Origin of the sequence: Mycolicibacter senuensis (assembly GCF_003284925.1) — a bacterium.
GTDB classification, from domain to species: domain Bacteria; phylum Actinomycetota; class Actinomycetes; order Mycobacteriales; family Mycobacteriaceae; genus Mycobacterium; species Mycobacterium algericum_A.
This window is the reverse complement of sequence record NZ_QMEX01000002.1, coordinates 112,140-168,605: the sequence shown is the minus strand read 5'-3', so window position 1 is coordinate 168,605 and position 56,466 is coordinate 112,140. Positions and strand designations below refer to the sequence as shown.

The 56,466-nt window shown below is 65.1% G+C and carries 56 protein-coding genes (2 of these 56 running past the window's edge); 25 read left to right on the top strand and 31 right to left on the bottom strand.

From position 1 onward, the window contains the following. A protein-coding gene (locus DQP56_RS02020) for a class I adenylate-forming enzyme family protein (protein WP_112683310.1) crosses the window boundary here: on the top strand, positions 1-1,509 show its 3' portion. The gene continues 96 nt to the left of window position 1, outside the view; only the last 1,509 of its 1,605 coding nucleotides appear in the window; its start codon lies off the left edge, out of view; it ends in the stop codon at positions 1,507-1,509. A 3-nt stretch (positions 1,510-1,512) separates the two neighbouring features. On the opposite strand, the gene DQP56_RS02015 is transcribed toward DQP56_RS02020, so the two are convergent. The 4 genes from DQP56_RS02015 to DQP56_RS02000 all read right to left on the bottom strand — a co-directional run bounded on the left by DQP56_RS02015 (position 1,513) and on the right by DQP56_RS02000 (position 5,526). After that, positions 1,513-2,937, bottom strand: a complete 1,425-nt coding sequence (locus DQP56_RS02015; RefSeq protein WP_112683309.1) for a class I adenylate-forming enzyme family protein — start codon at positions 2,935-2,937, stop codon at positions 1,513-1,515. A gap of 7 nt (positions 2,938-2,944) precedes the next feature. After that, positions 2,945-3,682 carry an alpha/beta fold hydrolase gene (locus tag DQP56_RS02010; RefSeq protein ID WP_112683308.1) on the bottom strand — a complete coding sequence of 246 codons (738 nt, stop codon included), beginning with the start codon at positions 3,680-3,682 and terminating at the stop codon, positions 2,945-2,947. A 20-nt stretch (positions 3,683-3,702) separates the two neighbouring features. Further along, positions 3,703-4,599: an LLM class F420-dependent oxidoreductase gene (locus DQP56_RS02005; RefSeq protein ID WP_234825466.1), complete on the bottom strand. Its 897-nt coding sequence runs from the start codon at positions 4,597-4,599 to the stop codon at positions 3,703-3,705. Between the two features lie 141 nt (positions 4,600-4,740). After that, positions 4,741-5,526, bottom strand: coding sequence for an enoyl-CoA hydratase/isomerase family protein (locus DQP56_RS02000; protein WP_112683306.1), 786 nt, complete (start codon positions 5,524-5,526; stop codon positions 4,741-4,743). Positions 5,527-5,768: 242 nt separating this feature from the next. On the opposite strand from DQP56_RS02000, the gene DQP56_RS01995 reads away from it, so the two are divergent. Further along, a complete protein-coding gene (locus DQP56_RS01995; RefSeq protein ID WP_165824861.1) occupies positions 5,769-8,237 on the top strand; it encodes a CaiB/BaiF CoA-transferase family protein in 2,469 nt (822 codons plus the stop codon). Between the two features lie 6 nt (positions 8,238-8,243). Here DQP56_RS01995 and DQP56_RS01990 read toward each other — a convergent pair whose 3' ends face one another. After that, the gene (locus tag DQP56_RS01990; protein WP_112683305.1) at positions 8,244-8,930 is read right to left on the bottom strand and encodes a TetR/AcrR family transcriptional regulator; all 687 of its coding nucleotides are present in this window, start codon (positions 8,928-8,930) and stop codon (positions 8,244-8,246) included. A 289-nt stretch (positions 8,931-9,219) separates the two neighbouring features. Between DQP56_RS01990 and DQP56_RS01985 the strand changes: the two genes are divergently transcribed. Beyond that, positions 9,220-10,563: a phosphotransferase gene (locus DQP56_RS01985; protein WP_112683304.1), complete on the top strand. Its 1,344-nt coding sequence runs from the start codon at positions 9,220-9,222 to the stop codon at positions 10,561-10,563. Positions 10,564-10,726: 163 nt separating this feature from the next. Next, positions 10,727-11,353: a TetR/AcrR family transcriptional regulator gene (locus DQP56_RS01980; RefSeq protein ID WP_234825461.1), complete on the top strand. Its 627-nt coding sequence runs from the start codon at positions 10,727-10,729 to the stop codon at positions 11,351-11,353. Here DQP56_RS01980 and DQP56_RS01975 read toward each other — a convergent pair whose 3' ends face one another. The 7 genes from DQP56_RS01975 to DQP56_RS01945 all read right to left on the bottom strand — a co-directional run bounded on the left by DQP56_RS01975 (position 11,354) and on the right by DQP56_RS01945 (position 16,606). After that, positions 11,354-11,812, bottom strand: a complete 459-nt coding sequence (locus DQP56_RS01975) for a nuclear transport factor 2 family protein (protein WP_234825460.1) — start codon at positions 11,810-11,812, stop codon at positions 11,354-11,356. After that, positions 11,809-12,819, bottom strand: a complete 1,011-nt coding sequence (locus DQP56_RS01970; RefSeq protein ID WP_234825459.1) for an LLM class flavin-dependent oxidoreductase — start codon at positions 12,817-12,819, stop codon at positions 11,809-11,811. The genes DQP56_RS01975 and DQP56_RS01970 overlap by 4 nt, the downstream gene beginning before the upstream one ends. Beyond that, positions 12,816-13,559 carry an SDR family NAD(P)-dependent oxidoreductase gene (locus DQP56_RS01965; protein WP_165824860.1) on the bottom strand — a complete coding sequence of 248 codons (744 nt, stop codon included), beginning with the start codon at positions 13,557-13,559 and terminating at the stop codon, positions 12,816-12,818. Before DQP56_RS01965 ends, DQP56_RS01970 begins: the two co-directional genes overlap by 4 nt. A gap of 290 nt (positions 13,560-13,849) precedes the next feature. Then, on the bottom strand, positions 13,850-14,272 hold the full coding sequence (locus DQP56_RS01960; RefSeq protein WP_133258878.1) for a nuclear transport factor 2 family protein: 423 nt from the start codon (positions 14,270-14,272) through the stop codon (positions 13,850-13,852). Further along, positions 14,269-14,946, bottom strand: a complete 678-nt coding sequence (locus DQP56_RS01955) for an isochorismatase family protein (protein ID WP_234825458.1) — start codon at positions 14,944-14,946, stop codon at positions 14,269-14,271. Before DQP56_RS01955 ends, DQP56_RS01960 begins: the two co-directional genes overlap by 4 nt. A gap of 301 nt (positions 14,947-15,247) precedes the next feature. Further along, positions 15,248-15,895, bottom strand: coding sequence for a TetR/AcrR family transcriptional regulator (locus tag DQP56_RS01950; protein WP_112683300.1), 648 nt, complete (start codon positions 15,893-15,895; stop codon positions 15,248-15,250). A gap of 174 nt (positions 15,896-16,069) precedes the next feature. After that, positions 16,070-16,606, bottom strand: coding sequence for a hotdog domain-containing protein (locus DQP56_RS01945; protein WP_112683340.1), 537 nt, complete (start codon positions 16,604-16,606; stop codon positions 16,070-16,072). Positions 16,607-17,039: 433 nt separating this feature from the next. On the opposite strand from DQP56_RS01945, the gene DQP56_RS01940 reads away from it, so the two are divergent. The 12 genes from DQP56_RS01940 (at position 17,040) to DQP56_RS01885 (ending at position 27,754) form a co-directional block, all read left to right on the top strand. Then, positions 17,040-18,176 carry an amidohydrolase family protein gene (locus tag DQP56_RS01940; protein WP_112683299.1) on the top strand — a complete coding sequence of 379 codons (1,137 nt, stop codon included), beginning with the start codon at positions 17,040-17,042 and terminating at the stop codon, positions 18,174-18,176. A gap of 7 nt (positions 18,177-18,183) precedes the next feature. After that, the gene (locus DQP56_RS01935; protein WP_112683298.1) at positions 18,184-19,392 is read left to right on the top strand and encodes a thiolase C-terminal domain-containing protein; all 1,209 of its coding nucleotides are present in this window, start codon (positions 18,184-18,186) and stop codon (positions 19,390-19,392) included. Then, complete coding sequence (locus DQP56_RS01930) at positions 19,389-19,835, top strand: Zn-ribbon domain-containing OB-fold protein (protein WP_112683297.1); 447 nt, start codon at positions 19,389-19,391, stop codon at positions 19,833-19,835. The genes DQP56_RS01935 and DQP56_RS01930 overlap by 4 nt, the downstream gene beginning before the upstream one ends. A 12-nt stretch (positions 19,836-19,847) precedes the next feature. Continuing rightward, positions 19,848-20,072: a hypothetical protein gene (locus tag DQP56_RS01925; RefSeq protein ID WP_112683339.1), complete on the top strand. Its 225-nt coding sequence runs from the start codon at positions 19,848-19,850 to the stop codon at positions 20,070-20,072. Between the two features lie 5 nt (positions 20,073-20,077). Further along, positions 20,078-20,893, top strand: a complete 816-nt coding sequence (locus DQP56_RS01920; protein WP_112683296.1) for a mycofactocin-coupled SDR family oxidoreductase — start codon at positions 20,078-20,080, stop codon at positions 20,891-20,893. 64 nt (positions 20,894-20,957) lie between these two features. Next, complete coding sequence (locus DQP56_RS01915; RefSeq protein ID WP_234825456.1) at positions 20,958-22,379, top strand: aldehyde dehydrogenase family protein; 1,422 nt, start codon at positions 20,958-20,960, stop codon at positions 22,377-22,379. A 2-nt stretch (positions 22,380-22,381) separates the two neighbouring features. Continuing rightward, entirely contained in the window at positions 22,382-22,825 is a 444-nt protein-coding gene (locus DQP56_RS01910) for a VOC family protein (RefSeq protein ID WP_353617086.1), read from the top strand. A 278-nt stretch (positions 22,826-23,103) separates the two neighbouring features. Then, positions 23,104-23,949, top strand: a complete 846-nt coding sequence (locus tag DQP56_RS01905; protein ID WP_112683294.1) for an NAD(P)-dependent oxidoreductase — start codon at positions 23,104-23,106, stop codon at positions 23,947-23,949. Continuing rightward, positions 23,946-24,767, top strand: a complete 822-nt coding sequence (locus DQP56_RS01900; RefSeq protein WP_112683293.1) for a mycofactocin-coupled SDR family oxidoreductase — start codon at positions 23,946-23,948, stop codon at positions 24,765-24,767. The genes DQP56_RS01905 and DQP56_RS01900 overlap by 4 nt, the downstream gene beginning before the upstream one ends. A 131-nt stretch (positions 24,768-24,898) precedes the next feature. Then, a complete protein-coding gene (locus DQP56_RS01895) occupies positions 24,899-25,987 on the top strand; it encodes a Gfo/Idh/MocA family protein (RefSeq protein ID WP_112683292.1) in 1,089 nt (362 codons plus the stop codon). A gap of 141 nt (positions 25,988-26,128) precedes the next feature. Beyond that, a complete protein-coding gene (locus tag DQP56_RS01890; RefSeq protein ID WP_234825455.1) occupies positions 26,129-26,704 on the top strand; it encodes a TetR/AcrR family transcriptional regulator in 576 nt (191 codons plus the stop codon). A 222-nt stretch (positions 26,705-26,926) separates the two neighbouring features. Next, positions 26,927-27,754: an alpha/beta fold hydrolase gene (locus tag DQP56_RS01885; RefSeq protein WP_165824859.1), complete on the top strand. Its 828-nt coding sequence runs from the start codon at positions 26,927-26,929 to the stop codon at positions 27,752-27,754. A gap of 1 nt (position 27,755) precedes the next feature. Here DQP56_RS01885 and DQP56_RS01880 read toward each other — a convergent pair whose 3' ends face one another. Next, positions 27,756-28,886: a Zn-dependent alcohol dehydrogenase gene (locus DQP56_RS01880; protein WP_112683290.1), complete on the bottom strand. Its 1,131-nt coding sequence runs from the start codon at positions 28,884-28,886 to the stop codon at positions 27,756-27,758. An 18-nt stretch (positions 28,887-28,904) separates the two neighbouring features. Continuing rightward, positions 28,905-30,368: an aldehyde dehydrogenase gene (locus DQP56_RS01875; RefSeq protein WP_112683289.1), complete on the bottom strand. Its 1,464-nt coding sequence runs from the start codon at positions 30,366-30,368 to the stop codon at positions 28,905-28,907. Between the two features lie 78 nt (positions 30,369-30,446). Between DQP56_RS01875 and DQP56_RS01870 the strand changes: the two genes are divergently transcribed. Genes DQP56_RS01870 through DQP56_RS01860 form a run of 3 tightly spaced genes read left to right on the top strand, consistent with a single transcriptional unit; the run spans position 30,447 to position 32,686 of the window. Continuing rightward, positions 30,447-30,881, top strand: coding sequence for an FAS1-like dehydratase domain-containing protein (locus DQP56_RS01870; RefSeq protein ID WP_234825454.1), 435 nt, complete (start codon positions 30,447-30,449; stop codon positions 30,879-30,881). Further along, the gene (locus DQP56_RS01865; RefSeq protein ID WP_112683288.1) at positions 30,878-31,315 is read left to right on the top strand and encodes a MaoC/PaaZ C-terminal domain-containing protein; all 438 of its coding nucleotides are present in this window, start codon (positions 30,878-30,880) and stop codon (positions 31,313-31,315) included. The genes DQP56_RS01870 and DQP56_RS01865 overlap by 4 nt, the downstream gene beginning before the upstream one ends. Positions 31,316-31,342: 27 nt before the next feature. Next, the gene (locus DQP56_RS01860; RefSeq protein ID WP_112683287.1) at positions 31,343-32,686 is read left to right on the top strand and encodes a TetR/AcrR family transcriptional regulator; all 1,344 of its coding nucleotides are present in this window, start codon (positions 31,343-31,345) and stop codon (positions 32,684-32,686) included. 23 nt (positions 32,687-32,709) lie between these two features. Here the strand turns inward: DQP56_RS01860 and DQP56_RS01855 are convergent, their stop codons facing one another. Beyond that, complete coding sequence (locus DQP56_RS01855) at positions 32,710-33,864, bottom strand: acyl-CoA dehydrogenase family protein (protein ID WP_112683286.1); 1,155 nt, start codon at positions 33,862-33,864, stop codon at positions 32,710-32,712. A 39-nt stretch (positions 33,865-33,903) separates the two neighbouring features. After that, entirely contained in the window at positions 33,904-35,115 is a 1,212-nt protein-coding gene (locus tag DQP56_RS01850; protein ID WP_112683285.1) for a CaiB/BaiF CoA transferase family protein, read from the bottom strand. Between the two features lie 249 nt (positions 35,116-35,364). On the opposite strand from DQP56_RS01850, the gene DQP56_RS01845 reads away from it, so the two are divergent. Further along, complete coding sequence (locus tag DQP56_RS01845) at positions 35,365-36,141, top strand: SDR family NAD(P)-dependent oxidoreductase (protein ID WP_112683335.1); 777 nt, start codon at positions 35,365-35,367, stop codon at positions 36,139-36,141. 5 nt (positions 36,142-36,146) lie between these two features. On the opposite strand, the gene DQP56_RS01840 is transcribed toward DQP56_RS01845, so the two are convergent. From DQP56_RS01840 to DQP56_RS01830, 3 genes are read right to left on the bottom strand one after another with little or no spacing between them, the layout of a single operon-like run. Beyond that, positions 36,147-37,028, bottom strand: a complete 882-nt coding sequence (locus DQP56_RS01840) for a 3-carboxyethylcatechol 2,3-dioxygenase (RefSeq protein ID WP_234825453.1) — start codon at positions 37,026-37,028, stop codon at positions 36,147-36,149. Positions 37,029-37,046: 18 nt separating this feature from the next. Beyond that, positions 37,047-37,241: a ferredoxin gene (locus DQP56_RS01835; protein WP_112683284.1), complete on the bottom strand. Its 195-nt coding sequence runs from the start codon at positions 37,239-37,241 to the stop codon at positions 37,047-37,049. Continuing rightward, a complete protein-coding gene (locus tag DQP56_RS01830; protein WP_234825452.1) occupies positions 37,238-38,404 on the bottom strand; it encodes a cytochrome P450 in 1,167 nt (388 codons plus the stop codon). The genes DQP56_RS01835 and DQP56_RS01830 overlap by 4 nt, the downstream gene beginning before the upstream one ends. Positions 38,405-39,330: 926 nt before the next feature. Between DQP56_RS01830 and DQP56_RS01825 the strand changes: the two genes are divergently transcribed. Beyond that, positions 39,331-40,434, top strand: a complete 1,104-nt coding sequence (locus DQP56_RS01825; protein ID WP_234825451.1) for a CaiB/BaiF CoA transferase family protein — start codon at positions 39,331-39,333, stop codon at positions 40,432-40,434. A gap of 308 nt (positions 40,435-40,742) precedes the next feature. Next, a complete protein-coding gene (locus tag DQP56_RS01820; RefSeq protein ID WP_112683281.1) occupies positions 40,743-41,324 on the top strand; it encodes a nuclear transport factor 2 family protein in 582 nt (193 codons plus the stop codon). 387 nt (positions 41,325-41,711) lie between these two features. Here DQP56_RS01820 and DQP56_RS01815 read toward each other — a convergent pair whose 3' ends face one another. Next, the gene (locus tag DQP56_RS01815; RefSeq protein WP_112683280.1) at positions 41,712-42,341 is read right to left on the bottom strand and encodes a TetR/AcrR family transcriptional regulator; all 630 of its coding nucleotides are present in this window, start codon (positions 42,339-42,341) and stop codon (positions 41,712-41,714) included. Positions 42,342-42,634: 293 nt separating this feature from the next. Here DQP56_RS01815 and DQP56_RS01810 point away from each other — a divergent pair, with 293 nt between their 5' ends. After that, entirely contained in the window at positions 42,635-43,855 is a 1,221-nt protein-coding gene (locus tag DQP56_RS01810) for a cytochrome P450 (RefSeq protein ID WP_112683279.1), read from the top strand. A gap of 99 nt (positions 43,856-43,954) precedes the next feature. Continuing rightward, a complete protein-coding gene (locus DQP56_RS01805; RefSeq protein ID WP_112683333.1) occupies positions 43,955-44,971 on the top strand; it encodes an NAD-dependent epimerase/dehydratase family protein in 1,017 nt (338 codons plus the stop codon). 120 nt (positions 44,972-45,091) lie between these two features. Here DQP56_RS01805 and DQP56_RS01800 read toward each other — a convergent pair whose 3' ends face one another. The 4 genes from DQP56_RS01800 to DQP56_RS01785 all read right to left on the bottom strand — a co-directional run bounded on the left by DQP56_RS01800 (position 45,092) and on the right by DQP56_RS01785 (position 48,275). Continuing rightward, positions 45,092-45,928 (bottom strand): enoyl-CoA hydratase/isomerase family protein, encoded by an 837-nt coding sequence (locus tag DQP56_RS01800; protein ID WP_112683278.1) that lies wholly within the window; start codon positions 45,926-45,928, stop codon positions 45,092-45,094. Then, the gene (locus tag DQP56_RS01795) at positions 45,921-46,748 is read right to left on the bottom strand and encodes an SDR family NAD(P)-dependent oxidoreductase (protein ID WP_112683277.1); all 828 of its coding nucleotides are present in this window, start codon (positions 46,746-46,748) and stop codon (positions 45,921-45,923) included. Before DQP56_RS01795 ends, DQP56_RS01800 begins: the two co-directional genes overlap by 8 nt. A 5-nt stretch (positions 46,749-46,753) precedes the next feature. Continuing rightward, positions 46,754-47,623, bottom strand: coding sequence for a mycofactocin-coupled SDR family oxidoreductase (locus DQP56_RS01790; protein ID WP_112683276.1), 870 nt, complete (start codon positions 47,621-47,623; stop codon positions 46,754-46,756). Positions 47,624-47,714: 91 nt separating this feature from the next. Next, positions 47,715-48,275 (bottom strand): TetR family transcriptional regulator, encoded by a 561-nt coding sequence (locus tag DQP56_RS01785; RefSeq protein ID WP_234825450.1) that lies wholly within the window; start codon positions 48,273-48,275, stop codon positions 47,715-47,717. Positions 48,276-48,520: 245 nt separating this feature from the next. Between DQP56_RS01785 and DQP56_RS01780 the strand changes: the two genes are divergently transcribed. Continuing rightward, on the top strand, positions 48,521-49,333 hold the full coding sequence (locus DQP56_RS01780) for an SDR family NAD(P)-dependent oxidoreductase (RefSeq protein ID WP_112683274.1): 813 nt from the start codon (positions 48,521-48,523) through the stop codon (positions 49,331-49,333). Between the two features lie 17 nt (positions 49,334-49,350). Here DQP56_RS01780 and DQP56_RS01775 read toward each other — a convergent pair whose 3' ends face one another. The 7 genes in view from DQP56_RS01775 to DQP56_RS01745 are tightly spaced (at most 26 nt apart) and all read right to left on the bottom strand, a layout consistent with a single transcriptional unit that may run on beyond the window. Continuing rightward, on the bottom strand, positions 49,351-50,526 hold the full coding sequence (locus DQP56_RS01775) for an acyl-CoA dehydrogenase family protein (protein WP_112683273.1): 1,176 nt from the start codon (positions 50,524-50,526) through the stop codon (positions 49,351-49,353). Next, entirely contained in the window at positions 50,527-51,117 is a 591-nt protein-coding gene (locus tag DQP56_RS01770; protein WP_112683272.1) for a flavin reductase family protein, read from the bottom strand. A gap of 26 nt (positions 51,118-51,143) precedes the next feature. Further along, positions 51,144-52,634 carry an aldehyde dehydrogenase gene (locus DQP56_RS01765; RefSeq protein ID WP_112683271.1) on the bottom strand — a complete coding sequence of 497 codons (1,491 nt, stop codon included), beginning with the start codon at positions 52,632-52,634 and terminating at the stop codon, positions 51,144-51,146. 8 nt (positions 52,635-52,642) lie between these two features. Further along, a complete protein-coding gene (locus DQP56_RS01760; RefSeq protein ID WP_112683270.1) occupies positions 52,643-53,428 on the bottom strand; it encodes an enoyl-CoA hydratase/isomerase family protein in 786 nt (261 codons plus the stop codon). Further along, positions 53,425-55,044 (bottom strand): class I adenylate-forming enzyme family protein, encoded by a 1,620-nt coding sequence (locus DQP56_RS01755; RefSeq protein WP_112683269.1) that lies wholly within the window; start codon positions 55,042-55,044, stop codon positions 53,425-53,427. Before DQP56_RS01755 ends, DQP56_RS01760 begins: the two co-directional genes overlap by 4 nt. Positions 55,045-55,049: 5 nt before the next feature. Next, the gene (locus tag DQP56_RS01750) at positions 55,050-55,565 is read right to left on the bottom strand and encodes an aromatic-ring-hydroxylating dioxygenase subunit beta (RefSeq protein ID WP_112683268.1); all 516 of its coding nucleotides are present in this window, start codon (positions 55,563-55,565) and stop codon (positions 55,050-55,052) included. A 3-nt stretch (positions 55,566-55,568) separates the two neighbouring features. Beyond that, positions 55,569-56,466: the 3' portion of an aromatic ring-hydroxylating oxygenase subunit alpha gene (locus DQP56_RS01745; protein ID WP_205868771.1), read on the bottom strand. Its footprint extends 401 nt past the window's final position; the window shows 898 of its 1,299 coding nt (coding positions 402-1,299); its start codon lies beyond the right edge, outside the window; it ends in the stop codon at positions 55,569-55,571.

Below are 56,466 nucleotides of genomic sequence, written 5' to 3'. Positions count from 1 at the left end.
GCACACGGCGACGTGCCAGTGGTGTTCGTCGCCGACGGTGTCGAGACCAGGACCACCGTCGGCGCGATACATCAACGGGCCGAGGACGTGGCGGCGGGTCTGCAGCGGCTCGGTGTGCGCGCCGGCGACGCTGTCGCGGTTCAGCTGACCAACCGGATCGAGTGCGCTGTCGCCTACCAGGCGGTCCTGCGGTGCGGGGCGGTATTGGTGCCGATCGTGCACATCTACGGGCCCAACGAAGTGTCCTTCATTCTCGCCGAGTCGAGGGCGAAGGTATTCATCATGGCGGCGCAGTTTCGCACCACGGTGTATCTGGACCGGGTCGGCGACTTCGCTGCGATTCCGACGCTGCAGCAGCTCGTTGTCATCGACGCTGATGCCGGACGGGGCTACGTCGGTTGGGAGGATCTCATCGCCCAGCACGAGTATGAACGTCCGGTCGTGTCTGCCGACGATGTCGCGGTGTTGATCTACACCTCTGGGACGACTTCGGTGCCCAAAGGCGTGCAGCACAGCCATAATTCGTTGTTGGCTGAGCAGAAGACGCTGCCGTACCTGATTGGCCGTACCGCGGGAGCCGTCCAATTGGTGAGCTTTCCGCCCGGCCACATCGCCGGGGTGGGCTCACTATTGCGGCCGCTGATATCGGGTAGTCGAACGGTGTTTCTCGATGCCTGGGAACCGGCCACCGCTGCCGAGCTGGTACGCCGGTTCCGGGTAACCGCGACCGCGGGCACACCGTTTCACCTGGAAGGGCTGCTCGATCTGGGCGACGCCCGCGACAGATTGGCCACCTTGCGTGAATTCCTCACCGGTGCGGCGCCCGTCACCGAGGAACTGGGTAGACGTGCCCACGCTGCCGGCATCAATTCGTTTCGCTGCTACGGATCCACCGAGCAGCCCACCATTACCGCTGCCCGGCCCGATGACCCACCGGCGGCCCGGATGGGCACCGACGGTCATCCGATGCCCGGCGTAGCGGTGCGGATACTCGGACCCGAGGGGGCCGATCGGCCGGTGGGTGCCGACGGTGAGGTGGTCGTGCGGGGCCCCGACCAGTTCGTCGGATACCAGGATCCGGTATTGAACGCCGACGCGTTCACCGCCGATGGATGGTTTCGGACCGGGGACCTCGGCCACGTCGACGCTGAAGGCCGGCTGACCATCACCGATCGGATCAAAGACGTCATCATCCGCGGCGGTGAGACGATCTCGTCGGGACAGGTCGAAGACGTCCTAACCACTCATCCCGCGGTGGCCGATGGCGCCGTGGTCGCCGCGCCGGACCCCCGCTACGGCGATATCGTTGCGGCGGTGGTGACTCTGAAACCCGGTGCCACTTTGGATCTCGACCAGCTGCGGGCGTATTTTGCGGCGTCCGGGCTGGCCAAACAGAAGACCCCGGAGCGGTTGGTGATCGTCGACACGCTGCCTCGAACCGCGCTGGGCAAGGTGCGCAAGGCTGATCTGCGAAGGAAACATTTCGGTGGACTGCCGTTGGGACGGTGACCGTTAGGCCTCGTGCCGGGTGCGCAGAGCAGCGCGGTTGACCTTGCCGGCGTGATTGAGCGGCAAGCCGGCGACGTCATACCAGAAGGTCGGCACCTTGAATCCGGCCAGCCGGGACCGAACGAACGACCGCAGCTCCTCGTGATCGGGCGGACGCTCGGGGTCGGTCGTGACGATGAAAGCGGCCAAGTTCTCTCCGAGGCGGCTGTCGGGGACACCCACGACGGCTGCCGCCGCGACCCCCGGGTGGGTGGCGAGCACGTTCTCGACCTCGAGCGGGTAGACGTTTTCACCGCCGCGGATGATCATGTCGTGACGGCGACCTCGCAGGTGCACATACCCTTCGGCGTCGACCGCCCCCAGGTCGCCGGTGTGCAGCCAGCCGTCGGCGCCGTGCACCGACAGATGCGCCGCCGCAGCGAGCAATTCGCCGGTGCCGGACTCGTCGGGGCTTTCGATGCGCAACCGCAGACCGGGCACGGGCCGACCGATCGTACGCAGCAATTGGGTCTGCCCGTCCGCTGCCCGGCGATGGTCCTGGGGCGAGAGACACGTGATTGGGCTGCCCTCGGTTTGTCCGAAGAGGTTGACCAGGCCCACTTCGGGCAGGGCGTGGAGCACCCGGTGCAACGTGGCGGGGGAGATCGGGGACGCACCGTAGATCAGCGTCCGCAGCGGCACCGCATCGAGCAGATTTTCGGCCAGTAGCATCTCGATCATCGAGGGGACCAGCAGGCAGTGTGTTGCTTCCAGTCGGTGCAGGCTCCGCCACCAGTCAACCGAAAATCGTTGAGTGGCAATGATGGTAGCGCCTGCGTGTAATGCGACAAGGGTATTGCCCAGGCCGCCGATGTGATGAATCGGCGAGCCCGTGGCGTAGCGGTGATTCGGACCGATGGCGATGAGTTCGCGCAATACCTCGGCGCGGGACTCAAGGACCGGCTGAGTAAAAGCGACACGTTTGGGCAACCCCGTGGTTCCCGACGTATGCAGATAGAACGCGGGGCCCGCAGGTGCCGATGCCAACGGTGTGTCCGATACCGACAGGCCGGTGAGGGCGACGACCCGCACACCGGCGACCTCGGCGACCGCCTGTGCCGTCGCGAGGAAGGCTGGTTCAGTGAGCAGGACCGGCGAACCGCTGTCGCTTACCGCCGGCGCCAACTCATCCGCTGTCAGTCGAGGTCCCAGTGGCGCCAACGGTGTGCCGGCTGCCATGCCACCCAACAGCAGGGCCAGCGCGTCGGCATTGTTGGTCAGCAGGGCCGGCACGGGGCAGTCGGCCGGGAGGGCCAGTCCGGTAAGCAAGTCGCTGGCGTGCACGGCCCTGCGGATCAAATCGCGCCCGCTGACGGCCGAAGCGTCATCGACCACCGCGGGCCGATCGCTGTCCGCGTGAACCGCTATTATCTGGTGCAGCCATGTCATGGTGAGCTCAGCAGTACACTCGGCAACGTTCGATCAGTGTGCGCGCCAGCGGTTCTGGATGGCTGACCATAACGTCGTGGCAGGCGTCGAGGGGGATCAGCGTTTGCACGCCGCCGAGCGCCTCGATGCTGGCCTGCTGCGACCGGACGGAAAGCGCCCGGTCGCGGGTGGTCAGGATCCACGTCCGCGGCACGTCCTGGGGCAGTCCGGTGCGGTCGACGGGTTCGGCGACTATGCGCGCCGACTCCGGATACAGCCGGGATAACGTGAATGTGCGCTGCTCCCGGGTCATGCCGTTGCAGAACGCATACCTCGCCGCCAGCTTCGGGGCCATCATCGGCTTGCCGATTTTCGCTGCGCGCCGGGCGAACCAGGCCAGCGGTCCGTCGAGGGTGTCCACGATGGCCGAACCCTGCGGTGGGACGAACGCGGTCGCCAGGATCATCTCCCGGACCCGGGGTGAACCCAGTTTGGTGACGACGCCCGGCACCGTCACCCCGGCCATCGAATGACCGACGATCACGATGTCCCCGAATCCGGCCTCCTCGATGTCGGCGACCACCGATTCCACCCAGTCATCGATGGTGGCGGTCGCCAGGCTTCCCGGCTTGCCGCCGTGGCCGGGCAGGTTCACAGCGAGCGTCCGCAACTCAGGTGCCTGCCGACGCAGCTCGGCGACCGTCAGATCCCAACAGTCGCCGGCGTGTTCGCCGCCGTGGACGAGCACCAAATCTGGCAGTGGCATGGCTGGGGTTCCTTCGATGGTCAGCGGTGGATCAGTTGTGAGGCCAGGGTGTCGACGTCGGCGCGAAAATCGTTGAGGGTTCGGCTCGCCGGTTCGACGGTGATCCAGGTGACGCCGGCGTCGGCGTACGCGGCGCCTTGCCGTCGCACCGCCGAACAGAATGCCGCGCAGTCGCCGCTGGCCAGCAGGCCCGCTTCGAACGGAACGAAGGACACGTCGGCTTGGCCGCGGCCCAGTTCGGCGCGGCGCTTGTTGACCCCGGCGATCCACTCGCTCAGGGTGGCAATGTCTTCCAGCGGCCGAGCGCGGGTGATCGCCGCCATCTCTCCGGAGGCCGCCATCGGCATCCAGCCATCGGCCACCTCGGCGACCCGGCGCCGGGCAGCCGGGCTGTTGCCGCCGATCCAGACCGGCGGACCACCCGGCGTCACCGGCAGCGGAAGGGCGATATGGCCGTCCACCCCGAACTCCGGCCCGCGGTGCTCTTCACCGGCCCAGGCGGCCTTCCAGGCCGCCATCGCCTCGTCCAGCAACGCACCCCGACGGCCGAAGTCAGCGCCTAATGCCTCGAACTCCGACTTCAGGTACCCGGCGCCGGTGCCCAGCGTGAACCGGCCGCCGGACAACAGGTCCAGGCTGGCGGCCGATTTGGCGGTCAAGTAGGGGCTGCGGTAGCCCGACACCAGGATGTAGGTCATCACCCGGATGCGGGTGGTGGCGGCCGCAGCGAAACTCAGCGACACAAAAGGGTCAAACGCGTGATGGCCGCCGCGAGCCAGCCACTCCCGGTCGGGATAAGGGTGCTCCGACATCGAAAAGCCGTCGAATCCAGCCTGTTCCACCAGCTCGGCCACGTCACCGAGGCTCGCGCCCTGGCTCCATCGGGCCCAGTGCTTGACCGCCCGCATCGGAAACATCAAGTTGTACCGCACAGCACTCCTATCGCAACAGTCGGAAAGCTTGACGATGGACGCGTCGGAGCGTACATCCGGGTCGCTCATCGTCGATCAGTAGTTCGAACACAGCCGGTTGAGTCTCGGTGTCAGTCATCGTCCTCCTCAACGCGTGCGTGGCGCTTTCTTATTGGTACGCGAATCGGTCCGTCCGTCACCGGCATTTCCGATATGGGTGTAGGCCATGCCATGGCGTTGACGCAGGCTCGGCGAGAGATCCCGAGCCTCCCACATCGCGCGCACCGTGCCCTGCACGCCTTGCGGCCGGCGGGCGGCGATCTCGGCGGCCAGTTCAGCGGCCCGGTCGCGCAGCCTCTCGTCGGGCACGATCTCGGTGACCAGTCCGATGCGCAGCGCGGTCTGGGCTGTCAACCGTTCCTCGCTGCCGAGCAGTGCCCACCGCATCACTTCGCCGTAGGGAACCCCGAGCCCCAGCATGCCCATCGGTTCCAGTGCCGAGACGATGCCCACGTTGGCGTGCGGGTCGAAAAAGGTCGCGGTCTCGGCGCAGATCGAGAAATCACATTCGTTGACGAAGTACATCGCGCCGCCGGCGACGATGCCGTGCAGGGCGGCGATCACCGGCTTCCACACCTTGTGCGCCTTCGGGCCCAGGAAGGCTCCGGGATCCTCCTGGTTGAAGATCGGCTGGTGCGTCCACCAGGTGCCCTCGGACACGTCGATCCCGGTGCAGAACGCGCGGTCACCGTTGGCGCGCAGCACCGCGACGCGGATGTCGTCGTCGTCACGAACGCGGGCCCATGCCGCACGGAGTTCACCGGCCATCGCCTCGTTGAAGCTGTTCAGTTTGTCGGGCCGATTCAGTGTCACCGTCGCGACGTGGTCGGTGAGATCGAACTCGATGGTGCTGGGGTTGTCCAGGTCGGTCATGGCCGCTCCTTGTCTGGTCCGGATAGCACCGACATTCTCGCAGCCGTGTCTTTGACGTCGGTGACCTGGTTAACTAACTAGGGGCCTCCCCGTCGCACTCGAACCGGCGGGCCTACTTGTAGTTCCGAGGCCTCATGCAACAAGAATAAGGTTTTGACATTAATCTTGGCCGGTGCCATGCTAGGTGGCGCGCATCACAACCCTGCGCGGGGACGCCTTGGGTTACAAGAGCAGGAGTGAATATGGCGACAGACGACCCGGCGTCTGATGGCCCACTGACCGACCTGTTGGTCGTCGATCTGTCGACCACCCTGGCCGGCGCGCAGGCCACCCAGTTCCTCGCCGACTGCGGCGCGCAGGTCATCATGGTCGAACCGCCCGATGGCAGCCCGGTGCGCGATCTGCCGGGGTGGCCGGCGCTGCTGCGCGGCAAGCGCAGCGTGACGCTCGATCTGCACGACGACGCCGATCTGGACCGGTTGCGGGGTCTGTTGCGCCGCGCCGACGTCATGGTCAACACCCTGCGTCCCGCCGCTGCCGAGCGCCTCGGTCTGAGTCCCGAGCTGCTGTCCGAGCGTTATCCCCGGCTGGTGGTCGCCAACATCACCGGGTGGGGATCGAGTGGCCCGTGGCGCAACTACAAGGGCTGGGAAGCCCTGATCATGGCCAAGACCGGCGTCATGCACGAAAAGCGTGGGCTGACCCCGCGACCCGGGCCGGCCTTCATTTCGATGCCGTACGCCTCCTGGGGTGCGGCCCATGCGGCGGTGCACGGAGTTCTCGCCGCGCTGATCGAGCGCGAGTCCAGCGGCCTGGGCCAGATCGTGGAATCGAACCTGGTCACCGGGATGGGGGCGATGGACCCCTACAACTGGTTCTACGAGATGGTGCTGGAGCGGTATCCGGGGGCGTTCGAACCGATGGCCGATGTCTACGACGACAAGGGGCGCCCGCAGGCGTACCTGATCTACGCACTTCTCGCCGCCCCGACGAAGGACGGCCGGTGGTTGCAGTTCGCGCAGGTGTCTCCCCGGCTGATGCACGCGTGGCTCACGGAACTCGATTTGCTGGGTGAGCTGGCCGATCCGAAGTGGCAGGGGTTCCCGATGCTTCCCACGGCGGAGCTGCGGATGGAGTGGTGGGACCTGATGCTCGATCGGGTCCGGGCCCGCACCCTCGCCGAGTGGGAGCAGGCGATGAGCACCAATCACGACCTCAGTGGCGAGATGTTTCGAACTCCGGACGAGGCCCTGGAGCATCCCCAGGTCGTCCACGATGGGCGCGCCGTCACGGTGGTCGATCCTGAACTCGGGCCGGTGCGCCAGCCCACGACGCTCATCCATGCCGACGGCAAGCCGCTGACCGCCCTCCGGCCGGCGCCGCGGCTGGGACAAGACAACAGCTCGGTGATTTCCGATGCGCCCACCACGCAACCGGTGTGCTCTGCCGGCGGTGGACCCGAGCAAGCCTCGAGCGAAGTTCCGCTGAAGGGCGTGACGGTGCTCGAGTTCGGCAGCATGTACGCCGGCCCGTACGGTGCGACCCTGCTGACCGACCTGGGTGCCCGGGTGATCAAGGTTGAGCCGCTGGACGGCGACAACATTCGCAACCTGGTCGCCTTCCCCGAAGCGGGCGGGGCGAAGGTGCTGCAGGGCAAGGAGAGTGTCGCGATCGACTTCACCAAGCCCGAAGGACTCGAACTGGTCTACGAGCTGGCCAAGCGCTCCGACTTGGTGCTGCAGTGTTTTCGTGGCAACGCCGCCGAACGAGCCGGAATCGACGAGCAGAAACTCAAAGCGGTCAATCCCGACCTGGTAGTGCTGAGTATGTCCGGCTACGGCGTCGACGGGCCGTACGCACATCGGTCGGCGTATGCGCCGTCGATCGGGGCGGCGGCGGGACTGTCGCTGATCGACAGCCGCGGTGCCGCGCGGCCGCCGGTAGATCTCGACGACGCGCACCGCCGGGCGGTGACGCTGCATGCCGGTAGTGCGGTGCCGGCGGTGCAGGCCGACGGAATCGCCGCGCTCGGTGTCGCCTCGGCGCTGCTGGTCGGCTTGTACGCCCAACGGCGCGGGATCGCGATGCCCCATCTGACCACCACGATGCTTGGCGCCGCGTTGCAGGCGGCGATCAATCACAACACCGGATATGCCGGCCGGCCGGCGATCGAGGCCGCCGATGAGCAGTTCTACGGCCTCAACGCGCTGTACCGGATGTACCGGGCCGCCGACGGGTGGGTGTTCCTGGCGGCGCCGCTGGCCCGCGAATGGGCCACATTCGCCAAAGCCCTGGCACCCTATGTCGATCTGCACGCCGACGAGCGGTTCGCCAGCCCGGCGTCACGGGCAGCGCACGACGACGCCCTCATCGATGCGTTGACACCGGTGTTCGCCACCAAACCGGCGGCCGAATGGGAGCGTGAACTTTCGTCCCGGGATGTTGGCTGTGTCGAAGTGGTGCAACGCAATTCGGAGGGGGTGCTGCAATCCGATCCGTTCTTCGAAGCGGGCTACGCGGTGCTGGCGCACAGCCCGATCTTCGAGGAGCACCGGCGTCTGGCCCCGCTGTGCCGGTTCTCTCGTTCAAGGACCAAGGCCGACGCGGGCTGCACGATCGGTCAGCACACCGATGCGGTATTGCGCGAGATCGGGCTCGACGATGACCGGATCGGCGCCCTGCACGCAGCCGAGGTGATCGGCGGCAGGTGAGTTGGCTCAGCCGTCGTTGTGGCTGGCAAGCAGCGCGCGGGTTTCGTAAGACACCGGGGCGGAGAGCATGCCGACCCAGGTGTCGACGTAGTTGTGCAGCTGCGCCTCGCCCAGCCCATGTCCGGAGCGTGCCGCCGACGCCAGCACATTAATCAGGCTGATGTAGAGCTGGAACGTCCGGCCGCGCCGAATCCGCTCGGGCAAATCCTGCAGGGCGGCGTCGACGAGTTCCTCCAGCCTGTCCTGGGTCCATTCATCCTCGAGATGCTCTGGCCAGTAGTCGCTGCGCGCTTTGGGGTCCTCACTGAGACGGGCCAGGAACGGGACGAACATCTCGCCTGCCTTGATGCTGTTCGCCAGTGGCCGCACCAGCAGCCACACCACGGAGCGCGGATCGGCTTCCCGTCCCTGCTCGCGCATTGTTTGCAGCATCTGCTGGCGGTCCGTTCCCAGGGAGCGTTGACGGTGGGCGATCAGCGCGCGGATCAGGCCGACGCGGGAGCCGAAGTGGTAGCGGATCACCGAGGTGTTGGACTGGCCGGCCGCCTCCTGGATCTCCCGCAACGTCACCGCCTCGATCCCGCGAGTGGCGAACAGCCGCTCGGCGACCTCCATCAACATCACCCGGGTGGACTCACCGGAGGAGTTGCGGCGCCGGACACCGGTGGGCGCATCGGCCCCCTGATCGGTCATCTGGCCTCCTCTCCTCGTTCACAGTTTGCCTCCGGGGGACGTCCGGAAGAAATAATAATGACTGTCAATTAAAACTACCGGAGTTCGGCGCAGGGGTTGCTCAAAAGCCATACGACACAGATTCCCTCGGGGGAGGCGCAGCCGGTTTCGGTCGGCTGCGCTCCCTTGCGCTTGACGCCGTGCGACAAAATAAATATTATGTTGGATAATCGACAAATATATATATCTTGTGGGGTTGGGGTCTGGGAGCGCCACGTTCCGGACTGCAGCCACGGCGAAGGGTTGGTGTATGAGCGACGAGGAAACCATCACGGGCTGGATCAGCCGCAAGATGGGCGCGCGCGTCACCAGCATCACCAGGCAGGCAAGGTGGCGGTCGGCATGGCTGGTCGACGCCGAGCGCGATGGCCTCGTGTTGCCTTTGATCGTGCGGGGGGAGCGGGGCGCGGGAATACCCATGCAGTTTCCGCTCCATCACGAGATGTCGTTGCAGCGGACCATGGAAGAGCAAGGCATTCGGGTCCCCAGGGTGCACGGCTGGATCGACGAACTCCCTGCCTATGTCATGGACCGCGTGGACGGTCGGCCGGGATTCGAGGACCTCACGATCGAACAGCGCGATGCGTTGATGCGTGATTACATGGCCGAACTCGCGAAACTGCATCGTCTTCCGTTGCAACCGTTCCTCGAAGCCGGCATTCAACGCGCGCCCACCCCAGCTGAGGCGGGCAGCTACGGAATCGGCCGCTTCGAAGCGGTGTGGCGCGCGGGCAAGAATGCGCCCAACCCGCTGCTCGAGTTCGTTCTCGGGTGGCTCAAGCGCAACCCCGTCCAAACCAATGGGCGTGAATCGGCGATCGTGTGGGACTCCGGCCAGCTTCATCAGAGAGACGGGCATCTGGTGGCGTTGCTCGACGTGGAAGCCGGTCACATCGGTGATCCGATGATGGACCTGGCCGCGCCGCGGATGCGGGACACCGTCCTGCACTTCGGCGATTTCGAGGCGCTCTACCAGGAATACGAACGGGCAGGCGGATTCCCGGTGGACATGGACGCGATCCAGCTGCACCACATCGCCTTCACGCTCACCAATGAACTCGCGTTCCGCAACTCGCTCAACGCCCCCGAGCCGGACTCGGACTACATGACCAACCTGCACTGGTGCAGTGAGACCAACCTGCATGCCATCGAGGCGCTGGGAGAGCGTCTGGGAATTGCGCTGGAACCCCCGGAGATCCCCGCAGCGACGGTGACCCGCGCGGCCACTGCGCACGACCAGCTCATCCACATGCTCCGTGGAGTGTCGACCGACGACGAGTACATCCGGTATCGGCTCCGCGTCGCCTTCCGGCTTGCGCGCTACGTGGGGCGTGAGGACGAGATCGGCGCCGAGCTCACCAATGCGGATCTGGACGACCTCGCCCAGCTTCTGGATCATCGGCCTGACACCTGGCAGGAAGGTGACGCCGCCCTGGAACAGTTCGTGCTCGCCGACCACGGTCAACACGACGAGCAGCTGTGCCGGTTGTTCTACCGTCGACAGATTCGTCACAAGAATGCGCTGGGGCCGCCGGGTTCGGCGATGGTTGCTCACCACACGTGCCAACCGTTTCCCGCGCGTGTGGGGTTTTAGGAGCTGGATCTGGCACGCCGGCGCCGACGGGCACGGTGCCGGCGATCAGGCGCCCGCCTCTTGGCGGAATTTTGGTTTCGGGGAACGGCCGTGCCGATCTTGCGACACATTGTGCTTTTGTGTTGGCCACGGTCAGTGTGTCGCGTGGGTAAAGTGAGGCCTCGTGACGTCGAAGCCAGACGCGAACCGGGCCGGTGCGTGGGGTGCGGACCTTCCGTTGAATGAGGAAGAAGCAAAGGAAAGACTGCTCGCAGCGGCTGAAGCGTGCTACGCCGAGCGTGGGCCGATGCGGACCCGCATGAGCGACATCGCCAGCAAGGCCGGAGTGAACCGCTCCACGGTCTATTACTACTTCCCGAACAAAGAAGCCGTGCTCGTGGCCTCCTTGGTCAGGGCCTTGGCCGGCATCTTCGTCTCGATCGAATCATGTTGGCAGACCGACGAGCCGTTTCTCGAGCAACTCGTCGCGGCATGCCTTGCGGGCAACGAGGCGGCGCGAACGTCGCCGACCACGAGGCTCCTGATCGGCAACGATGAAGCCGGGCACACCTTCCATGCGGCCGAGACCTCAGACTTGTGGCGTAGCGAATTGGCGAAGGTCCTCGGGCGCCGCATTGCGCGCGCCGCGGCCGCCGGCGAAGTGCGCGATGATGTTGCACCAGAAACGTTGGCGCGTTGGGTGACCCGCATCAACTTCAGCCTCATGACCGAGCCCGCCAGCCCGGAAGACGGCGGCGAAGAGGGCATCCTGCGTGACTTGCTCGCGGCATCGCTGGCGCCACGGCGCTAGCTAGGGCGAGATTTTCGAGGTGATCCCCAGCAGGCTCTCCACCGGAGAACCCGGGACGCAGCCCTCGACGATCGCACGCCGGCGCGCGAAGCGCCGCTCACCGTCGACCGTGACGACCTCGTCGGTGTAGGTGCCCCAGTGATCCAGGCCCCGGGTGCCGACGAACTGAAAGCAGGCGTACGTCGTCGCAGTCCCCTCCGAGCCCGGTTCGACGTAAACGGTGCTGAGGTAGTGGCGCGCCGGGGTGAAGCCGGCAGCGATGAAGGCGCCCTTGACACTGGCGAAGAAGCCGAGCACTCCTTCGGGTCCGATGTAGGAGTCGTTGTTGGTCTCGAAGACACCGTCCACGGCGAAGAGTTCGGAGAGCAACTTGACTTGTCCCGAGTCGGCGAGGTACTGGTAGCGAGCCAACAAGTGGGCGACCGCGATTCGGGCTTCGAGCTCGTCTGGCGACATCATGGGTCTATCCCTTCTGAACGGCCATCCGCGGCCAGGAGTGGAGCGAGCGTGGTGCAGATGGTCTGCAAGTGCCGCAGCGACCAGTCCTCGGGCATTCCGCCGAGCGAAACCCAGAAGAAGACGGTCTCGGTCGGAGAATCGCCGATCATCCCACGGACGCGACCCGCCATCGCTTCGGGAGTCTCGCACCAGAAGTAATTCTGCGCCTTGGCTTCTCGGCCGCGAAGCCGATCGGGGTCGATCGGTCTTGGTGTGTCTCGACCGGTGCCTTCGACGGCGTGCTTGTTGTACGAATCGAGCTGATACGCAAGGTGGGTGGCCACCGTCGGCCAGTCCCGATCCGGGTCGTCGGTGACCCAGCCTTGGATACCGCCGGCCATGCGACCGCGGGCCGGATCGTGACCGCCCTCGATGAGCCCGGCCCGATAGGGCTCCCAAAGGCGACCTTCAGCCGAGAGGAGTCCCTCGCCGAGTAAGCCCGCGCGGCGGGCTCCTTGGGGCCCTTGATAACCCATCCAGATCGGCGGCGGCTCCTGGACGGGGCGCGGTGTCACGCCACCCGGCGCCCACAGGCGGCGAATCTCCCTGGCGCTGTCGTCGGTTTGGCCGTACTTGCGGTCCAGGCTCCGTCCGTACAACTCGTACTCGGGGATGCGATACCCGGCGCCCAGTCCGAGATCCAGACGACCACCCGATACCAGGTCCACGACCGCGGCCTGCTCGGCGATCTCGGCGGGGTGATGGAGGGGGGCGATCACGATCGCCGTACCGATGCGAACACGTTTGGTGCGGGCTGCCACCGCGGCGGCGAAGGTCAGGGGTGCAGCCATGTAGTCGTCGTCGAACAGGTGATGCTCCGTCATCCAAACCGAGTGAGCACCAAGATGTTCAGCTTCTTCGCACATCTCCAGGGCGAAGGAATGGACACGGGCGGGATCGCGCCGCCACTGCCGAGGATTGCGAAGATCGAAGTAGAGGCCGACATTGACCTTGGATAAAGTCGTCACGTCAGTGGCTCCTCGTCATGGGTGGCGGGTCCTTCAGGTTCGTAGTCACTTCCCGGCCCTGCCCAGCCGGGAAGTAAGCCATTCTTGCGTGCCAGTCCGGGCAGGTAGATCCGTTTCGTGCGCAGTTGCCGCGCCTCGGGTGTCGTCGCCAGCCAGGCGATGGCGGCGCCGATGGCTTCGGGCGGAGAGACTGGGGCGTCGGGGTAGTTGCGGCGCTGCTCGGCCAACGCGTCCCCGTAGCTGACGAAGCCGGGATCCAGGGTGTAGACGGTGATGCCGCGCTCGCCCAGCTCGACGTTGAGCACGCTGCCGAAGCGGTCGATCCCGGCCTTGGCCGCGGCATAGGCGACGCTCCACCCGTGCACCGGACCGGCCGCGGGCGGATCGTTGACGACCACATAAGACGTCATGTTCATCACCGTGCCGGAGCCGCGTTCGATCATTCCCGGCAGCAATTGCTGCAGCAGGATGGCGGGTGCGACGACGTCTGCCTGCAAGCTCCGCTCGAACAGCTCGATCGGAGTGTCCAGGAAGTAGTCCATGGCCCCGGGGCCCTGATAGACGCCGATATTGACGACGAGATCCACCCGCCCGTAAGCGTCGAGTGCCGCATCGGCCGCCCGAACGACGGCATCGTGATCCAGCAGATCCATGGCTACCGGCAGTGCCCTGGCTCCAGTCCGTTCGACGCTCAGCGCGACCTGCTCCAGACTGCCGGGTAGTGTTCGGCGGTCAGTCAAACCAGCCCACGGTGCGTCCCGTCGCCCATCGCCCTCGCGCATGGTGCGAGCCGTGATCGCCAGGTCGAAACCGGCTTCGGCAAGCGCGATCGCAGTCGCCGCACCCATACCGCGGCTGGCGCCCGTGACGAAGGCTACCGGCCTTCCAGCGGATGGCAGAGAGGCCGTCATCGGTCGGTCTCCGCGGTCCCGTGGCCAGGTATGGCCGCCACGCAAGGCCGGCCTCGACCGAGGTCGCCATGATGGTGCCGGCATTTATCCCAGGCCTGGCGGGCGATGAGCGCCACGAGTCAGTTCGCAGGGACGTTGCCGGTGCTGGCTGTCCACTTGCCGTAGGGGATGTGGTCGGGAATCTCCCAGAAGCTGCGAACAGCGCTGCTGCCGTCGGGATTCAGCCGCCAGACGTCGACGCTGGGGATGATCAGTGGTTCCCCGCGGTAGGTGCCTTCGTTGTGACAGACCACTACTGCTTCGGGACCGCCGAGGATCAGTTGTTCGATGCGCACCGCTGGATGGTTTGGTCCGGTGCGATCCCAGAGTTCCTCGGCCAGTGCCCAGCCTCGTTTAACCGGAGTTCCGACGGGATCCTCTAGGGTCGGCTCCCCGGGCGCGGCGGCCTTCCAATGCTGGAGCCAACCCTGTTTGTCCTGGTCGTTCCACAGCTCATACCAGCGGCGGATGAATCGTTCGTAGACCTCACCGGACATCGTCATCGCTGATCGACCTTTCTCGGTGGTTGAACCGAATCTGTTGTCGTGGTTGATTGTTGATGCTCGCTCGTGTGCCATGCGGCGGCCAGTTCGGCGACATCGGTGATTCGGGCCAGCATGGCGATGGTGTTTTTCAGGACGAGTTGGCCGTACTCGACCGGGGTGCCGACGACGGCGTCGCGCGGGACCACCGCGTGAAACCCTTCGTGAACTGCCTGTCCCACCGCCAGCGGTATGGCGACGTTGAGGGACACTCCGGCGAAGATCAGCGTGTGAATGTCCTTGGCGCGCAGGAGGGGCAGCAGTTCGGTGCCCCACGTGGGTGATACTCCCTGGTGGCGGGGGACGACCAGGTCGGCGGGATCGAGCAGTGTGGCCAGGATCTCGGTTGCCGGGTGGCCGGGCGCCCAGTCGGCGGTCGCACGCGCGGTGGCCCGCATCAGGGGGGCGGTCCCCGGGCTGCCGCCGAGGCTGCCGGCGAAGGGGGTGTGGACCACCAGCGCGCCGGCGGATCGGGCGATCGCCAGTAGCTGCCCGATCGCAGCGAGCGCGGGTTGAGCGTCGGCAGCCAGCGCGGGCAGGATCGAATCTTTTCCCAGAACGCCGTTTTGGCATTCGATGCAGACCACGGCGGCATGCCTGGGCTCGGGCGCTGCCCACTGAGGTGTAGACGTCACCGCTTCACCGAGTAGCCGGAGGCGAGATGCGCGCCCGGGGATGTCTCGAGGCCGTCCATCTAGATCCTCTCGTCGAGTGTCCGTCGCCCGCTGAAGGGAGCCGACGGACCAAGGGTGGGTAGCCGTCCGAGGACGGTATTGGCTGAAACTCCCATACGTGGTCGGGAACGCCATTCCCGATCACGTCCGACAATAGCTCCCAGAGCGCTCGAATTCCAGCCATTGGAGTGTCGGCGACACTTCGGGTGGCTGGCGTCGGCGCATCCCGGCGACGTCGCCGTCGTTCTGGAATGCCAAACACCTAGGCGACGGGCGCGGACCTCGACGTCGACGGAGACTCGGATTTTCGGTAGTGCGCGGGTGCAGCCAGGCCGGCCAGTACGAGCCGCACCACCGCGTCGCGGACTTCACCGAAGTCCTTGTCGAGGTGACCGCGGATGCGCGCCTCGACATGACGCACAGCGACGGCGTGGATTGCGAAGGCGTCGAGTTCGGGTCGGGCGCCGGGCAGAGAGCCGTCGGCCAGGCCGGCGGCAAGTGCCTCGGCCAGCGGTTCGCGGTGGCGGGCGTAGGTGGCCTCCAGTGCCGCGGCGATACCGGGCGCGCCGGTGACCTCGGAAGACAGAAACGCCAGCGCGTCGCGGAATCTCGCTTCGTCCCATCCGATGCTCAGGTATTCGTCGATCCAAGCGGCCACGGCTGCCGGCGGGCTCACCGCCGTGTCCACCGCCTGGCGCACGCCGGACAGGATCAGTTCGCCGGCCCAGTCCTGCATTGCGATGATCAGGTCGTCCTTCGACGCGAAGTGCCGATAGAAGGTGCGTCTGTTCACCCGCGCGCTCCGAAGGATGTTCTCGATCGACGTGGTCGAACTCGCGTCGCGGCCGATCAGTCGGTACGCCGCCCGCACGATCGCATCCCGTTCAGATTGGCGTCCGTCACCCGTCATGCCGTGCTCCGATGGTAGGAATATTGCCTCCCAAAATTAGCACGCAGGCTATTAGGGAACGATATTCCCACTTTCCGTGTGATGGACGTTATCCGTAAAACACCGCGGCCGACCCGGACCGGTCGCTCGGTGCTGCCGGGTGAGGCTGCCGACATGCCCCGCCGCTGACGTGTCTCAAGGCTGATCGGGTCGCAGCTCGATGAACAACCCTTCGGCTTCGGCACACAGGACGTCGCCGTGGGTGATCTCGGCCCGCAGCACGCGTTTACGTCCCTGCTCGCTGACGAACCACCCCCGCACCGCCAGGTCCTGCTCGATGGGCGTGATTGAGCGATAGTCGGTGTGCAGGTACGCCGTTCGTGCCGGAGCCCGGTCTCCGGAGCTGGCTAGTTGGCCCAGCACCTCATCGAAGAGCAACGGGATGGCACCACCGTGTACCGCGCCACCGCCGCCAAGAAAGTAGCGACCGAATCTGACGGTGCCCTGCACGCTGTCGCGATCGCCGGATATGGGAACGAACGGGGGTGCCATGGTTTGTCCGCGGCCTGGCAGATCCAGGCGCCGGGCGAAGAGTTGCCGACCTTCCGGTACCGCGGCGTCGATCAGCCGGCCGGTCCACGCTCGCAGGTCGTGTTCCAGCTCCGTCGACGCCGCAATGGTCGGGGCGGCTGCAGCGACGGCGTCAAGGAATTCCCGAAGCGCGGCGATCATCTCCCCGTACTCAGTTCCTCCGCCCGGATTGCGCAGGTTGGGCCCGTGCCAGGATCGGATCTGCGGAAAGCCGCCCCGCATCGGGGCTTCATCGGTCACCGCGTGCTCCACAACATCATTGCCTCAGAGTAATGCATTCATATTAATTACGGGCGCCGCGCCGGACTGGGGCACGCGGACGCGGCTGGGCCTTCTGCGCGCGCAGATGTCCGCATGCGTCAGCTTGAATTAAATAGCGGCGATCCAGCTCGGGTGCGGCACCAGGTAGCGGCGGTCGCATCAACGTCAACCTCGCGCACTGGGCCGCCTCCGCTGCGGTCGCGCCCTACGGGGCCAATCGACAAGAAAAGACTAATGATTCATCATTAAAAATGCTGGACTTCCTTCGGCGAAACTGGCATCATCAGCCGAGTACCCGCCCCATGGAGGAGCAATGAGCATGATCTGGACGAACTCGGGTGACTCCCATTTCCTGGAGCCCGACGATCTGTGGCAGTCGCGGCTGCCCAAGCGACTGGCGGAGCTGACACCACGCGCGGAGAAGGATCCTGACGGCGAATACGAGACGGTATGGGTGGACGGGCAGATCTTCCGGCGGAAGTTGCCGTCGTCGGCGATGGTGGCGTTCATCGAAGAGAGCATGAAGCCGCAGGGTGTCCGGGACGCCAAAGCCCGGCTGGGCGACCTGGACAAGGAGGGCGTGTGGGGTGAGGTGATCTTCCCGTCGCTGGGCATGTGGGGATCAACCTTCCGCACACCGGAGTTGCTCAAGGCGTGCATGCGGGCCAGCAATGAGTGGGCCCTGGAGGACATCGTCGCGGTGTCGCCGCGATACGTCGTGACGGCGCAAGTGTCCACGCTGGTGGTCGAGGATGCGATCGAGGAGTTGCACTGGGCGGCAGGCAAGGGCTTCAAGGCGGTCTTCCTTCCCACCACACCGCATCCGAGTGCGCCTGACTGGCACCGTGACGAGTGGGAACCGTTCTGGGCGGCGGCCGAGGAGGCCGGCATCGTGATTGCCTTCCACATCGGCACCGACCCGGTCGATATGACTGTCGGTGGCGCCTCCGGCGGGGCGGGCATGGTCTATCGCGGCCCGGGCGGTGCGATTATGAACTACGCCGAGACGACGTTCTCCGGTCAGCGGGCGGCGATGAAGATGGTGGCGTCTGGCGCCCTGGACCGTCATCCGAATCTGAAGGTACTGATCTCCGAGGGGGGCGCGACGTGGGTTCCGTTCCTCGGTGACCGCCTGCTGGAGGGCTACCGTCAACACCATATGGCGGTGCGGCCCAAGCTCACTCGCAGTCCCAAGGAGATCCTGTACAGCCAGGTGTATGCATCGTTCCAGCACGACGAGACTGCGGTGGCCGCTTTCGATCACATGGGGTACCGCAACGTCATGTTCGGCAGCGACTACCCGCACATGGAAGGCACGTTCGGTCACACCCAGGACACACTCAAGGGGCTCTTCGACGGCGTCAGTGACCAGACCCGGCTACGAATCACCCAGGGCGCGTTCTATGAGCTCTTCCCCGACGTGCCGCCGATCCCGGCCGAATTCGGCTGAGCCGCGCGTGACTACAACTTCGGCGCATTCTGGCTTGCGCGACGTCGCGATCGTCGGTATCGGTGCGACGCCGTACTACAAGCGCGGTGACTCGCTGCCCAAGAGCATCACCGAGCTTGCGGGCGAGGCCATTCTGGCGGCGTGCGAGGACGCCGGCCTGCCGGTCACCGACATCGACGGCTTCGCCTACTACTCGGGTGCCAGCGCGGGTTACACCGAGAAGATGGACACCGCGGACTTCATGGAAACCCTGGGGATTCCGGAAGTGCGTTTTACCGCGGCGCTGACCTCCGGGGGCGGGGGCTCGGCCGGTGCGATCGGTTTGGCGCGCGCGGCCATTGTGGCCGGCGATGCCTCGGTGGTGGTGACCGTGATGGCGTTGCAGCAGTCCAAGCAGCGGCTGGGGTCGGTGTTCTCGGCGATGGAACCGGACCCGATCAATTCGTTCCTGCAACCGTCCGGCCTGTTCGGGCCGGGCCAGCTGATGTCTGTGCTGGCACGCCGTCACATGCACCTCTACGGGACGCGGCGTGAGGCGTTCGCGGAAATCGCGCTGTCCACCCGGGTCAACGCGGCCAACCGGCCCAAGGCGATGCACCCCGAACCGTTGACACTGGAGGACTACTTCGCGGCGCGGATGATCGCCGAACCGTTGTGCCTCTACGACTTCTGTCAGGAGACGGATGGGGCGGTGGCGGTGATCACCACGAGCGCCGATCGCGCCAAGGATCTTCGGCAGCCGGCGGTGCCGGTGGTGGCCGCGGCGCATGGCGGCGTCAAAGACTGGGGCAGGGCGTTCGCCTGGATGGGTATGCCGGACGAATATTTTGCGTCGTCAGGTAATAAGCCCATCGCCGACCGGCTCTACCGGCAGGCCGGCATCAGCGCCGCAGACATCGACGTGGCCCTGCTGTACGACCACTTCACGCCGATGGTGCTGATGCAGCTGGAGGACTACGGTTTCTGCGCCAAAGGAGAAGGTGGGGCGTTCGTGGAAAGCGGTGCCATCCGCTACGACGGTGGGTCCATTCCGGTCAACACCCACGGCGGTCAACTCTCGGAGGCCTACATCATCGGCATGACCCACATCATGGAAGGCGTCGAGCAAATGCGCGGGACGGCGATCAACCAGGTCGCCGACGCCGAACTGGCGCTGGTCACCGGCGGCCCCGCCAGCATTCCGGTCAGCGGACTGATCCTGGGGAGGGCGGCGTGAACACTCCGACCGCCACGTTGGCGACCACAATTCCCGGCGAACACGTCCGGATTGCGGTGAACAAGGACACCGAGCCCTTCTGGGCTGCCGCCAAGCAGAGACGTTTGGTGGCTCCGCAGTGCGGCGATTGCGGCACCTTCCGTCTGCCGCCCACACCGTTCTGCCCCCAGTGCCGGTCAAAGGTCGTGAATTGGATCGATCTCTCCGGTAAGGCAACGGTGTACAGCTTCGCGGTGGTGCACGGATTTCCCGGGATGCCCGATCTGACCTTGGTGGCGGCGGTGGTGGATCTGCCCGACGCGCCGGGCGCGCGGCTGGTGTCCAACGTCGTTGACATTGCCCCCGAAGAGGTGTCGATCGGCATGCGACTGCGGGTCGACTTCGCCTCGATCTCCGACGGCTGGATGCTGCCGATCTTTCGTGCCGAACCTGCGACCGCATGAGGAGTGTGCGACGTGTCCGATGACAGTGCACTGCATGAGAAGCCGTTGGAATTCTTTGCCGGCGTCGCCAACACCGGCGGGTCGTGCGACGGGCAGGCGATCCTGCCGGAGAACGGCCACTATCGGTGTACGTGCTCCTGCGACAACTGGGACATCGAAGTCGACGACCCGCAGGAAGGCCTGCGCCAAGCCCGAATTCACACCGCCAGTCTGACCGGTCACACGACAGGAAGCTGAACCAAATGTCGAAGCTCGACGGCAAGGTCGTCTTTATCACCGGCGCCGCCCGCGGTCAGGGTCGCGCGCACGCGGTCAGACTGGCCGCCGACGGCGCGGACATCATCGCGCTGGACATCTGCCGCGACATCGATTCCATCGACTATCCGAACGCGCGTCCGGAAGATCTCGACGAGACCGTGAAGCTCGTCGAGAAAGAAGGCAGGCGTATCGTCGCGCGCCAGGCCGACGTGCGCGACGCCGATGCGGTCGAGCAGGTCGTTGCCGACGGGCTCGCAGAGTTCGGTCGCCTCGACATCGTCATCGCCAACGCCGGGGTCGTGCGGCTGAGCCCAGATGGGGACCGTCGGCAGACGTTCCGCGACATCATCGATGTCAACCTGATCGGCGTGTGGAATACCGTCGAAGCCGTGACCCCCGCACTGATCGACGGTGGCCGCGGCGGATCGATCGTCATCACAAGTTCCAGCGCGGGCCTCAAGGGCACCGGAACCGACCGGGCGGGCGGGCAGGCCTACACCGCGTCCAAACGCGGTCTGGTCGGGCTGATGCAGGTGTGGGCCAACGAACTGGCCCAGTACTCCATTCGCGTCAACACCATCCATCCCACCGGGGTGGCGACCGGCATGGTGATGAACGAGACCATGGGCAAGCTGTTCGAAGCGGGCGACACCGCCGTCAGCGCGATGCAGAACGCGCTGCCCATCCCGATTCTGATGCCCGAAGACATCGCCGGCGCGGTGGCCTTCCTGGTCTCCGACGAAGCGAAATTCATCACCGGCACCGCCTGGCCGCTCGATGCCGGCTTCGCGGTGCGGTAACGGCCGGGAGAGGTTACGACGATGACCAGCGCAACAGTCGACATCGAGCGCCCTAGCAGTCGAATTGCGTATCGGCGCCGAACGTCTTACCACCGGATCCTGCGGTGTGTACCGGCACGTCGATCCCGCCACCGGTCGGCCGGATGCTGATGTTCCGCTCGCCGGGCCAGCGGAGATCGACCGGGCCGTGCAGGCGGCCCACGCCGCCTATCTGGAATGGCGACGTACTCGGCCCGCGGACCGGCGCCGGATGCTGACGCGACTGGCCGACCTCATCGAGGATCATGCAGCCGACTTCGCGCAGCTCGGCGCAATGGATAACGGCACGCCCGTCGGCGCCACGTCGGCGATGACTACGGTCGCCGTGGAATGGACTCGGTACTACGCGGGTTGGGCGGACAAGATCAGCAGCGAGGTCACCGCGTCCCTGCGCACCGACGGCGAGTTCAGCTACACGCTGGCTCAGCCGTGGGGGGTGATCGGTGCCATCATCACCTGGAACGGGCCGCTGATCTCGTTGGCGATGAAGGTGCCGGCCGCCCTGGCGGCCGGCAACACCGTCGTGATCAAGCCGTCCGAGCTGACCCCGTTCACGGCGGGGTTGTTCGTCGACCTGGCTGCCGAGGCCGGGATTCCCGACGGCGTCATCAATGTGGCAACCGGTGGCCCGGAGGCCGGTGCGGCCCTGGTGGAGCATCCGCTGGTGAAGAAGGTCAGTTTCACCGGTGGGCCCGCCACGGCCCGCAAGATCCTGCGTTCGTGTGCGGATCTGATCAAGCCCGCGGTGATGGAGCTTGGTGGCAAATCCGGCAACCTCGTGTTCGCCGACGCGGATCTCGACAACGCCTGCGGTGTCGGGACGATGTTCTCGGTCGGGGTGCTCAGCGGCCAGGGTTGTGCGCTGCCAACCCGGATGATCGTCGAGCGGCCGGTGTACGACGAGGTCATCGAGCGGGTGCGGACCATCGCCGGGTTCTTGAAGGTGGGCAATCCCTTTGAGCCAGAAACCGTCTCCGGGCCGGTCGTCAACCGGCAGGCCCTCGACCGGATCACCGGGATGATCGAGCGAGCCCAGCTCGACGGTGCGCGGCTGATCACCGGTGGCCAGCGCATCGGCGGTGATCTGTCGGACGGATTCTACTTGCAGCCCACCGTTTTCGCCGACGTCGACCCGTCCTCGGAACTGGCGCAGAACGAAGTCTTCGGACCGGTGCTGGCGATCATCCCGTTCGACGGCGACGATCAGGCCATTGACATCGCCAACAGCACGCCCTACGGACTGTCGGGATATGTCTTCACCACCGATCTGCGCCGTGCCCACCGGGTCGCCGAGGAACTGGAGACCGGAGAGGTGCTGATCAACGGCGCCGCCAACCTCGGGGCCACCCGCCCGTTCGGCGGGGTCGGGATCAGCGGCATGGGCAAGGAAGGCGGACGGCAGGGGCTCGAGGAGTTCCTCCAGATCAAGACCGTGAGCATGGCCTAGACGTGCTGGATGTTCTAGACCGCGTAAGTGCCTCGATCACCGTCCACGTGAGTGATCTCGGCGCCGCTATCAGCTGGTACACCGCAGTGTTCGGTGCGGGACCTGTTCACCGTGGTACGGACACCAGCCGGGAAGGTGTCAGCACGTCTTTCGCCACGTTCGTTCTCGCCGGGATGAAGGTTTTTCTCAGCGAGACCGATCTCGGCGACGAGGACTGCGGGCATCGGCACCACCCGCCGGTGCTGGTCTTCATGACCCGTCAGTCCCTGGCCGGCCTGCGTCGCGAACTTGAAAGTCGCGGTGCCCATTTCAGAGACCGCGAAGTCGTCGACGGCTTCCCGGTCGACTCGCACGGGGTGCGCGGCAGCCGGAATGCGGAATTCCTCTGGTTCTACGACCCCGACGGCAACAAGATGGAATTCTGCCGTGTCCTTGCGGGAGCGTGACGGCTGTCTTCGGCCTGCATTCGGACTGGACGACGCAGGGCCGCTGACTCGGCGGCGCCGCCACCATGGCGTTGTGTCGTGTCGCCACCCAGGCGTGCGCGTCCATCGGGGCGCGGGACTCATCGTCCCGGGTGCCGGCGACAGGGGGCGTCCCGGCGGATTTGGCGAAGCCTGACGTCATCATAGGTAACTAGGTTAGAGTCGATCCCGCTTAGCGGATCGCGAGCTGGCTCCCCACGGTGGTGCAAGTCCCAGCCGTCCATGCTTAGGAGAAGACAGTGACCAAGACAATCGGATTCATCGGAGCGGGCCAGCTCGGGGAGCCGATGGTCATGCGATTGCTGGGAGCCGGACACCACGTACTGGCCTACAGCCGCCGCCCCGAGGTCCGGGACCGGCTGACGGCCGGCGGTGCCGCATCGGCGGGATCGGTGGCCGAGTTGGCATCGGAGAGCGACATTCTGATCTCGTGTTTGTTCTCCGACGAGCAGCTGCGGGAAACCGGGCTGGGCCCCGACGGGTTCATCGCCAATGCGAAATCCGGTTCGGTCTTCGTCTCCCACACCACCGGCACCGTATCCACCCTGGAGGCGTTGCGGGACAGTTCGGCTGCGGCACCGGTCATCCTGGACGCACCGGTCAGCGGCACTGCGGAGAACATCGCCGCGGGCACATTGACCGTGCTGGTCGGTGGCCCGGACGATGCCGTCGCGACGGTGACGCCGGTGCTGGCCGCCTACGCAGATCCGGTCGTCGCCACCGGCGACCTGGGCAGTGCGTTGGCCATCAAGCTCATCAACAATCTGCTGTTCGCTGCCAACGCCCAGCTGCTCGCCGCGGCAACGCAATTAGGCGATGACCTGGGAGTGGATCCGGGTGCGTTGTTGTCGGCGCTTCAGGTGTGCAGCGCCCGAAGCGGTGCCGCCTCACATGCCGAACGTATCGGTGGGATAGACCGGTTCGCCGAACGGGCGGGACCGTTCCTGCGCAAGGACATCGCTGCCTGCAAGCAGGCCGCCGCCGAGGCCCACGTTGATCTGGGCCTGCTGGGCACCGTGGTGCGGACGGGCGCGCTTGCCCTGGACGACGGCGGTGATCCGGCAACCGGCGGGACATCGCGATGACGGGTCGGCTGGCGGGGAAGGCGGCGTTTATCACCGGGGCAGCGCGGGGGCAGGGCCGTGCCCACGCAGTGCGGATGGCCGAGGAAGGCGCCGATATCATCGCCGTCGACCTGGCCGGCCCGTTGCCCGATTCGGTACGCTACCCGTCCGCCACACCCGAGGACCTGGCGGAGACCGTGCGGGCCGTGCGAGCCGCAGGGGGCCGAATCACCACTGTCGCCGCGGACACCCGCGATCTGGACGCGCTGCGAGTCGCTGTCGACAAGGGAGTCGAGGCATACGGACGACTGGACGTCATTGTCGCCAACGCCGGTATCTGTATCCCGGCGCCGTGGAACGAGATCACCCCGGAGTCGTTCCGCGACATCATCGATGTGAACGTGACAGGCACCTGGAACACGGTGATGGCCGGCGCGCAGCGGATCATCGACGGCGGACGCGGCGGTTCGATCATCCTGATCAGTTCCTACGCGGGGGTGAAGGTGCAACCGTACATGGTGCACTACACCGCCAGTAAGCACGCGGTGACGGGCATGGCCCGGGCCTTCGCCGCGGAGCTGGGCAAGCACGACATCAGGGTCAACAGCGTGCATCCCGGCCCGGTCAACACCCCGATGGGCGGTGGCGAGATGATCGCTGCACTGTTCGCCGCGATCGAAACCAATCCCACGCTCAACGCGATGGGGACACCGTTTCTGCCGCAGTGGGCCGCTGAGCCGGAAGACGTGGCCGCCGCCGTGTGCTGGCTGGCCTCCGACGAGTCGCGTTATGTAACGGCCACCCGTCTGTCGGTCGACCAGGGCATGGCACAGTACTGAGCCTCTCGGCTCATGTCCGGTACAGCTTTCTTCGTTCTGTTGGTCGGCCCTGTCATGGGATCTAACATTTATGTCAGCTGCCGGCCGCGGAGCTACCTCGGCCGTCGATTCGCCAATATCAAGGAGGTCAGATGACCCTGCGGGTCGGTGTGGTGGGAGTGGGTTGGGGTGCGCACGTGCAGGTTCCGGGGTTCCGTGGTGCCGATGGCTTCGATCCGGTCGCCCTGTGCGCCCGCACGCCCGAGCGGCTGGGCCGTGTTGCGGCGAAACTGGGCATCGAGGACACCTGCACTGACTGGCGGTCCTTCGTGACCCGCGAAGACCTCGACGTCATTTCGGTGGCCACACCGACCATGCTGCACCGTGAGATGACGCTGGCCGCGCTGGACGCCGGCAAGGCGGTGCTCTGCGAGAAGCCGCTGGCGGGAGACCTTGAGGCTGCTCGCGAGATGGTGCGCGCCGCCAGGGCCTCGAACCGCCCCACCGCCTGTTGTTTTGAGAACCGATGGAACCCGGACTGGTTGGCCGTCGCCGACAAAGTCCGCTCCGGTTTCCTGGGTAAGCAGTACCTGGCCAGGGTCAGTCGCAGCGCGTCCTACTGGCATCCGACGCATCCACTCCAGGCCCGCTGGATGTATGACCGGGACCAGGGCGGCGGGTACCTCGCCGGAATGCTGGTGCACGACCTCGATTTCCTGTGCAGCGTGCTGGGCCGCCCGCACTCCGTCTGCGCGGAAGTTCGCACCAGCGAAGCGAGCCGCGAGCTGCCGGACGGCGAGACATTGCACGTCACCGCCGACGACACCGCCGCACTGTTGATGCGGATGGAAACCGGGTTGACCGCCATCCTGAGCGTGTCGGTGATGGGCGCGCACGCCGACCACTACCGCCTGGAATTATTCGGCGCCGACGGCACCATCATCGGCGACGGCGATCTGCGCTCCACCGGTTACCTGGCCGGCGCGGCCACAGCTGAGGGGCTGAGCCCGCTGGCCGTCGCCGAGCGCGAGCCGGCGCATCCGGAGCACCTGCCCAAGGGGCTGGCCGGACATGCCGCCCGGGCGATGGCGCTGATGCTTCAGGACTGGCTGCCGGCATTCGACGGTGCGCCGAGCGCAGCGGCGACCTTCGAGGACGGCCTGCTCAGCCTCGCCGTGATCGATGCCGCTCACCGGTCCGCCGCAGGCGGTGGCTGGGAGCCGGTGCACGCGACGGTGTGAGCCGGGTGCGTCGCGACCGGCGCTTCGGCCGATTTTGACGTCCAGTCTGAATGTCATTCACCTGCAAACGGTAGGCAATATACTGAGCCGGTGCCCAGAGGTCCACGGCCATCGGCGCCGGCCGCCAAAACGTCGCGCGCGGTGCGAGCCGAGGCCACCCGGGCCGCGCTGATCGTCGCGGCGCGGCGCCTGTTTGTGGAGAAGGGGTATTTCGAGACAGCCACTGAGGAGATCGTCGCCAGCTCCGGCGTCGGGACCCGTGGTGCGCTGTACCACCACTTCGGCGACAAGCGCGCCCTGTTTCAAGCCGTGTTCGAACAGGTGGAACAGGATCTGCTCGCCGCGGCCGCCGGTGCGGAGGAATCCGGTGATGCGCTGAGTCGGCTTCGTTCCGGGCTGCTGCGATTCCTCGACGCCTCGCTCACACCCGAGGTCCAGCGCATTGTGCTGATCGACGGCCCCGCGGTCCTGGGCTGGCAGACCTGGCGCGAACTCGAAGGGCGCTACGGTGTGGGCGCTATTCACGGGCTGCTCGAACGCGCAGTTCTAGAAGGCGCGCTACCGGCCCAGCCGCTGATCGTTCTCTCGCACGTGCTGCTGGCAGCCGTGGATGAGGCCGCCCTGGTGATCGCCAATTCCCGCGAACCGGCCGCTGCTCGCGAGCAAGGCGTCGCGGCGATTAGCCAGTTGCTCGCCGGGCTCGGTTCCCGCCACTGACGGAGCGTCTGTCACAGCCGACCGGGAATGTGCCCCGGTGTTGACACCCGATCCCAGGTGAACATACTCTTTGTATGTTAAATGCATACACTCGGTATGTGAAATCGTGTTGGCGGTGAACCACGGTGCGGTCGCTCCAACGCCGATCCGCGGCTCAGGTCTGAGCTGTCCGCGAGGCATCCCGGAGCTTCGAAAACCTGGTGCGAGTGAAGGAGACCTTTGATGACAACCGAGCTGGTTCGCGTGGATGGGGTGGACATCGCCTACGCCGACACCGGCGCCGGGCCCCCCGTCGTGTTCGTGCACGGCGTGTACGTGACCGGCGCCGTGTGGGATGACGTGGTGGCGGAACTGGGCGCCGACTTTCGGTGCGTGGTCCCGACTTGGCCATTGGGCGCACACAGCACGCCGACCGGTGACGCGGACCTCGGTGCCGCGGCGGCCGCCCGCCGGGTAGCCCACTTTCTCGACGCCCTGGATCTTCGCGATGTCACCGTGGTGGCCAATGACACCGGCGGCGGCCTGGTCCTGGCCGCGTTGGGCGACATCGCGCTCGACACGTCCCGTATCGGCCGCCTGGTGCTGACCAATTGTGATAGCTACGAACACTTTCCGCCCGGCTCGTTTGCCCAGATTGTGAAATTGTGCCGGGTCAGTTCGAGCATCGGCGGTGCCATCCTGCGGCTGCTGTCGACCGGCCCGGGCCAGCGCTTCTTCCTCAAAGCCGTGTGCCGCCACGCGCCCACACCGGCACGGCAGCGCGACATCTTCGGCGCGTTCGCGACCAGCGCGGCGGCCCGTCGTGACGCGGTGCGTGTGACGGCCTCGTTGGATCCTGCCTTGACGTTGCGCGCCGCGCCGGCCATCGAGGCCTTCGAGAAACCCGTCACCTTGGCGTGGGGGACCGACGACACCCTGTTCCCGCTCGATCACGCCCGCCGGTTACTGGAGGCGTTCCCGCACGCGACCCTGGACGAAATACCGGACAGTTCCGCGTTCGTCATGCTCGACGCCCCACGCGAACTCGCTGCAGCGATCCGCAATTCGTGAGTCAACGCAAGCCCTCGGCCGCCGGATAGGTCAACACCCCGCGGATGTTGGCGCCGGCGTGCATATCGGCGTACCCGTCGTTGACCTTCTCCAGCGGATAGGTCCGGGTCACCATCGACTCTAGGTCGACCTGGCCGGCGCTGTGCAGCTCGAGAATCTTCGGAATGTCGGCCCGCGGGTTGCCGGACCCGTACAGCGTCCCGATGATCTGTTTCTCGGTCAGGGTCAGATCCATCAGGTTTGCTCTGATCTCGCGCTCGAGCATCGGATGGATATTGGTGATCACCAGTCGTCCGCGCTTGGCCGTCATCGCCAGTGCCTGGCCCACCAGCTGGCCGTCGCCGACACCCATCGCGCAGATGAACTTGTCCGCACCACGATTCCAGGTCGCCTCGGCGACAACGTCTTTCGCCTGACCCCAATCAGCGGCGGTGTGGGTCGCACCCATCTTGATGGCTTCGGCCCGCTTGTACTCCGACGGGTCGATCACCGTGATCGTGCGGGCCCCGGCCAACCGGGCTCCCTGCACCGCGGCGGCACCGATCCCGCCGACGCCGGCGACGACCACGGTGTCACCCGGCCGGACATCGGCGGCATACACCGCTGAACCCCATCCGGTGATGAAGCCACAGCCCAGCAGGCACGCCAGGTCCAGCCGATGATGGTGTGGGATCTTCACACAGCTGGCCTCGTGGACCACGGTGTGATGCGCGAATGATCCGACACCGCACGCCAGCGCCAGATCCTGGCCCTTCGCCCGGTGTCGGGCGGTCTCGTCGTAAATCTGCATGCCCGAATAGATCTTGGCGCCCAGGTCGCAGAGGCTCTGGTGGCCTGTCGAACAGGACCGACACCTGCCGCACGATGGGATGAAGCTGAACACCACATGGTCACCGGGGGCCAGCCAGGACACGTGCTCGCCGACCGCCTTGACCACGCCAGCTCCCTCATGGCCGCCGATGCATGGCAGCCGGATAGGCATATCGCCGGTGACGAGGTGATCGTCGGAGTGGCACATGCCCGAAGCGTGCAATTCGACCAGCACTTCCGGTGGCTTGGGTGCATCGAGTTCGATGGTCTCGATGGACCACGGGCTGTTGCGTTCCCACAACACCGCTGCCTGGGTCTCCATTGAAGTGTTCCTTCCGAACTAGCGAATGATGGCTTGGTATTCGACGAACCCGGCGATGCCCTCCGGTCCGCCTTCGCGGCCGATGCCGGACTCCTTGAAGCCGCCGAAGGGGCTGCCGAAGTCCAGGACGGCCGTCGAGTTGACCGCGACCGAACCGGCCCGCAACTGTGCTGCCACCGTTGCCGCGCGGTCGTCGTCGGCTGACCATACGGCCCCGACCAGGCCGTAGCGCGAGTCGTTGGCGATGTTCACCGCAGCGGAGTCGCCTTGCGAGTCGTCGTAGGCGATCAGCACCGCCACCGGTCCGAACACTTCCTCGCGAGCGATCTCCATGGCGTTGCTGGCGGCCACCAGTGCGGGTCTGACGAACCACCCACGGCCAGCAGGGCGTTTTCCGCCGGTCAAGATGGTGGCGCCCTCGGCGTCTGCCCGCTGTAGGAAACCTTCGACCCGATCACGGGCGACCTCGTTGATCAGCGGACCGATATCGGTGGTTCGATCGGCCGGATCGCCGACCGTGAGTTTTTCCACCGCGGCGGTGAGTGCGGAGCAGAACTCGTCATAGCGGCTGCGCGGCAGCAGGATTCGTGTCAGCGCTGCGCACAGCTGGCCGTTGTTGCCCATCACGCCGCCGACCAGCCCGCTCACCGTCGATTCCAGCGGCGCGTCGAGCAGCACGATCGCCGCCGACTTGCCGCCCAGCTCGGTGCTGCAGCGGCGGATCTGCGACCCGCAGGCGGCAGCAATCTGCGCGCCCACCACAGTGGAGCCGGTGAAACTGACCTTGTCGACGTCGGGATGCGATGTCAGCGCCTGTCCGGTCGCCGCCGCGCCGTTGACGATGTTGATCACGCCGTCGGGCAGACCGGCTTCTTCGATCACTTCGGTGAGGAGACCGATGCTCAGCGGTGCGTCGGGTGCCGGCTTGAGCACCACGCTGCAGCCGGCCGCCAGCGCCGGCCCGAGTTTCAGCGCCGCGATGAACAGTGGCGTGTTCCACGGGATGATCGCGCCCACCACGCCGACGGGCAGCTGCCGGACAGTCACCCTTCCGCCGGCCAGCGACGGTCGGGTGGATTCGAACGGGTAGTCCGGTGTGATCGCGGCGTACGCCCGTAGCACCCCGACGGCGGTGAGCACCTGACCGAAGGTGCTCCAGGACCGTGGCGAGCCGATTTCGGCTGTGGTCAGATCGGCGAGGACACCCTTGCGGGCGGCCAGCCCGTCGGCCAACCGGCCCAGGGCGGCGGCTCGGTCCGCCGGCGAAGTGTCACACCACGGTGACGAGGTCAAGGCAGCACGCGCCGCTGCGACCGCGGCATCGACCTCGGCGGAGCCGGCGATGCCCACCGTGCCCAACAGCTCATCCGTCGCCGGAGACCGCACCGCGATCTTCTCGTCATCGTTGCCAGCGGCCCATTTTCCTGCGACGTAGCTCGCCGCCAACTCGTACATATCGGGTGATTCTGGCAGTAATGTCATCTTTCTTCAAGCGTCTACAGCTGGGAAATCCTAGTGCTGGGTTTCACTTCACGTGATTTTCTGACACTATTGGCCATCATGAGCCGATCGCTGGAACCCTCCACCGAGCCAAGTGCCGGTCAGCCGTGGGAGATGATCGTCGAACGCGGGAAGATCGCGGAGTTCGCCGACGCCATGCAATCCGACCAGCCGGCCTACCGCGGGTCCGACGCCATTATTCCGCCCACCTTTCTGACCACGGGCGGCCGCTGGGCCCCGCCCGGCGCCCGGATCGGTGTGGGGTTCGACCGCACGCGGCTGCTGCACGGCGAGCAGGAGTACATCTTCCATGGCGAGCTGCCCCGGGCCGGCGACACTCTGACCGCGCACGAAAAGATCGTCGACCGGTACTCCAAGCCTGGTAAGCGAGGCGGGACAATGCGGTTCGCGACCGTCGTCACCGAATACCGTTCACCGCAGGGCGCACTGGTGGTCGAGGCGCGAGCCACCTTCATCGAACGGGCGCGGCCGTGACCGCCGCCGCGCTGCGGGTCGGCGCTGAGGCCACGCCGCGCGAGTTCGGGCCGGTCACCCGCCAGATGCTCGTCCGCTACGCGGGGGCGTCCGGGGACCTCAACCCGATGCACTACGACGACGAGTTGGCGCACTCGGCCGGCTATCCGTCCGTCTTCGCCCAAGGCATGTTCACTGCCGCGCTGTTAGCCACCTTCGCAACCGACTGGCTCGGCGCGCGCACCCTCCGCCGATTTCGGGTGCGCTTCCGTGAGCAGGTCTGGCCCAACGATGTGCTGACCTGCTCCGGACGCATCACGGACCTGGCCGCCGAGGGGGAGAGGGATCGGGTCACAGTGGAGTTGGCCGCAGCCCGGCAAACCGGCGGTGCCGCGGTCACCGGGATCGCGGAGTTTTTGATTCCGCGAAACGCCGCACCGTGTGACGCGGGCTGAATCGCTCGGCCATAGGCTGGATTCATCATGTCCGAATCATCCATCGTCCGCCGCGCCAGCTACGGCCCCTCCAGCCCGGAGGTCGGTGTCCGGGGCGCCACGACGCGCAACCGGATCACCGAGGTGTCGCTGGAGTTGTTCGGCCGGCTGGGCTACTTTGACACGTCGGTCGACGCGATCGCCAAGGCCGCCGGTGTTTCCCGCGCGACGGCTTATCAATACTTCCAGGGCAAAGACGAGATCTTCCGCGAACTGCTCAACGAGTGTGGCGGCGCCCTGTTCCGGGTGGCGCGGCGAATCGGACCGTTGGGGCCTGACGAAATAGGCTTTGACAACCTCAACTGGTGGCTGGGTGAGTGGAGTTGGGTCTTCGAGAAGTACTCCACGATGTTCATCCAATGGACGGCGATCGCATCGTCGGACGCCAAGGTGCGCCCGGAAATCACCCGGTTTGTCCGCAGCTACAACCATCGCGTCGCCGAGCGGCTGGCCGCGTCGGGTATCCACGGCATCGATCCCGAGGTCGCGGCCATGACGATGACCGCGCTGGTCCACCGCATCAACCTGTTCGTCCACACCGGCCGCGCCTACGGCCGCAGCGCCAAGGCCGCAGTGGACACGTTGTCGGTCTTCCTTCAACTTGCGCTGTTCCCGGACACACCGCCGCAGGTGTTGGCGTCGTTGTCGCTACACACCAGCGCCGACCCGGCCGCCGACGTCGATGCGATTACGGTACCGCCCGCACCGAATGTCGACGGACTATCGATCACCGACCGCACGGCCGGTTTGAGCAAGCGCGCCATCAAGACGGTCACCGCCCTAGCCGACGCCGGCGCCGCGCAGTTCCGCGCGCGCGGCTACCGCAGCACCAACGTCGACGACATCGTCGAGGCCGCCGACGTCGCGCGGGGCACATTCTACAAATATTTCAGCGACAAGCAGGATCTGCTAGCCGCCGTCGGAGCCGAAATCTACGAATCTGGAAAGACTTTCGCTGCGCGGATCGCCGACGTCGACCCCCTGGGCGAGGAGCCGGCGCTGCGGAATTGGCTGGCCACGTATGCGGAGTTCTATGACCGCTATTCGGGCTGCATCGAGGCGTGGGCGGAGGGAACCGCCGACGGGCCCACCGTGGTTGCGATTGGTGAGAATGGCCAGGTGCTGATGGATATCGGTGCGGCGAGGATGCTGATCCACCGGCGTGGACCATACCCATTTGACCCGATCGTCGCGGCGCTCATCCTGCGCGCCTTAGTGACCCGGGTTCCGCAAGCGGCCCAGGATCTGCCCGAACCGATGAGCGACGACGAAATCGTTGATCTGCTGATGAGCAGTATCTCCCGGGGCTTCTTCGGTCGCGCGGCAAAGTGAGATCAGCGTAGTATTATCGGATCTTAGATCCCTCCGCGTGAGACCAGCTGCGCTGCAATGACATTGCGCTGGATCTCATTGGTGCCTTCACCCACGATCATCAGCGGCGCATCGCGAAAGTATCGCTCGACGTCGTACTCGGTGGAATAGCCGTAGCCACCGTGGATCCGGACCGCGTTCAGCGCAATCTCCATCGCCACCTCTGAGGCGAACAGCTTGGCCATACCGGCCTCCATGTCGCAACGCTGGCCGGCGTCGAACTTTTCGGCGGCATACCGGGTGAGTTGGCGTGCAGCGGTGAGTTTGGTCGCCATGTCGGCGAGATAATTGCCGATCGATTGGTGCTTCCAGATGGGCTGGCCGAAGCTCTCCCGTTGCTGGGCGTAGACCAACGCGTCCTCCAGTGCGGCGGTCGCGACGCCCAACGCGCGCGATGCCACCTGAATACGTCCGGTCTCAAGTCCTTTCATCATCTGGCCAAAGCCTTTGCCGGGTACCCCGCCGAGAATCGCTGAGGAGGGCACCCGGCAGTCATCGAACGACAATTCGCAGGATTCCACACCCTTGTAGCCGAGCTTGGGGAGATCGCGTGACACCGTTAAGCCTTCGCCGTGCTCCACCAGCAATACCGAGATGCCCTTGTGGCGCGGGGTGGCAGTGGGATCAGTCTTGCACAGCAGCGCAATAAGACCCGATCGCCGCGCGTTGCTGATCCAGGTCTTCGACCCATTGATCACCAGGTCGTCTCCGTCAGCGCGCGCGGTGGTTGTCATCGCCTGCAGGTCCGAGCCGCCGCCGGGTTCGGTGAGCGCCATGGTGGCGCGGATTTCACCGGTGGCCATCGGCGGCAGGTATTTCTGCTTCTGCTCTTCGGTGCCGAACAGCGAGATCAGCTTGGCGACCACGGTGTGGCCGCCCATTGCCCCGGCCAGGCTCATCCACCCGCGGGCCAGTTCCTGGGTGACTTCGACGTAGCAGGGCATCGAGACCGGCGAGCCGCCGTATTCTTCGGGGACGGCCAAGCCATAGATGCCGATTCGCTTCATCTGGTCGATCCACGTCTCGGGGTAGGTGTTGGCGTGTTCGACGTCGCGGATCGAGGGTTTGACGTCACGGTCGATGAACGCACGGATGGTCTCGACCAGGATGGTCTCTTCCTCGCTGAGTGTCGTGATCATCTGACTCCCTGGGAGAGTTGCTCGTTGGTGATTTTTTCGTCAGTTGGTGGAGGCATTGTCCAGTGTTGTCACTCGCTGGCGCACCAGGTCATCGATGTCGTCGGATGAATAACCCAACTCGCGCAAGATATCTCCGCTGTGGGCGCCGAGCGCGGGTACATCGCCGATCGGAACGTCGACACCGGACAATACGGCCGGAGGGAGTAGTCCCTCGACCATTCCGCCGGGTGCCCGAAACGGCCGTCGACGGTCTCGTTCGGCCAGTGCCGGATGGTTCCACAGCTGATCGGGGTTGTTCATCCGTGCGTTAGCCACGCCGGCCTTCTCCAACCGGTGTTCGAATTCGTCGGCAGTGAGCCCGGTGATCCCGGCGGTGATGATGGACTCGAGTTCGTCGCGATGTGCCAGCCGATCCGGGTTTTCGGCGAACCGCGGATCATTTACCAGCTCCGGTCTACCGAGCACGTCCTCGCACAATCGACGCCACTCGGGTTGGTTCTGGACGGCCAGGAGCACTGTGCCGCCGTCGCCGGCGGTGAACGGTCCGTAGGGCGCGATTGTTGCGTGGCGGGCTCCGGTGCGCTGCAGGGTGGTTCCGGTGCCGTAGTGGCTGTAATACATCGGCTGGCCCATCCACTCGGCCAGCGCGTCGAACAATGACACCGATACCGGTGCGACTTGCCCGGTGGTAGCTCGCATATACAGTGCGGTCAGCACACCGGAGTAGGCGAACATTCCCGCGGCGATGTCGGCGACGGAGATTCCGGCTCGGGCGACCTCTTCGGGCGAGCCGGTGGCCGACAACAGGCCGGCCTCGGCCTGCACCAACAGATCGTAGGCTTTGCGATGGCGCCACGGGCCATCGTTGCCGTAGCCGGTGATTGTGCAGACCACCAGCCCTGGGTTGGATTTCGCCATGGCCGTGGCGTCCAGCCCCATGCGCGCGGCCGCACCCGGCCCCAGGTTGTGCACCAGCACGTCGGCGCTGTCCAGTAACCGGCGGACGACACCTTGACCCTGCGCATGTTTGAGGTCGAGGGTGAGCGACTCCTTTCCCCGGTTCAGCCAAACGAAGTAGCTCGAGTCACCGTGTACGGTCCGGTCGTAGCCGCGCGCGAAGTCGCCGCCACCGGGGCGTTCGATCTTGATCACCCGGGCACCGAGGTCCGCGAGTTGACGGGTGGCATATGGAGCTGCCACCGCTTGCTCGATACCTACCACGGTGATACCCGTCAACGGCGCCTGGGTCATGAGACCGGTACTGACATTGTCATTGTGCGATGCTTCCCTGCATTAGGTGACATTAGCGTCAGAACAATCTTAACTCACGACGAGGGTGGGTTCGTAAAAGGTGAACTGCAAGGGATTGAAGTCAGTCGATGCTTGTGATTAAGTGACGAGAATGTCAGAATGCTACCCTCATGGCGATCGTGCCGAGTGGGTCGGTCGCTGGACGCCATCAAAACCGATAACGAAGAGGTGCCCGCTGTGGATCTGAGACTGAGTGGCAAGGCGTTCGTTGTGGTCGGCGGCACGGCGGGCATGGGCTTGGCGGGGGCTACCGCCCTTGCCGAAGACGGGGCCGCGGTAGCCGTGGTGGGCCGCAACGAGTCCAGGGCGAAGGATGCGGCTGCGGCACTTGCGGCCTCGGGGGCGGCCGCAGCCCACGGTCTGGTCTATGACGTGAGTGAGCCCGGCGCTGCCGTTGAGGCGGTCGCCGCGGCTGTCGAGTTGCTCGGCCGCCTGGACGGGATTGCGATCACCATGGGTACTGCTGGGATGATGCCGATCGACTCCGACGACGACGCTTGGGCCGCTGCATTCCGCGACGTACTGCTGGCAACTACCCGCAGCGTGCAGGCCGCACTGCCGCACCTGGTCAAGAGTAAAGGTGCGATCGTGACGACCGCGGCGTACTCGGCACGGTCACCGGAGGAACCCCGGCTGCCGTACGCCAGTCTCAAGGCCGCGGTGGCGACATTCACCAGGGGCATCGCGCGCAGCCACGGCAAGGAGGGCATCCGGGCCAACTGCGTTGCGCCGGGAGCGGTGGAAACCGATGCGCTGCACGCCCTTCGTGGGTACGTCGCGGAGAACAAGGGCTATCCGTACGAGGAGGCGTTGGAGCGGGCCCTGGTCGAGGATTTTGGTTTCGACGCGGCATTGCTGCGTCCCGGCCAGCCCGACGAGGTCGGTGCGCTGATCGCGTTCCTGCTGTCAGATCGATGCGGCTTCCTGACCGGCCAGACGATCGGCGTGGACGGTGGGGCGCCGTAAGGGCTTCATTCGAGATCACGACGAGGGTTTGGCGCAGAGGTAGCGACCGCCATCCCGGTGATCCATTCGGGGACCGGCTCGTAAACCAGCGGTATGACCGGCCTGCCTCCACCAGCGGCGCCGGCGGCCAGCCAGGTGCGGACTTCGTTGGCCCCCGCGCCGGCACGCGAGTGGGCGGTATCGACCAGGTCGACCAGGGCCGATGTGTTCCAGGTCGACATCGCTTGCAGCACTTCAGCATCCCAGTCCGGGCGGATCTTCGTCCGTGCCTCGGCCATCCCGTCGGCGATGATCCGGGAGCGCTCTTCGTCGCTGAGATCGTAGGTGTCGACCTCCAGGCTCGGCGGCGAATGTGACAGCCCGCCGGTGCCGATCACCAATACGCGCTGAGCATGTCCGTCGAGAAATTGCCCGACCGTCGCACCGAAATCGGCGACCCGGCGGCCGGTCGGCAGGGGAGCCGTAGCGCAATTCACCGGTAGCGGAATCACCGGTTTGGCGTCCAGCCCGCCCAGCAGATCCCGGATCGGCTGGGCGAAGGCATGGTCCAGTCCGATGTCGCGGCATACCGCGATGTCGAATCCGGCGGACAGCAGATGCTCGGACAACTCTCTGGCGAGTGCGGACGGCACGGTGAGCTCCCCGGCGCCATGACCGCCCTCGGCGATAACCGACCCGGACAGCGCCACCGCGAATGCGGGCACCACACGACGGAAGGCGCGGCGATGGTCCCCACCGAACACCACCACCACATCCGGATCGAACCGTCGAACCCCCTCGGCCGCCGCAGCCAGTGCGGCGCGAAACTTCTGGCCGAAGCGCTCCTCGACATCGCGCTCCTTACCCGGGCTGTGGCTTGCGCACACAACCAGTCGATCAGGTGTCACGCCGTCCCCCATACGCGCTCAATCGTCAACTGATATAGCCCCTTCGGGGCAGTTGGCCGCACCGGTACGTGCTGCCTCAACCTGGTTCAGCGGCACCGTGCCGGCACCGATCACGTGGCCGTACCCCTCGTCGTCGTCGACGAAGACACTCGGCGCAAGTGAATAGCACATGCCATGGCCCATGCACTTGTTTCGATCAATGGACACCTTCATGATGTTCGGCTCTCGATCGTCAGGTGCAGCGACTCAAGCCCGGTGGTGCCCCGCGGCCAGTGAACCCGCGGCGTTGTACCCGGGGTGACGTAATAATTGTGAATCCGCTTGTGCCATTCGTCGTAGAAGATCTGCATTTCCAATCGCGCCAGATGCGAGCCGAGGCAACGGTGCGGCCCCATGCCGAAGCTGACATGTGGGTTCTCGGACCGGTGGAAATCGATCTCGTAGGGATGCGGGAAGACTGCCTCGTCGCGGTTGGCCACCGCGAGGTAGCTCGTGATGCGACTACCTTCGGTCAGGGTGTGGCCCGCCAATTGCGTTTTCTCCGAGGTCACCCGGGGGAGAAACGGGGCGGGCGGGTCCAGTCGCAGCAGCTCTTCGGTTGCTGCAGGAATAAGTGACGGATCCTCGGCGATTTCGCGTCGCCTGTCCGGGTTTTGGGCCAACCGCTGCATGCCCATGCCGAGTGAATCCGTGACGGTGTCCAAGCCCGCGAGTACGAACAGGAAGCACAATCCGATGGCCTCTTCGTCTGACAGCGCGTCAGCGGGCTCGAGGTTGAGCACTTGGCTAAGAACGTCGTCGCCCGGCACGCCGCGCCGCTTGCCGATGAGTTCGGAGAGATACATGAATAGCTCAGCGGCTTTGACCATGCCTTCCTGGGCCGCTTCGTCCACCGATGTCTGGCCGTTGGCAGCACTGAGGTTCAACACGGCGTTCTTCCACTCAATGAACTGGTCACGCATGTCGAGCGGGAATCCGAACAGGGTGAGAAACACCTGGGTGGGAAACACCGCCGCGAGTTCGGAGACGAACTCGCATTCCCCCCGCTGCGCGATCGGCTCGATCAACTCGATGACCTGCTTGCGCAGATCGGGTTCCAGCGGCTTGATCACCCTGGGACTGAAGACAGGCTGCAGGATCCTGCGGTAGCGAGTCTGCTCCGGGGGATCGAACGCGATCGGTACCAGCGGCACCGGACTGGCCAGCACGTCGAAGGCCTTCTTCGACGAGAACACCAACGGGTCCTTCAGCATCAGTTCCACCAAGTCGCGACGAGTGGTGGCGTAGCCGTCCTCCACTTCGACGAGCGGGTGTGAGCTCAGGCTGCGCCAGGCTTCGTCGCGAGCCTCCGGCATGGGGAGGCTGTCGGTGGCCACTTTGGGTAGGGAGTCGGTACTCAAATCTGATCCTCGATTCCGTCTCAGCCCGGTCCCACTGGCGAAAGTCTCCGGATACATCGAAGTGTGTCAGTACTGTCAGAAATAGGCAAGACTGGACCAGCGAGCCATAATCTATCATGTGAGATTAATATGCTTTTATGCCTGGTAGGACAACCAGATCTGCCGCGTTGTCGAGTGCCGCTCAACATGTATACGCTGATGTCAGACAGCATCGGACCCTGGCTCCGATGGTTCAGCGGGCCGTCGCTGGAGGCGGTCTGCCCGGTTACGCCGGCCCGCAAGCTCGCGCCGCCGTTCTGCTGCCTTGCTACCAAACCCACCTTCCGCGAAACATTCAGTGCCCCTTGGTGACGGGGTGACGATGAGAATGGAGAATCGCTAATGGCACTGGCGATAACCGAGTACTACCGCGCGCTTGCCGAGGTTGCCAAGGCGGTGGTCGCCGGGCGTGCCGGGACGGCAGGTACCCGCCGCGTGCCGCTCGAGGCCTGCTGCGCGAGCCAATGTAGACCGGAGAATCTCCATGATCTGCCCCATCACCGGAATCGGACGCACCGCTCGACGGCGTCGCCGCCGAGAGTCCGATCCGAAGCGGTCTGAGAACTCCGGCCTCGGTGCCATCTTTACCGGTGTCTGGAACACCCTGCAGTTCGTCGGCACCCGGATGATGGAGTCCGGCCGTAGCGGTACCAGCGTCGCCACCAGCGCCATGGCCGGCTTGACGGCGTCAACCAACGGGAGCGGTGGTGCAGACGCCTATGCCACCGGATCTTGGCCCCGACGTCGTCCTCACCCAGTTTATCTAGGTGTGCACGTTCGTCAGATCGTGATACCGCACCTGCTGAACTGTCCTATAAGCCCAATCAGTTACCCGTATTACGGCGGCCTTTAATATGAACAACATGTCAGAATCTAAGCCTCATGGGACGCTGCGAGGACTCGCTCTTGCGGGGATACGAGTCGTCGAACTGGCGGGGATGGGGCCGGGGCCCCATGCTGCCATGGTGCTGGCCGATCTGGGCGCAGACGTCGTGCGTGTCCAACGGCCCGGGCAGACGGGTGGCCCGGCAAATCCACAATTGCGGGGCCGACGGTTCGTGGAGGCGGATCTGAAGGACCCAACCGACCATGCGGAGGTTCGACGGCTCATCGACCGGGCTGACGTGCTGATCGAGGGGTTCCGGCCCGGTGTCACCGAGCGGCTCGGTCTGGGGCCCGAAGTCTGCTCGGCCACGAACCCGGCTCTGATCTATCTGCGAATGACCGGGTGGGGACAGACAGGGCCGCGCGCCCAGGAGGCGGGTCACGATATCAACTACATAGGACTGGTCGGGTTGCTCCACGCGATCGGCCCCGCTGAGCAGCCCCCGGTCCCGCCGTTGAATCTGGTCGGTGATTACGGCGGAGGCTCGATGCCCGCTGTCATCGGGGTTCTGGCCGCGCTCATAGAGCGCCACGCCTCGGGCCGCGGCCAAGTGATCGACGCCGCCATCGTCAACGGCGCGGCCCAACTCGCGCAGGCGATCTGGTCAATGCGTGCCGATGGTCGATGGTCGGAAGATAGGGGCACCAATATCTTTGACGGATCGGCCCCGTTCTACCGCACCTACCGCTGCGCGGACGGTCGCTACGTTGCAGTCGGCGCGCTCGAGCCGGAGTTCTTCGCGGAGATGTTGGCGGGGTTGGATATCTCCCCCGAGACTGTCGGTGCGCAGCGTGACAAGTCGGGGTGGCCGGCGATGCACTCGCTGTTGTCGGAAGCATTCGCGCAACGGTCCCGCGATGAGTGGTCCGAGGTGTTCGCGGGCACAGATGCATGCGTGACGCCGGTGTTGAGCATGGTTGAAGCGGCTTCTGACGGTCACTTGTCCGACCGCGGCGTGTTCATTGAGATCGATGGTGTGACGCAGCCTGCGCCGGCCCCCCACTTCTCCCGAACACCGCAGAGACTGCCATCGGGTCCGCCCGGTAGGAGCGAAACGCTCAACACCGTTTGGCGGGACTGAAAGTAACGCGGTCGCCGGTCGACCCTGAGCTGCGGTATCAACAAAATTCTGCAAAATCTGACATCAACGTCATATTCGATCAGTAGGATCACGCGGTACATGAGGTGCATCAACGCGACGTAAAGTACGGAACTACTTCGTTGTCGTGGCCTCGGGTTTCGGGCATAGCTAGTGTATGTGCCGAAAATCGATGGGTAATTCTGACAGCATGTACACTTTACGCGAGAACGGCGCACTCATCGGCGGACGGCGGGGCAGGGGTTTTCCCGATCTGTGGCCGCCGACGACGGCTAAGGAAGGGCATCAGGATGGCGGACCGCGACGAGGTCGAACGGGAGTTCCGGCGCTACTACATGATCGGGCCCGTGCTGGAGGACTGGGTCGGATGGGCGAATCTGTTCACCGACGACGCCACCTACTTCGACCATTACTATGGCACGTTCACCGGACCAGGTGAGATCGCGCCGTACCTTGAGGGCACTATGGGCGCGTCGCCCATGGTGTACACGGTGCTGAAGTGGTACGTCATCGACGGAGATCGCGTGGTGTACGAATGCGTCAACCGTGCCGATAATCCCGAGCCCGGGGCGCCGCCGATCGATTTCCCCTCGTACCAGATCGTCGACTACGCCGGCGGAGGCCAATGGAGCCGGGAAGAAGACATCTGGATCATGGGCGAGATGAAGCGGTTTGCGCAGCGCTATCGAGATGCCGAGCGCTCATTTCCTCAGACCCTCGAGGACAAGCTCAGTCGGCGAGACTGGGGGCCATGGGTCGATTGGGCGAGACCGCAGCAGGGACATCAGGCCCGCCCATCGTGGTCAACCAAGTCAGATTTCACACCGTTTCGCGGCATTGGTGACATCGATTTCGGTATCCGTTCGCACTGAGAGGTCCCGTCAACGGCTCTTGCGGCGACCGTGCGTACGGGGCAGGCCGTCCTGTCGGTCATCGTGGTTGGGAAGGTAAGACTGCAACTCCGCCGACGCCGTGAACGCGGGTTGGTAGTGGGGAACTCAGTGATGAAGGGCAATGCCGGCTTGCTGCAGCCGTGGGCGGTGTCGATTTTGCGGGCCGAGGTGATGGCGGCGCCCGCCTGCGGCCAAGACGATCTGGACCTCAAACGAGGTCTTCCCCAGTGACGTGTGGGCCGTCGTCGGCCGCTCAGCCGCCCGACGTGGTGGTTGGCCGCGGTCGCCGAAGTCGCCGATGCCGCAACGCTGATCGCCCACGTGTACGCCAGCGGACCATTTCAAGGCGGCCGCGGCGGGGGTCCGTCAGCGTGCAGGTGGGGCTAGGGCGGTGGGCAGAAAAGCGCGAAGCAGTCCTTCGTCGCCGCCGTGCTCCGGTTTGCCCGGATCGGCAATGAGACTAAAGCAGATGCGGGTCGTCCAGTGCGTCAGCGTTTCTGGCGGGACGTCATCGCGGACTTCGCCTTCTGCGGCAGCTTCGGCAAAACGTTGGCCGAGGCTTGCACGTAAATCCTCACGCCAAATTTCGGAAGCCTCGGCGGCGCGATGGGTGCGCGTCAATTCATCCCCAGCGATGAGCATCCTCATAGCCGGAGAGTTGCGCGCTGCCTCCAGCCCTACCAGCAAGGCCTTGACTAACCGCTCGGAGAATGGCTCGTCGGAGTCGAAGTACGGGTCCGCTGCAGCGATGACGCCGGCGACCGCACGCACAAAGCATGCGGCGAGGACGGCATCGCGGTTTGGGAAGTAGCTGTAGACCGTGGTGCGGTGTACTCCAGCCTCATGAGCAATGTGCGTCATCGTAGTGCGGCTGGGGCCGTGTCTGGCGTAACAGGTTTCGGCGGCCTGGAGCAGCCGTTCACGTGCCTGCTCCTCGTCGACGGGCAGATCGGCGCCCCAGCGCGCCGCCCGTGCGGTGCCGCTGTGCATGGCCATAAGAGATATCCCATCAGCTCTCGGCTGTTCGGGACAACCATCTTGACCGAAACGACACTACTCCATAATCTGTTGCGTAAACTACATTTGATCGATCAATGTCGTTTACGCCGCGACGTGCGGCGTTCCCTGTGGTGGTGACGCGACGAGAGGATTTTGCCTGTGACTATTGAGCATGGCCTATGCCTCCGCGTCGATAGTGAAGTGCCCGAATCGATATCGACCTTGCCCGCTGCGTGTCAGGAGGGCAGTGGCGCCGCTGACTTCACGGGAAACAACGCAAGGAGTAGGCAATGACCGATACCCGTACCGAACCGCAGCAGCGCGCCGAGGTGGACCTCGACCACCATTCGCCGGAGTTCCGTGAGGATCCGCACGGAACATTTCGTAGGATGCGGGAATCAGGTTGTCCGGTCGCACATTCGCCCCATTATGACGGCTTTTGGACACTAGCTGATTACGCTTCGGTCTTCGAAGCGGCCCGAGATGACGCCCTGTTCAACTCCCATCCGTCGGTCGCCGTGCCGGCCAGTGAGCTGCCCTTGCCGATCCTACCGATCGAATCCGACCCGCCGGAGACCCAGGAGTTACGCGAGGCGACCCTGCGGCGATTCTCCCCCGGGGCGGCGGAGCGGTTCCGGGCGGCCGCCGTCGAGATGACCACCGAGGCGATCGACGCCTTCATCGAACGCGGTCAGTGCGACGTGGTGGGCGAGCTGACCACACCGTTGCCGGCGCGCCTGATCCTGCGGTTGCTGGAATTCGATGAAAGCCGAGCCATGGAATGGGTGTCCTGGGTGCACACCACCGTGCACGACCGCGCCCACGACCCGGAGAAAGCCGGAATTGCCGGCATGGAGATGTTCGGCGAGATCGTCAAACACATGGAACAACGACGCGCCGAGGGCCTCGGCGACGAGCTGTTCAGCGACATCCTGCGCGGCACACTGGACGACAAGCCGCTCGACGACGGCCAGATCACCATGTACACCGTGATGATGATGCTGGGCGCCATGGACACCACCAGCGGGTTCACCGGCAATGTGCTGCTGAGGCTGTGCCAGGACACCGAACTGCGCCAACAATTCATCGCCGACCCGAGTCTGATCAAGAAGGGCACCGACGAACTGCTCCGGCTCTACACCCCTACGCTCGGACTGGCTCGCACCGTCTCCCGTGAAGCGGAGTTCCACGGCCAGCCGCTGTGTAAGGGGGATCGGGCGATCCTGATGTGGGCGGCCGCCAACCGAGATCCGGCCATGTTCGAAGACCCCGAGACACTGGACCTGTCCCGCCCGAACGCCAAGAAGCACATGGCGTTCGGAGTGGGCATGCACCGTTGCCTGGGCTCGCACTACGCCAAGATGATGTTCGAGGTCATGCTAAGTCAGATACTGGAACGGCTACTCGACTTCGAACTCGCAGGCGAGCCAAGGTTCTTCGATGATGCTGGCGAGGTCTACGCGGTGCGGGAACTGCCCATAAAATTCACCCCCGGCGCCCGTATCAGCTGACATCGGACGAGAACCCTCATCCTGCCCGACGGGTATCAGCGGTGGGCGTGAGTTGGGAGTTCGGGTTGACAGCAGACTGGTATAGGACGGCAGGTGGTGATGGGTCGCATGAAGTTGGTCATCGGGGCCAGCGGGTTTTTGGGGTCGCATGTCGTGCGGCAATTGGTCGAGCGTGGTGAGTCGGTACGGGTTCTACTTCGTCGCACCAGCTCCACCAGGGCCATCGATGACCTCGAGGTGGAACGCCGGTATGGCGACCTATTCGATGACGGCGCGATGCGCGACGCCATGGAAGGTTGCGACGATGTCTATTACTGTGTCGTGGACGCTCGAGCATGGCTGCGCGACCCGACCGATCTTTTTCGCACCAACGTCGAAGGTCTGCGTCGGGTTCTGGATGTCGCGGTCGGCGCCGATCTGCGCCGGTTCGTGTTCACCAGCACGATCGGCACCATCGCGTTATCCGAGGATGATCTTGCCACCGAAGACGAGCCGTTCAACTGGCTCGATCGGGGTGGCGCCTACATTCGCTCGCGCGTCGACGCCGAGAATCTGGTGCTGGACTATGCCCGCGAGCGTGGTCTGCCGGCGGTCGCACTGTGTGTTTCCAACACCTATGGCCCCGGCGACTGGCAACCCACTCCGCACGGATCATTGCTTGCCGCGGCCGCCGCGGGGAAGATGCCTGTCTACGTCAAGGACATGGCGATGGAAGTCGTCGGCATCGAAGACGCCGCCCACGCGCTGATCCTCGCCGCCGAGCGCGGCGGCGTCGGCGAGCGCTACATCATCTCCGAACGGTTCATCAGTGCCCGCGAATTGTATGAAACCGCCGCCGACGCCGGTCGAGCCAAGCGCCCGAGGTTCGGAATCCCGCTCAAAGTCATGTACGTCTTGGGTTTTGGCGGAGATGTAGCCGCAACGGTGCTTCGTCGCGACATGGTGCTTTCGAGGCTGAGCGTGCGGCTGATGCACATCATGTCGCCGATGGATCACAGCAAGGCCGAGCGGGACTTGGGGTGGCATCCCGAACCGATCCACGACTCGATACGCAAAGCCGTGCAGTTTTATCGCAGCCGCGCGGCCGCCGACAGGCCTGCCTCGCGGGCACGGTAGCTCAGGTGCCGTTGCCGTGGCAGCAATCACCACACCCAAGTGTTGGTGGCGCGACGAGCGAGCGCGACGTCATGCCGACCGCAAAAGGGAAGGGCGTCAGGAGGTATCGTCGGGCCCGCGTCACAACCGGCCGTCGATCTGTAGGTCGGGATGGACCCACGTTGGGGAACGGCGGTCTTTGAAGGCGAGGAAACCTTCGATTGCCTCTTTGCCTTCGAGGCTGGTGCGCATACCCACTCGGTCGTAGAGGCCCAGGTAGCTGTCCAGGCTTCCTTTGACCAACCGGCGGGCGCCGGGGGCGGTTCGGCAGCATTGAGCCAGTATCTCGCGCGCGGAGTCCATCAACTCGGCATGGGGCACCACCCGCGCAACCATGCCCCAGTCGAGGGCTTCCTGCGCCGCGAGGGTCCGGCCCGTCATCATCAGGTCACGGGCGCGGACGGGACCGATGAGCCGAGCCAGGAGGTGGCTGTAGTAGGTATCGGCGATGCCCCGGAACAGTTCGGGCACCCGGAAGGTGGCGCGATCGCTGACGACGGCGATGTCGCTGCACATCGCGATCATCAGGCCGCCACCCTGGCAGAGCCCGTTGACCGCTGCCACCACCGGCTTGGAGGACTGGCGGAGGGTATCGAACGGTGTCACATCCATCGACAACGTGGCGGCGAAGTCCATCCAGTCGTCGACACCGTTCTGTCCGAGATCCCCCCCGGGGGCGAACACGTCGCCGGTCCCGGTGATCAGCAGGCCCGCGAGGTCGTTGTCGTTCTCGACGCGAGTGGTCGCGTAGCGGATGCCGAAGTACATCGCCGGGGTCATTGCATTGCGGGCCTGCGGGCGGTCGAGCGTGCAGATAGCGAACGGTCCTTGGCGCTCGAAGCTCAGGTAGGGCGTACCGAGCCAGTCGCCTTCGGGTGGGCGGGGCCCAGTGCTGGTCAATTCGGTGGTTTCAGACATCGATTCTCCTGTGGGGCAGATCGCAACCGGTGAGTTCGGCGGACCGTTTCCAAAGACGTTGCGCATCAGCGGGATAAAGGGCGTGTGCACGCAGCCTCGTTGGCCTCGGTTTGCCCCACTGGTGGGCGAGTCCTCGTGGCGCGATGTAGGTACCGTTGGGCAGGTTGGTGCTGACCGCCTGGATGGTTGAGCGCGCTCCATCGCTGATGCTCTGGCCGACGTGCGGAGAGATCACTCTGCCGGCCCAGCGCACAAGGCGGCTGCCGTCGCGCGTGATATCACTGGCGACCATCCCCGGATCGGCCGCATACGCGGTGCGGCCACGCCGAACCAGTTCCCGGACGAACAGCAGATTGGCGAGTTTGGACTCGCCGTAAGCCGACCATGGGTTGTAGCGTCGGCGTTGCCAGTTCAGGTCGTCCAGATGTAGGCGGGCCAGCGCGTAGTTACTGCTGGCAACTACCACGATGCGATCGCGGATCCGGTCGCCGAGCAGACACGTCAGCGCAAAGTGACCGAGATGGTTCGTTCCGATGTGCGCCTCGAACCCGTCCGCCGTTCGGGTCAGGGGCAAACCCAGTACACCGGCGTTGTTCACCAGAACGTCAACGGAATCCACCGAATCGGCGAATGTTCGCACGCTGGACAGATCGGCGAGATCGAGGTGGCGTACCTCGACGTCACCCGCCATCTGGGCAGCTGCCTGCTTGCCTTTGGTGACGGTTCGGCACGCGATGACCACTTGATGACCCGCCGCCGCCAGTGCGGTCGCGGTCGCCTTCCCGACCCCGCTGTTGGCGCCGGTGACAATGACTCGCATCGGCTTTACAGCGACGTTGGCCCGTCGGGGAACTTGACTAGTGCACCCGCGTCGATGCGGATCTGCTGCCCGGTGATGTAGCGAGCCTCGTCGCTGGCCAGGAAGACCGCCAGATTGGCGACGTCAACCGGTTCGATGTACGGGATCGGCATCGCCTGGAAGTAGGTGAACGCCGGCTCCACGTCCTCGCGGGTCGGGTGCTCGAGGTCGGGCCGGAAGATTCCGTACATGCCATCGTTGTGCATCAGGTGGGTGTTGACGTTGGTCGGATGGATGGCGTTGACCCGAATGAAACGTGATGCCAGATGCATCGACATCTCTTCGACATAACCGATCAGCGTCTTCTTCGACCAGGAGTATCCGGCACCGCCGGGGCCCATGACCGGGTTCGACGTGGTGCCCGGCATCATGCCCGCGGTAGAACCGGTCACGATGATCGACCCGCCCTCGCCCAGGTGCGTGATCGCGACCGCGATGGTGTTCATGACGCCGACGAGGTCCACGTCGGTCGAGTCGACGAAATCCGAGGGGTGGGGGTCGCCGAGGGCCATCGGCAGGATGCCGGCGTTGGCGACGACAATGTCGAGTCGGCCGAACTGCGCGATGCCCGTCTCCAAGGCGTCCCGCAACTGGTCACGCTCGCGGACATCGGCTTTCACCGCGACGATGCCAGCGCCCAGCTCGGTGACCAACTTGGTCGTCTCGTCGAGGTCCTGCTGCGTCGCCAGCGGGTACTTATTGGACTTGATCTGTTCGCAGATGTCGACCGCGATGATGTCAGCGCCTTCCTCGGCCATCCGGACAGCGTGTGCGCGACCTTGGCCGCGGGCCGCGCCGGTGATGAATGCGACCTTTCCTGCAAGACGGCTGCTCATCGAAATCCCACCTCGTTATTCTGTCAGTTACTGACAAAGTAACCGTCGGTGGCGACGGGCACAAGCCCGACCGAAAAGTGACGTGGCGGACTTACCCCAGCGATGCGGTCAGCGAGGCGAAGAAGGCCTCCGCGGCCTGGCCGACTTGAGCGGGAGTCAGAGTCGAGCGGCTCCAGAGTTCGATCACGGCCATGTCGGCGCCGGCGATGACACCGGCATAGAGTCGCGGACGGGCGTCGTGGGCGGCGTCGACTCCCAGCGACACCGAGCAGTATGCCGCCAAGGCGTCGAGTAAGCCTTCCTGGCGTTCACCCCGGGTGCGCGCGAGGACGTCCGGCGCTTCCGCGGCGGCCGCACGCCATAGGTTCACGGCATCGAGGTCCGCTCTTCCCGCGCCGAAACGCGAACGGATCGCCTCCCATGCGGTGGTCAGTGGCGTCGGGCTGGGCTCGAGCGAAGCGATCGTGTCGACGGTGGCCGCTAACTCGCGTCGCGCGTAGGCGAGCAGGAAGTCCTCTTTGGTCGGGAAGTACCGGAACAACGTTCGCGCCGAAACGCCCGCTTCCTCGGCGATCTCGTCGATCGTGACGCTGCGAAACCCGCGCGCGGCGAACAGCGTGAGTGCGATCCGTTCGTACTCGTCAAACAGCACGCGTCGCCGCCGCTGCCATCCCGGGGCGCTCGATACTTCCGGCACCGGGACATTCTGCATCTTCCTCGGTATGGCCGCATCGGTCTGCGCTCTCGGGGAACTGCACTCTGCTTCCCGCCAATACCGCGCTACGCCCCAACTATGTGGCAGTGTACTGTCATATAACCGGGCGGTCGGTGCGCATCACTGATGTCGTGGTGTGTGTAATGGCGGACCGTCGCACCGGCAACTGAACGAGACGGCTGATGGCGAAGACGATCATCATTACCGGCGCCAGCGACGGGATTGGGCGCGCGGCGGCACTTGCTCTGCATCGCGCCGGTCACACGGTCGCCGTGGTCGGACGTTCGATCGATAAGACGCGGGCGATCGCGAACGAAGTCGGCGGGCCGTATCACGTCTGCGATTTCGCGCACCTCGGCGATGTTCGGCAACTGGCAGCGGAGTTACTGGAGCAATACCCGGTTATCGACGTCTTGTGCAACAACGCCGGCGGCATCATGGGGAAGCGTCAAAGCACGGTCGACGGACACGAAATGACGCTTCAAGTCAATCACTTGGCGCCGTTCCTGCTGACCACATTGCTCCTGCCACGGCTCCTCGTGAACAAAGCAACGGTGATCGCGACGTCGAGCAGCGTCAACCGAGGCGGCCGGATCCGATCAGACGACTTTGATCCGCACCGAAAGTATTCAGCCACCAGCGCATATTCGGCCGCGAAGTTGGCGAACATCCTGTTCACCAGAGAACTTCACCGACGATATGGCCAAGCCGGGGTTGCCGCCGTGTCATTCGAACCCGGCCCCGTGGCGTCGAATTTCGGCGCCGACTCGACGATCCTCATGCGACTGCTGTACCACTCGGTCGCCAACCGCGTTCTACTGGCGCCCGAACGGGGCGCGGACACTTTGGTGTGGTTGGCCGAGTCGACGCCGGGACTCGACTGGTCTCCAGGCTTGCACTACAAGAAGCGACGACCTGCAGCAGCAAACCGTTCAGCTGATGACGTGGCGCTCGGGGCAAGCTTCTGGGAGCAAAGCCAGCTGATGGTGGCTTGATCTACTCGGCAGCACTCCTATCGCAACAGTGAACGGGCGACGACTTCCCGCTGCACCTCGCTGGCACCTTCACCAAGACGTTTGACCCGCAGGTCGCGGAACCAGCGTTCTAGCGGGAGCTCGGTGGAAAGTCCTAACGCGCCGTGGATCTGGATGCATCGGTCAAGAACTTGGTAGGCCACCTCGGTGCCGTACAACTTGGCGATGGACGCGTCGGTGCGTACATCAGGGCGGCCCAGGTCGGCGTTCCACGCCGCTTGATACATCAGCAGCCGTGCGGCACGCAACTCGACTTCGCTGTTGACGAGCATCCACTGAATGCCCTGCTTGTCAGCGAGCTTGCCGCCGAACACTTCCCGTTCGCGGGACCACTGACAGGCCTCCTGGAGCGCCAGTTGCGCGATACCGATCGGGCCAGCGGCGTAGATGATCCGGCCATGGACCAGGAAGTCACTCGCCAGGGCGAATCCCTGGCCCTCTTCGCCGATCAGCTGGTCAATCGGAATCCGGACGTCGTCGAAGTGAAGCTCATAGGGAGCAAATGAAGCCATCACTCCGATGCGGTTGAAAGTGATTCCAGGCGTGTCTTTTTCGACGATAAAGCACGAGATCCCGCTGCGGCCCTCGCCGGTACGGGCGTACACGACACCCCAGTCGGCGCCCGGTGCGTGTGAAATCCACATCTTCGAGCCGTTGAGCACATAGGCATCACCGTCGCGCACAGCCTTGAGCTGAATCGCTCGGGCCGGATCAGATCCGCCGGCGGCTTCGGTGATCGCGGTGTACGCCTTGGTCATGGTGCCGTCGATGATGGGGCGAGCGTACTTGTCGAACTGCTCGGGTGACGCCTTGAACATGACGTTGGGGGGGTTTCCGCCGAACGCGCCGAGTGCCGGGAAGAATGCCCCCATCCGGCATTTGGATGCCTCCTCGCCGACCACGACCTGACCGAGGACGCTCAGTCCAGCACCGCCAAATTCCTCGGGCGTCTGTAGTGCCCACAGTCCGAGTTCGCGCGCCTTGGCCTGCAGTTCGACGAGGTGTTCTCGCGGCAGGCCGACGGTGTCGTGATCGAGCTTCTCCTCAACGGGATGAACGTATGCCGTCATGAACCGCCGCACGGTGTCGCGCAGCATGACCAGCTCGTCCGGAAGCTGCCAGGCCCCCGTCGTTCCGGGCTCCGGGCGGGTCATCTATGCCCGCTGCGCCGTGCCGGCCCGGTGTTGGCGGGCGTTCTCCAACTGCGGAACGTGGTTGGCCTCGTACTGCTCGATCCAGTCGTTCGGCAGCTTGCCCCACGCCTCGCCGATCCGCAGCCGTTGCGCCGGACTGAATACTTCGGCGGCCACCACGTCGCCGACGAAGATGGTGTTTTCGTCATTGTCGAGCGAGCCGGTGATCCGGCATTCCACATAGCTGTGCGCATCCAGCAGGATCGGGGCACCGGTGACGCCCGGCTTGGTCCGCAGCTTTGAGATCTTGTCGCCGTCGCGGCCCGAGCTGCCGCCCAGGGTCATCAGGATCTCGAGCGATTTGTCGATGTCATCGGGACCTGCCGACAGCATGTGCATCGCGAAAACCCCTGAGCTCAGCAGCATGTCATGGGTTCTGTTGTACTTGGTCAGGCTGACGGTAGCTCGCGGCAACTCCGGCACAATGCTGGCCGAGCCGGCCGACAGTGACATCAGTCCGTTGGCGAAGCCGTTGTCGGTCGTGGTGACGGCGACCGGAAAGGGCCGCAGGCCGGCCAGCACGTTGTTGGCCGCATCGATGTCGAAGCTCATGGTGTTCTCCCTAATTGTCTTCACGCTCATCCGAGCGTGAATGGATCACGGGTTTCCCCGGACAGCTCCACCCACACCGCCTTGGTCTCGGTGAAATCTTTGATGGCCTCGATGCCGTTCTCACGGCCGATGCCGCTGTGCCCAATGCCGCCGAATGGCACATGGGGTGCGACAACGCGGTATGCGTTGACCCACACGGTCCCCGCTCGTAGCTTGGCTGCCACCCGGTGGGCCCGGTGGACGTCTTTGGTCCATACCGCCCCGGCGAGGCCGAACTCGGTGGCGTTTGCCGCGGCGACAGCTTCGTCCTCGTCTCGGAAGGTCATCACGGTGAGCACCGGGCCGAAGATCTCCTCGGCGACCGCCCGCATCGACGGGTTCACCCCGGTGAGCACGGTGGGTTTGACGAAGAAACCCCCGAGGTCGCCGGCGGGTTCGCCGCCGTAGGCAATCGTTGCGCCCTGCTCGCGCGCGGAAGCGAAATGCGACAGCACCTTTTCGTACTGGGGCGCATTGGCCACCGGCCCCATTTCGGTGCTGGGATCTTTCGGGTCGCCGAGCTTGATCGTTGACGCCCGCGCGACGATCCTGTCCACCAATGCATCGGCCACGTTCTCGTGCACCAGCAGGCGCGCCCCGGCCAGGCAGGTCTGGCCGGTGGCGGCGAATACGCCCGCGATCACACCGTTGGCCGCCGCAGCGAGGTCGGCGTCGTCGAAGACCACCTGCGCCGACTTGCCGCCCAGCTCCAGGCTGAACCGCGTCATATTCTCGATCGCGGCTTTGCCGACCTGAATCCCGGTCGCGGTCGAGCCGGTGAACGCGATCTTGTCCACACCCGGGTGCGCCGCCAGTGCCGCACCCGTCTCGGGCCCCCATCCGGTGACGACGTTGATCACCCCGGCCGGGAAGCCCGCCTCGGCGAACAACGTCGCGAACGCCAGCGTCGAGGCCGGCGTGTGGTCACTGGGCTTGACCACGAATGTGCAGCCGGCTGCCAGGCCGGCAGCCAGTTTCCAGGTCAGTAGCAACAGCGGCGAGTTCCACGGGGTGATCGCGCCGACGACTCCGACCGGTTCGTGGCGGGAGTAGACGAGGTAATTGGGCTTGTCGGTCGGGATCACCTCGCCCTGCAGCTTGTCGGCCAGACCCGCATAGTAGAAGTAGTAGTCGGGCAGCGAGCGCATCTGACCGACCATCTCGCGCACCAGTTTCCCGCCGTCGCGGACCTCCAGATCGGCCAGGGCCTCGGCTTCGCGCGCGATGATTTCGCCGAGTCGCCAGATGAGCTTGCCGCGGGCGGTCGCGGTGAGCTGACCCCACGGTCCGGCCAGAGCGGCCCGTGCGGCAGCCACCGCGCGGTCGACGTCGGCGGCGCCCGCATCGGGGACCCTGACCCAAGGACGGCCGGTGAACGGGTCGACGCTGTCGTAGGTCGCACCGGAGGCGGCAGCGGTCTGTTCGCCACCGATCAGCAATGTGAAGGCAGCCAGTTGTTCGGCCGCGGTGTCAGTCATCGTCGTCCTCACCGCGTCCGCGCGGCTTTCTTATTGGTACGTGAGTCAGTACGTCCGTCGCCGGCATTGCCGAGATGCGTATAGGACATGCCGTGCCGCGCTGCGATCGCCGGCGGCAGGTCGCGAGCCTCCCACATCGCGCGCACGGTGCCCTGGATACCCGCGGGTCGCCGGGAGGCGATCTCACAGGCGAATTCCATTGCTCGGGACCGCAACCTGTCATCGGGCACGATCTCGGTGACCAGTCCGATCCGTAACGCGGTCTGGGCGGTCAACCGCTCCTCACTGCCGAGCAGCGCCCACCGCATCACCTCGCCGTAGGGCACCCCGAGGGCCAGCATGCCCATCGGCTCCAGCGCCGAGACGATCCCGGCATTGGCGTGCGGGTCGAAGAAGGTGGCGGATTCACCGCAGATGGCGAATTCGCATTCGTTGACGAAATACATTGCGCCGCCGGCAACGATGCCGTGCAGCGCCGCGATCACCGGCTTCCACACCCGGTGCGCCTTCGGGCCCAGGAAGGCTCCGGGATCCTCCTGGTTGAAGATCGGCTCCTGTGTCCACCAGGTGCCCTCCGACACGTCGATCCCGGTGCAGAACGCGCGGTCACCGTTGGCGCGCAGCACCGCGACACGAATGTCGTCGTCGTCGCGAACCGTTGCCCACACCGCGGTGAGTTCGTCCGCCATCCGCTTGTTGAAACTGTTCAGTTTTTCCGGCCGGTTCAGCGTCACCGTGGCGACGTGTTCGCGTACCTCGAATTCGATGGTGGTCGGGCTGCTCAGGTCGATCATGGGCGCTCCTTGCTTGGCCCGGATGCCGCCGGCAGACTCTCAGCCATTTCGTCAACCTGAACCACCTGGTTTGCGATCTCACGTTTGAGGATCTTGCCCGCCGGCCCCAACGGGAATTCGGTGCGGTATTCGAACCGACGCGGTTGCTTGTATCCAGCCAACTCCGCCCTGCAGAGCACGGTCAATTCGGAAGTGAGCCCGTCCAGATCGGTGACATGGGGCTTGGGGATCACCACGGCGATGGGCGTCTCACCCCACTCCGGGTCCGGCACCCCGACAACCGCAACCAGGTCAACGCCGAGGTTTTGCGCGATGACCCGTTCGATCTCGGCGGGGTAGACGTTGAATCCGCCGGAGATGATCATGTCTGTCTTGCGGCCGGTGATGTGCAGGTAGTTCTCGGCGTCGAGGTAACCGAGATCGCCAGTGCGCAATCCGTCGGGGCGGAACGTCTCGGCGGTCTGCTCAGGCCGGTTCCAGTACCCGATCGCGTTGGCCGGGCTGACGATGACGATTTCGCCGACCTCGCCGATCCGCGCGTCGTTGCCGTCGGCTCCCTCTTCGGTGGAGATGACGCGGATCGAGCACATCGGAGTCTCCTGGCCACAGGAGGTGGTGATCGACGTCTTGCCGTCAACGATGTCGCGATGGTCCTGGGGCGTCAATATGGTGGCCTGCCCTCCGCATTCGGTCAGCCCGTAGCGTTGCTGCAGATCGCAGCCGAGCAGATCCATTGCCTTGCGCGCCAGGCCAGGCGGTACCGGTGCTGAGCCGTAGGAGATCCGGCGCAGACTTGACATGTCGCGACGCGGGCCGTTTTCGAGAATAGCCAGCGTGCGGTGCAGCATGGTCGGGATGAAGGTGGTGAAAGTTATTTTGCTTCGCTCGATCTCGTCGATCACGGCCTGGGGATCGAACCGTTGGTGGATCACCATGGTCTGGCCGAGGTAGAGCCACGACACGGTGCGCACCATGCCGCCCGCGGTGAAAAACGGGGTTGTCGCCAGCATGACGTCGGAGCGGTTGGCCTCCGTTACCAGGTTAGTGTCCGCGGCCTGGTAGAGCAGCCCGCGGTGAGTGTGCATCACGCCCTTGGCCCGGCCGGTGGTCCCGCTGGTGTACAGGATGACCGCGGTGTCGTCGGGGGAGATGCACTTCGGCGGCACACTCGGCCTGGCATGTGCTAAAGCGGTGTCGTAGTCGGTGATTAGCTCGTGGTCGCCGATCGTTTTCTGAGTGCCAATGCCGAGTAGCACCGCCAACTCCGCCAATTCGCCGACGAACTTCACGACGTGGTCGGCGTGGATGATCGCCGCACGTGCCCCGGAGTCATCACGGACGTGGGCGACCTCGTCAGGTGCGAGTCGGATGTTGACCGGGACGGCCACGAGTCCGGCCTCGGCCAGTCCGAACGAGATCTCTGGCCACTCAATGCAGTTGCGGGCGATCACCATCACCCGGTCGCCGCGGTTCAGGCCCCTGTCGGTCATGAAGTTGGCCAGACGTCGGGCGCGTGCGTCCACCTGCGACCAGGTGTGCGTCCGATCGGCATCGACGAGCGCCCGCTTGTCTGGGTACCGGCGGGCGTTATTGGTCGCAATGTCTCCGATAAGCATGGCGGTCAGACCAGGAAGGACAGTGTGTCGAGCGGCCCGCCTGCGTCGATCAGATGCACGATCTTGCGGACCAGGCTCAGCCCGCTATCGGACCGGCGTATCGTGTGGATCACGCGGCCGGCCCAGAACCGTTGATGCAAACGGTATTCGAAGATGGCGAAGTTGGACTCGACCGTGACGGTGTCGATGCTCTGGTCGATGACCTCGCTGTTGGATACCAAGCGGCGCATTACCGACGGTGGCGTTTGGGAATGCCGATTTCCGGTGTTCAGTTGGGCTATCCGGCTTTTGATCCGGCGCCGATTGTCATTGATGTAAGCCAGCTTCATACGTGGGTCATCGTCCGGGTGCATGGGCACCCGGTACTGCACGGTGTCATCGTCATCGGCCCACAGCGCTTCCCACTCCGAGTAGCGGCCCTCGTCGGCGAGACGAGCCTCGAGGTAGAGAAAGGCCATGATGTCGGGCTCAGGCAGCGCCCGCAGCAGCGGATGGGACTCCGACTGGGCTTCCACACTCATCCGTTACGCCTTCCCGCCGACGACCGCAGCCCACTGCGAGTAGAAGCCCCGCTGGGGTGTCTCGGCACTCTTGTCCCGGTTGATGGTTCCGGTTTCATCCGTTATGTCGCTCTCCATGCCTCGCGATAGCACCAGCCAGTCTGAAAGCTTCGCGGCGAGCCCGGCCTGGTTGCGCATGCCGATCTCGCCATCGTCGGCGATCAGAAACCCCGCTGGCCCCATCGCGCCTTCGGAACGCCGCATCGTGCGATCGTTCAGATCGTCCTGGCCGGGTATCAGCACCGGGGTGGTGTAGGCGATGGTGCGGTCGGTCGCCTGTGGCTCAACGAACATCACGTTCATCTCCGCCAGGAACAGGTTGGGCCATATCAGGGTGTGCGGAGGACCGACCACCAGCGCGTCGTGTGCCTGATCCGGTCCGTATGCCTGCTCCAGGGCCTCGACATACCCGGCGAGCTTGGCGCGGGGAATGCGTCCGTACCAGACGAATTCCTCGTCCAATTTGCGGTATTCCTCGCTGTAGTCGATCTCGGAGTGCCCGTTGCCGATATCGCGGACGAGCACGTCGACTTTGGTCGGAACGTGCGATACCTTGGCCGGCTTGACCGCTTCATAGACCGATGCGTGGGTGAACAGGGCGTGGTATCCGTCAACGTTGTTCTCGACCACCATCTTCCAGTTGGCGTGGTGGAGATGCTTCATCCAGTTCGCCCGCAGATCGATCTTGCGGGTCGGCGAGAGGTTAAGCAGCCGGTCGATGGCGTTAGTCGCCTTACCGAGGTGTTGGCTCAGCGAGACGCCGTCGGCCGTCAGCGATGCGAATATGAATCCGCCGTAACTGTCGACGCGGGGTGCGGGGACGAGGCCGAGCTCGGACCGTACCTGGTTGAAGTCGGCACCA

What these genes read in the sequence shown, in the direction of transcription:
- DQP56_RS02015 (WP_112683309.1), bottom strand. Translation starts at nt 2,937, where the DNA reads ATGACATGGCTGCACCAGATAATAGCGGTTCACGCGGACAGCGATCGG.
- DQP56_RS02010 (WP_112683308.1), bottom strand. Translation starts at nt 3,682, where the DNA reads ATGCCACTGCCAGATTTGGTGCTCGTCCACGGCGGCGAACACGCCGGC.
- DQP56_RS02005 (WP_234825466.1), bottom strand. Translation starts at nt 4,599, where the DNA reads ATGTTTCCGATGCGGGCGGTCAAGCACTGGGCCCGATGGAGCCAGGGC.
- DQP56_RS02000 (WP_112683306.1), bottom strand. Translation starts at nt 5,526, where the DNA reads ATGACCGACCTGGACAACCCCAGCACCATCGAGTTCGATCTCACCGAC.
- DQP56_RS01995 (WP_165824861.1), top strand. Translation starts at nt 5,769, where the DNA reads ATGGCGACAGACGACCCGGCGTCTGATGGCCCACTGACCGACCTGTTG.
- DQP56_RS01990 (WP_112683305.1), bottom strand. Translation starts at nt 8,930, where the DNA reads ATGACCGATCAGGGGGCCGATGCGCCCACCGGTGTCCGGCGCCGCAAC.
- DQP56_RS01985 (WP_112683304.1), top strand. Translation starts at nt 9,220, where the DNA reads ATGAGCGACGAGGAAACCATCACGGGCTGGATCAGCCGCAAGATGGGC.
- DQP56_RS01975 (WP_234825460.1), bottom strand. Translation starts at nt 11,812, where the DNA reads ATGATGTCGCCAGACGAGCTCGAAGCCCGAATCGCGGTCGCCCACTTG.
- DQP56_RS01960 (WP_133258878.1), bottom strand. Translation starts at nt 14,272, where the DNA reads ATGACGATGTCCGGTGAGGTCTACGAACGATTCATCCGCCGCTGGTAT.
- DQP56_RS01950 (WP_112683300.1), bottom strand. Translation starts at nt 15,895, where the DNA reads ATGACGGGTGACGGACGCCAATCTGAACGGGATGCGATCGTGCGGGCG.
- DQP56_RS01945 (WP_112683340.1), bottom strand. Translation starts at nt 16,606, where the DNA reads ATGATCGCCGCGCTTCGGGAATTCCTTGACGCCGTCGCTGCAGCCGCC.
- DQP56_RS01940 (WP_112683299.1), top strand. Translation starts at nt 17,040, where the DNA reads ATGAGCATGATCTGGACGAACTCGGGTGACTCCCATTTCCTGGAGCCC.
- DQP56_RS01920 (WP_112683296.1), top strand. Translation starts at nt 20,078, where the DNA reads ATGTCGAAGCTCGACGGCAAGGTCGTCTTTATCACCGGCGCCGCCCGC.
- DQP56_RS01900 (WP_112683293.1), top strand. Translation starts at nt 23,946, where the DNA reads ATGACGGGTCGGCTGGCGGGGAAGGCGGCGTTTATCACCGGGGCAGCG.
- DQP56_RS01895 (WP_112683292.1), top strand. Translation starts at nt 24,899, where the DNA reads ATGACCCTGCGGGTCGGTGTGGTGGGAGTGGGTTGGGGTGCGCACGTG.
- DQP56_RS01885 (WP_165824859.1), top strand. Translation starts at nt 26,927, where the DNA reads ATGACAACCGAGCTGGTTCGCGTGGATGGGGTGGACATCGCCTACGCC.
- DQP56_RS01880 (WP_112683290.1), bottom strand. Translation starts at nt 28,886, where the DNA reads ATGGAGACCCAGGCAGCGGTGTTGTGGGAACGCAACAGCCCGTGGTCC.
- DQP56_RS01875 (WP_112683289.1), bottom strand. Translation starts at nt 30,368, where the DNA reads ATGACATTACTGCCAGAATCACCCGATATGTACGAGTTGGCGGCGAGC.
- DQP56_RS01870 (WP_234825454.1), top strand. Translation starts at nt 30,447, where the DNA reads ATGAGCCGATCGCTGGAACCCTCCACCGAGCCAAGTGCCGGTCAGCCG.
- DQP56_RS01860 (WP_112683287.1), top strand. Translation starts at nt 31,343, where the DNA reads ATGTCCGAATCATCCATCGTCCGCCGCGCCAGCTACGGCCCCTCCAGC.
- DQP56_RS01855 (WP_112683286.1), bottom strand. Translation starts at nt 33,864, where the DNA reads ATGATCACGACACTCAGCGAGGAAGAGACCATCCTGGTCGAGACCATC.
- DQP56_RS01850 (WP_112683285.1), bottom strand. Translation starts at nt 35,115, where the DNA reads ATGACCCAGGCGCCGTTGACGGGTATCACCGTGGTAGGTATCGAGCAA.
- DQP56_RS01835 (WP_112683284.1), bottom strand. Translation starts at nt 37,241, where the DNA reads ATGAAGGTGTCCATTGATCGAAACAAGTGCATGGGCCATGGCATGTGC.
- DQP56_RS01825 (WP_234825451.1), top strand. Translation starts at nt 39,331, where the DNA reads ATGTCAGAATCTAAGCCTCATGGGACGCTGCGAGGACTCGCTCTTGCG.
- DQP56_RS01820 (WP_112683281.1), top strand. Translation starts at nt 40,743, where the DNA reads ATGGCGGACCGCGACGAGGTCGAACGGGAGTTCCGGCGCTACTACATG.
- DQP56_RS01815 (WP_112683280.1), bottom strand. Translation starts at nt 42,341, where the DNA reads ATGGCCATGCACAGCGGCACCGCACGGGCGGCGCGCTGGGGCGCCGAT.
- DQP56_RS01810 (WP_112683279.1), top strand. Translation starts at nt 42,635, where the DNA reads ATGACCGATACCCGTACCGAACCGCAGCAGCGCGCCGAGGTGGACCTC.
- DQP56_RS01805 (WP_112683333.1), top strand. Translation starts at nt 43,955, where the DNA reads ATGGGTCGCATGAAGTTGGTCATCGGGGCCAGCGGGTTTTTGGGGTCG.
- DQP56_RS01800 (WP_112683278.1), bottom strand. Translation starts at nt 45,928, where the DNA reads ATGTCTGAAACCACCGAATTGACCAGCACTGGGCCCCGCCCACCCGAA.
- DQP56_RS01795 (WP_112683277.1), bottom strand. Translation starts at nt 46,748, where the DNA reads ATGCGAGTCATTGTCACCGGCGCCAACAGCGGGGTCGGGAAGGCGACC.
- DQP56_RS01790 (WP_112683276.1), bottom strand. Translation starts at nt 47,623, where the DNA reads ATGAGCAGCCGTCTTGCAGGAAAGGTCGCATTCATCACCGGCGCGGCC.
- DQP56_RS01780 (WP_112683274.1), top strand. Translation starts at nt 48,521, where the DNA reads ATGGCGAAGACGATCATCATTACCGGCGCCAGCGACGGGATTGGGCGC.
- DQP56_RS01775 (WP_112683273.1), bottom strand. Translation starts at nt 50,526, where the DNA reads ATGACCCGCCCGGAGCCCGGAACGACGGGGGCCTGGCAGCTTCCGGAC.
- DQP56_RS01770 (WP_112683272.1), bottom strand. Translation starts at nt 51,117, where the DNA reads ATGAGCTTCGACATCGATGCGGCCAACAACGTGCTGGCCGGCCTGCGG.
- DQP56_RS01765 (WP_112683271.1), bottom strand. Translation starts at nt 52,634, where the DNA reads ATGACTGACACCGCGGCCGAACAACTGGCTGCCTTCACATTGCTGATC.
- DQP56_RS01760 (WP_112683270.1), bottom strand. Translation starts at nt 53,428, where the DNA reads ATGATCGACCTGAGCAGCCCGACCACCATCGAATTCGAGGTACGCGAA.
- DQP56_RS01755 (WP_112683269.1), bottom strand. Translation starts at nt 55,044, where the DNA reads ATGCTTATCGGAGACATTGCGACCAATAACGCCCGCCGGTACCCAGAC.
- DQP56_RS01750 (WP_112683268.1), bottom strand. Translation starts at nt 55,565, where the DNA reads ATGAGTGTGGAAGCCCAGTCGGAGTCCCATCCGCTGCTGCGGGCGCTG.